Origin of the sequence: Rossellomorea sp. GAMAL-10_SWC, from assembly GCF_049568075.1 — a bacterium.
Taxonomy (GTDB): domain Bacteria; phylum Bacillota; class Bacilli; order Bacillales; family Bacillaceae_G; genus Gottfriedia.
Genome location: NZ_CP144911.1, coordinates 807,402 through 865,072 on the forward strand (window position 1 = coordinate 807,402; position 57,671 = coordinate 865,072).

Here is a 57,671-nt window from a genome sequence, read left to right on the forward strand (position 1 = left end):
CATCCTTCTTGTTTTTTTTGACTGCAGGCTTTTAGGTCGATTCTTCATCATAAATAAAGGAGCTCTTACGATGAAATCTTTCCAATCACTAAATCGAATTGGAGCAGCGGGACTTAGATATGGAACACCAAAGCTTTTTAGTTGAACTAAATGACTACAAATTAATAGGAAAAATAAAATGACTCCATATAATCCAAAGACACTCGCAAAAATCATAGATAAAAAACGAAGCATTCGAAGGGCAATTCCTACATTATATTGTGGTAATGTAAATGAGGAAATTGCTGTTACTGCAACAACAATAACCATGATCGTACTTACAATTCCAGCTTCAACTGCGGCCTGACCAATAATTAACCCACCAACTATTCCTAACGATTGCCCAATCGGTTTAGGTAAACGAAGTCCGGCTTCCCTTAATACTTCGATCGAGATTTCCATTATCAGTGCTTCAATTAACGGAGGAAATGGGACGCCACCTCTAGTTGCTGCTATATGAAATACTAACTTTGTCGGAATTAAACCTTGGTGAAATGAAATAAATGCAATGTATAAAGATGGAGCGAATAAAGCAATAAAACATGCAAGATATCGTAATAATCGTACTAAAGTAGCTGCCAACCATCTTTCATAATAATCCTCAGGAGATTGGATTAACATCTGAAAAGTTACAGGAGCAATTAGCGCAAATGGAGAACCATCTAATATAATGGCTACCCGACCTTCCATTAAAGCACTCATAACTCGATCAGGACGTTCAGTACTTTGAATCTGAGGAAAAGGACTTAAATAATCATCTTCTATTAATTGTTCAATATAACCAGAGTCGGGGACGCTATCAATTTCAATTCTTTTTATTCGTTTTTTTACTTCTTCAATAAGCTGTGAATCCGCAATAGTTGAGATGTATGCTATCACTAATTGTTTTTTTGAAACTTCCCCAACTTCATATCCGATCATTGTTAAATCTGGATTTTTTCCGGAACGTCTTAACATAGCAGTGTTATCAGCTAAATTTTCAACAAAGCCAAGTCTTGGTCCACGAACAAGTGCCTCAGAATCAGGTTCTTTTACATCTCTAGTTTTTGTTAATGCTTCTCCAATCAAAAAACATTCAGAAATACCATCGACTAACAAAGCAATCGAGCCGAATAGAACATCTGATTTTAATTTTTTATATGTAGTGATTTCTTCAATTGTACAAACAGTAAGAGATTTTTCTTTAATACATTTTTTAATGTCTTCTAGATTTAAAGATTGTCCGTTATTTTTTTGATTGGTGGCTATTTCAGTTAGTCCCGTCATTAATTCGCCCAGAATATGCTTTTGAATTAAGTCTGCATTAGATAAGCCGTCAATAAAAATGATTGCTAGTTGAATATCTGTTTCACCTAATAGAAATTCTCTAAATTTAACATCAGAATTATGTCCAATTTCTTTAAAAATCCAATCCAAATTCACTTGGAGATCACTGGATAAGATTTCATTACTATTTTGAGATTGATCATTTAGAGATGCCACATTTTCTGAGTTTTTATTGGATCTCCAACGCTTCATTTAAATCACTCTTTCTCCATAAAATGAACCCATTTGAAAAATTTTGATAAACCTACAGGAACGATAAAGGTAACAAAAGCTTGGATGAAAACAGGATACTCAGGTATAAATGAAATAATCTTTTTAAACATTTAATCATCCTCAGGTAAAGTATTAATAAAGTTTAAAGGTATTATTTCCCATTGTAGGAAAAGCATGCAAAAAGATTGGGAAAGTAACATACATACTGAAATGAAAATAATAGATAACCCAAAAGTATTTAAATAATTAATTAATTTTAATTAAATAATTGAATATTTCCTATTTTAAAAAAATGACAAAATAGTATAATAAACCTAATAGAGTATGTGTGATATTACCTAATTTTTCACTTTTTATCTAGATAAAAGGTTGGGAATGTTGATAAAAAAAGATTATTACCAGGTATGGAGAGGAAAAGCTTATGAATCAGATACTTCTATATGATTTTCTTACATTAATGAATGACAAAAAATGGAATAAAGCTGATTTGGCTAAATATTCTGGAATCCATATTAGTGATATTAGTAGAGTATTTAATAATAAAAAGCCCTTATCTTTGCATTATTTAGATGCAATTACAGAAGCATTCGGTTTGGCAGAAGGACATTTTTACTCGGGCTATACACAATTATGCTTTAATCAGAATCGATATTTAGATAAACGAAGAAGTGTAGCATTTATTTATAAATGTGCAATAAATGGATTTAAAAAAGAGTTGAACTTTATCATTTCTGAAATGTTAGAGGAAAAATCTAAGACAATACGAACTAAAAATTTACAAAATTTATTTGAGATTGCTGAAAAGTTATTTGCTGAAGGGAAAGAGAAAGAGGCTTTACCTTTATATGAAATCATTATTCATCACATGCCAGATCAAACTGCAGAAGAAGTCGCTATTAGTTATTTCAGAAAGTACTATTTAAATAGATTAACAGAAGAAGGACCAGCTACTCTTGTCCATGTTCTAGAATATGTGAGCTATATGCCAGATGATTTTCAGGAACTAACAATTTTATATATTACAGCTACTTACTATATGTTAAAACAATGGGACAAAGTCCTTCATTATGCGAAGCGATTAGAAAAAATGGCGAAGAATGAAAAGCAATTTGGTTATGGGTTAGTATACCAAGGTTTCGCTTTAAATAGGTTAAGTAATTCAATCGATGAAGTGCTTGAAATAATAAGGAAATATAGTAAGATTAATGATTTTTTTGCAGAGGCTGCAATCGGTAATCGGTATGTCACATTCCTTGATTTTGGTGAATTACATTATGTAGATGAATACTACGATTGGATTAAAGATAGAGATGATTTATATGTAGGCATTCCGAGAATTATTGAATCCTATGTAAAATTAGGTAGATTAGAAGATGCTTTAGCTTTAATCAATCAGCATGAAAATGTAATTAATGAGATGGCCAATAGTTCAAATTTGTATAAACAACAATTGTACTTAGATTTCTGTTATGCACAATCACTTTTAAAATGTGAAAAAAAGCAATATATTGAAGGGTTAAATGAATTAATAAAGGTAGCTAGAAAAGTTAAAAATGTAGGTATAATTGAAAAATTTAAACAATGCTTATTATCAATTTGGCACTATAGAGATCATTTAACAGAACAATTAAATGAGGATTATATTCAAATGTTAAGTGAGGACGGAACCAGGCGAATAATTTATATGCAGTGAGCCCTTAAACTGGGTTTCTTTTTTTGTTAACCAACAGCAATAGCTGAAAATTTCTACATTAGACAAATAAACCACAAGGAAGTTTAAAATCCTTGTGGCTAGTTTCATTTCTTTTTATAATCCTTAAACCATTCAACGAATTTTGCAATACCGTCTTCAATTGAAGTAGTTGGACTATATTGAATATCATTTACGAGTTGATCAATATCGGCATATGTTTCAAGTACTTCTCCTGAAATCATCGGCAATAATCGAATAGTTGCTTTTATACCAAGTTGCTTTTCTAACACTTCGATAAAATAATTTAAATTCACTGGGCTATTGTTACCAATATTATAAAGTTTATAATACGAAGTGGATTCATTTGGTGGCCCATTTTTAATGATTCTTACAATTGATTCAACTACATCATCAATATAAGTAAAATCTCGTTTCATATTTCCATAATTATAAACATCTATTGGTTGTCCATTAGTGATTGAATTAGCAAATTTATATAGCGCCATATCTGGTCTACCCCATGGCCCATAGACTGTAAAAAAACGCAATCCAGTAGTAGGAAGATTAAACGTATGACTATATGAATATGCCATTAATTCATTTGATTTTTTTGTTGCTGCATATAAGCTAATTGGTTCGTCAACTCGATCATTAATTGAAGAGGGAGTTTTTTTATTATTACCATAAACAGAACTAGAAGAGGCGTATATGAGGTGATTAATTTGATGATTTTTACAACACTCTAATATATTGGCAAATCCTACAAGGTTTGATTGAATATATGACCCTGGATTTTCTAAACTATATCTCACCCCAGCCTGTGCTGCTAGATTAATGACTAGATCGAAATTATATTGTTCAAAGAGCTCTTCTAATAGTTCCATTTCATGTATTGAGCCATTTATGAAACTGAAATTTTCATATATCTTTAAAAGCTCCAATCTATCAAATTTTAGACTTCTGTCATAATAATCATTTATATTATCAATCCCAATGATCTGAATACCTTGTTCTAATAGGCGCCTACTTAGATGAAATCCAATAAATCCTGCACATCCAGTAATTAAGATGCGCATAGTATCAGCTTTTTTAATGTTAAAAACCTCCTTATCTAACAAGAGTTGGAATATCATATGATGGATAAAACGACATAGTTCGAATTTAAATAGAAATATGTATATAACTAGATTAGGAGAAAATACTTTTTAAATAGAATACACATATACCCTCACAATACTTGGACAAATTCATATTATTACATTAGGTCTAAACACTCTTAGAGCAATAAAAGTAATCTAACCATTTTATTACATTTCATTAAAAAGAAATGTGAATTTTTTTATGGGCTCTAAAAAGTAGGAGGGAGAAATTGAATAATATAATAATTGAGCCATGGATTGTCGATGAACTTATTCATGATGAATTCTATGTGCCTGAATATATTGAAAAAATTGGACTTGAAGTACTTAAGTTTTATGACCTTCAAGTAAATAGCATGCAAGTAATAACAACGAAAGCTGACAAAGGCGGCGCGATTTGGAAAATTGAAACAAACGATGGTCCAAAAAGTTTTAAGCTTTTACACAGAAGACCTACTAGAAGTATGTTTAGTTTAGGGGCTCAGAAGTATTTAGTTGAAGTTCAACAGGCTAGAGTTCCAAGCATCGTTCGAACTAGAGATGGCGAGGAGTACGTAGAAGCTGGTGGAAAGCTATGGTTCGTTGCAGAATGGATTGAAGAGTTGGCACCAGTTTCTAAAGATTTAGAAGGTGCTAAGCAGTTATGTTTTGCTCTTGGTGAGTTTCATCGTTTAAGTAAAGGCTATGTACCACCGATTCAAGCAGAAATTGCATCAAGATTGCACAAATGGCCAAAAAGCTATGAAAAAGTATATAACAAAATGAATTGGTTTAGAACAATTGCTTTGGCCTATGATGAAATGCCTGCTAGTCAGGATTTATTAAATGTAGTAGATACATTTCAAGAACAAGCAAGAAAGAGTATGGAAGACCTAAATAATTCGGGTTACTTTAATATGGTGAATGAAGGAAATGCGAGTTGGGGCCTAGTTCACCAAGATTACGGATGGTCAAATGGTCAAATGGGTCCAAATGGAATGTGGATCATTGATTTAGATGGAGTTGCATATGATTTGCCAATTCGTGATCTTAGAAAACTGATATCTGGTACAATGTCTGATTTATTCGCTTGGGATGCTACATGGGTAAGAGAAATGATTAACGCATATCATGAAGCAAATCCAATTTCTAAAGAATTATATGAAGTATTAATGATTGATTTTTCAATGCCAAATGAATTTTATAAAAACATTAAAGAAGTACTTTATGAACCAGAATTATTTTTAGGCGAATCTACTAAACAATTAATTCAATCAATCGTTGACTTAGAGCAGTCAAAGTGGGCAACATTGAATGAAGTTCGCAACGACTGGAGTGGAAAAGAATGAAAATATTAATGGTATGTACTGAAAACCTACCAGTACCTCCAGTTTTAGGTGGTGCGATTCAGACTTATATAGCAGGTAGTTTACCTTATTTAAGTAAAGTACACGATATAACAGTATTAGGTGTTAATGATCCATCATTACCAGATGAAGAAACAATCGACGGTGTACATTATGTACGTGTGCCAGGGAAAGTATTAGAACTATATCGTGAAGGTGTAGTTGAATACATTAAAGGAAATCAATTTGATTTAATCCACATTTTTAACAGACCACGACTTGTCCTTCCAATTAGAAAAGTAGCTCCAAAATCAAAAATCACATTGAGCATGCATAATGACATGTTTAATATTGGGAAAATTGCTGTTGATGAAGCGAATTTAGTATTAGAAGAAGTTTCAAGTATCGTTACGGTAAGTGATTATGTAGGAAATGTCATTCGTGAACTTTATCCTCAAAGTGCAAATAAAATCAGAACGATCTACTCAGGGGTTGATTCTGACCGTTTCTTACCTGGAAATGATTCAAAAATGATTAGTACGAGAAACACACTTAGAAAAGAGTTTGGTTTAGAAAATAAAACGGTTATTTTATTCGCTGGAAGACTTTCAGAAAACAAAGGCGTAGACCGTCTAATAAGAGCATTGCCAACACTTTCAAAAAAGTTCAAAGATTTAGCTTTAGTCATCGTAGGAAGCAATTGGTTTAGTCAAAATAATGTTACGGACTATGTTGCTTATATTCGTGCTATCGCAAAAAAACAAGATGTACCAATTATTACAACAGGGTTTGTATCACCTTTTGAAATACACAACTGGTTTGCAGTAGCCGATCTATTTGTATGTACTTCATTATGGCAAGAGCCTCTTGCAAGGGTCCACTATGAAGCCATGGCAGCTGGACTTCCAATTGTAACAACTGCTCGAGGAGGGAATCCTGAAGTTATTATTCCAGGTGAGAATGGATTAATCGTAGAAAATCCAGTTGATCCAGATGAATTCGCTACCAAAATCACAGAAATATTATCAAACAAAACGCTAATGAAGAATATGGGGAAAAAAGGTAGAGAACTTGCAGTTACTAAGTATTTATGGAGTCGTGTAGCAAATGAAATACTATCTACATGGAGCCAAACTGAATATGCTTCATCTATTTCACTAGAACAATTAGAACAATATGAACCTCAAACATTATTTAAAACTGCAGTACAAAATACACAGTTGATCGAAACGAATAAAAATGTAGCTGAAGTAAAAGAACCAACTGTTGAATCACAAGTAGAAGTATCAGAACCAATAACTCAGTCTGAAACAAAAGCAATGGAAGAAGTCCTAGTGGAAAAATCTAAATCAACATCAAGAGATAGAGTAGTAGTAAAAGTTGAAGAATATCCAGCTAATAGTAATCCTAGAGTATTAAGACGAATTAGAAGAGTAACTGATCAGGGTGTAAATAATGTAAACTCAAATTCAACCCCAAATTCATACCCAAATTCATACCCAAATTCATACCCAAATTCATACCCAAATTCATACCCAAGCCCATATACAAATGAAGTAAGAAGAGTTGAAAATAGAACTAACAATCAATCTAATCAAGTTAATTCTGAACCTTTTCAATTAAAGAGATTTCCTAGCGTTACTGAATTATATAGAAACAGAAATCGATAAAAAATCATATTTTGAGGAAAGTGTCTAATAGAAAGAGGCTGTCTCATAAGTTTATGGACTTTTGAGATAGCCTTTTTTAGTTTGAAAAATTATTTATTGATGGTGGGATTGGACGAGAGCAACTTATGCGATGAACACCTTGTTAACATCGCTTAATTAACGCTCATCCTGGCGTAAAGAATAACATTCCGTGAATAACAAACCAGTCTTAAATTATGCTTAAAAATGCTCAAATAATGCTTAAGCCGACGCAATTAATACAACAACATGGATCCAATAGCATAAGGCTAGTTCAAATAACACGAAAAGTCTCTTAAACATATTAATATTGGTGCATGAATTCCTACAAATATTTCCTTGTAATAGATTGTTCTAGTGTTTTTACCTATATAAACTGCAGGTCAAAAAAAGCTAGTTTTTAAGTCATAAACTTTCTAACCATAATAGGTATATATGGTGACAAGTCCTCCTTAATTTACATATAAAGTAGAATGAACCAAAGTTTGGAGGCAAGTCAAATGAAAATCCGCAAGGCTATTATTCCCGCTGCTGGTCTCGGGACTCGTTTTTTGCCAGCAACAAAAGCGTTGCCAAAAGAAATGTTACCAATAGTTGATAAACCAACTATCCAATATATCGTTGAAGAAGCTGTAGCTTCTGGAATTGAAGAAATCATTATTATTAGTGGTAGAGGCAAACGAGCAATCGAGGATCATTTTGATAAATCATATGAATTAGAAGAATCTTTATCTCGAAAAAACAAGCTAACTGTTTTGGAAGAAATGCAGAAAATATCCAATATGGTGAAAATCTTTTACGTGCGTCAAAAGGAACCAAAAGGATTAGGGGATGCAATATTATGTGCTAAGAGTTTTATAGGAGATGAACCATTTGCTGTTTTGTTAGGGGATGACATCGTTATGTCTACAACACCTTGCTTACAGCAAATTATTAATGTTTACGAGAAATATAATGCCCCGGTTATTGCTGTGCAGAATGTTCCTGATGAAGAAGTAAGTAAATATGGCGTTATTAAACAAAAAGAAAGTACTTATGATACAAATACAAATCTATTTCAAGTTGAGTGTCTAGTGGAAAAACCAAAATTGAAAGATGCCCCATCAAATTATGCAATTATGGGACGATACATTCTTACTCCAGAGATTTTTGATATTTTATCGACAATTTCTGTGGGACAAGGCCGTGAATTACAATTAACAGATGCGATTAATGAATTTAATAAAAATCAATTTGTCTTAGCATATAATTTCGAAGGTAAACGATATGATATCGGAAATAAAATCGGATTTATAATGGCTACAATTGATTTTGCGATTAATAGAGAAGATATAAAAGATGAGGTAATTGCTTTTTTAAATGAGGTCATATCTGATCATGCTCTAAATATGAAGAATCAGGAAGTGGATTGACTTGAAAATTTCTATATTAGGTACGGGCTATGTCGGTTTAACAACAGGAGTCTGTTTAGCAGAGATTGGTCACTCAGTAACTTGTATCGATATAAATGAACTTAAAATAAAAAATTTGCGTGCAGGTATTTCTCCAATATATGAACCAGGAATTGAAGAGTTAATAACTAATAATATTAAGTTAGGAAGATTATCATTCACAACCTCGTATGATAAGGGGTTAGAAGATGCGAGGGTTATTATCGTTGCAGTAGGTACCCCTCAAGGAGAAGATGGGGCCGCAAATTTATCCTATCTTGAGGGTGCAGCGATTGATATCGCAAAAAATATTAAACAAGACGTAATTATTGCGATAAAAAGTACTGTTCCAGTTGGAACGAATGAAGTAGTAAAGGAAATTATTCAACAAAATTGCAGTAAAGATATCGTAGTTGACGTTGTTTCAAATCCAGAGTTCCTGAGACAAGGCTCCGCAATTAAAGATACGATGGAAGCAGATCGAATCATTATCGGTAGCAATAATCAAGAGTCTGCTAGAATTGTTGAAGAAATGTATAAACCATTAAATGTACCAATCTTAAATACTAGTATTCGAAGTGCAGAAATGATTAAATATGCATCCAATGCATTTTTAGCTAGCAAAATAAGTTATATAAACGAAATTGCAAATCTTTGTGAAGTACTTGGTGCAAATGTTGAAGATGTGGCAAAAGGAATGGGTAAAGATAAACGAATCGGTGAAGCATTTTTATATGCTGGAATAGGTTATGGCGGCTCTTGTTTCCCAAAGGATGTTAAAGCATTATTGCATACAGCCGAGTTAAATGGGGTTGAATTTGGTTTTCTAAAGGAAACTATTTCAATCAATAATTTTCAACGTGAATTACTTGTAAAGAAAGCGATTGAACGATTTGGTATATTAAAAGGGAAAAAGATTGCATGTCTAGGATTATCGTTTAAACCCGATACAGATGATATGAGAGAAGCACCTTCTATTAATATCATAAATTCTTTAACAGAACTAGGAGCAGAAGTCATTGCATATGACCCTGTTGCAATTGAAAACGCCAAAAAAATACTAGGTAACAATTTAACGTTCGCTAGTTCAATAAATGAATGTGTAACGGATACAGATGCAATTTTTATTGTTACTGAGTGGAGAGAATTTAGAGAACTTGACTTACCTAGCATACTAAATAAAATGAAGAATCCAATCATTTTTGACGGAAGAAACTGTCTGATGGAAGAAAGAGTTAGAGATTGTGAGAAAATAGAATATTACCCAGTTGGAAAACCGTCTATTATTCGATAGCATAATAAAAATGAAAAAAACGACTTTCAAACTAATTTGAAGTCGTTTTTATTATTCTACTCAGTTTGTTCATGTAATGGACGATAGATCGATTTGACGAACTTATGTTTAAGATAAGGGAGTATTTTTTTTCTACGATTTACTAATCTGCCTACAATTGCCTTTTTGTCTTCCTTTGATAACAACCAATCATCAGGGATCAATTCTACAATTTCTTCTAAAAGCAATACCGGGAATCTTTGGATAATCTCCAGTTGTTCATTAAATTCTTCTTCACTATTTATATATCTGGACATGAACTGATGGGTTGAACTTTTCATAATTTTTTGAGGCAAAGTTTCTAACTCAGAAACTAACCAACTGTAAGATCCAAATGATTCCGCATGATCAATGATCCATAGTTTAAAATGATCTAAACTTTCTTCACGCAATAAAATATTTTTTCGGGTACGATCTCCATTACACAGCCAATAATCAAATAAAATGATGCCTGCAAGCTGATTGTTATTTATAATACTAGGAACCGATCCAACTTGATGACCATTTATCGTTTCAGGTACATATAAAGAAGCAAATTGAAACTTTGAATGTTGAATTTCTTCAATTTCTAATTCTGGTATTGATTTTGAAAATTCTTCAGGAATGGAAACGATTTGAGCATAAGGAACCGGTAAATCTAAAAATCTAGCAATGCAATAGGCAACCCATTCGTTTGGTAATGTTTTCTCGAATCCAGACCGAAAATATTTCACAACATAATCTCTACCATCATTAAAGGTAATTAAATGAGCATTTGATTTTCCTTCTAATTTTTTAATATATGAAACCGGTTCAATCATTTTGAATCACATCACTATTTTTGCTTTCATCAAATTTTAAAAGATATTCTCGATAAATATCAGCTACTTTCTGAATAGCAAAATTCTGTTCAACATGGTCGATTGCATTTTGTGAAAGCTTTTGATGTAGTTTACTATTATCAACTATTGAATAGATTTTTTTAACAGCATCCTGAACATCATGTCCTCGAAAAAGCATACCTGTTTCACCTTGAAGAACGATTTCTGAGATAGGCATTATATTAGAAGCAACAACTGGGACTCCACATGCCATGGATTCAATAAAAGTATTGCCGAATGACTCTACTTTTGTTGTTGCGATCGTACATCCCCCAGATTGAAGCACTTTTGCGTATACATGCGGCATTTGTTGATATGGAATTACCGGAAACCATTTGATAAGATCAGTTAGACCTTCTTCCTTCCAAGTTAATGCAAAATCTTCTCGCTGCACACTTTGAGCTCCTCCGATTAACCATATTTCAATATCCGACCGTGCACTTTTTATCAATTTTGCAACTTCGATTAACATCTGCCAGTTTTTTCGTTTATCCACTCTACCAATCCAGCAAACTATTTTTTTATTTTTTGGGAGGATTGGATTATTTTCGTACGCAATTTCATCTTGAGCTAATGGATGAAAAAATGAAGTGTCAACACCATTGTAGATTACTTTAATGGGGATGTTATCTGTTAAGATGGAGACTAATCTTTTTTGATAATTTGATGGAACAATAATAGAAACCGGTTCAATCAATGTGCATTTCTTTAAATGAGGTTGTAGTTTAATAAGCTCGGGTGTACGTGCTTCTACAATAACTGGACCATTATAATTAGCTTTTTGTAACCACTTATACGCGGAACCCGTATCTACTACAATGATTGCGTCATATGCATTATTTTTAATGATTTCTATAATTTCATTTTCGTCCTTCGTTAAATAGACAGGTGCAATATCTTCCATTATGTGTAATCCACCATGATCAGTTGTATATAAAAACTCAGTATCAATGCCAAACTTTTTAAAATAAATTGAACGATTTCTCCAGCCAGCATTTACTCCACCAACTGTTAAAAGACGCCAGATTATTAAGACTTTCAAATTTTCCCCTCCTTAGTTTTAGGGTATACAAATAACGTTTAAACCGATTTGAAAACTAATTGTATACACGATTACGGCTTTTGACCGAATTCAAATTTTGAAAAGTAGTCCTATTTTAGTTAATTCAAATTGAGGTAAATTGTAAGGGCAATTAACTACGAACTACAAATATTTATTAGGTTAAAAGCAGAAAAACTTAACTTTTTTTTCCTTGCTCCTAGTTTAGGGATATGATAATGTATAAGAAAAAGAAGTATATACTGCAACTTTTAAAATTAATGAAGGATAAACTTCATTACTGGAAGGATTAAAAATAATGGAGCGACCTAATTTTAAATTATTAGTTAAGGAAAAATTTTCACAATTATCACCAGGGCAAAAAAAAGTAGCGACTTATATGATTGAAAATCTTGAGGAGTGTGCTTTTAAAACTGCTTATCAAATTGGAAAAAAAGCTGAAGTAAGTGAAACAACGGTCATTCGTCTTTCATATGCACTCGAATTTGAAGGCTTCAGTGATCTGCAGTTATGTGTTCAAAATGAGTTTCTTCATTTAAATAAAGCCGATTATATAAAAGAAAAAGAAGAGATGAAAAATGTAGAAGGTCAAAATACATTTACAAAAATTATCGAAAATGAAGTAAATATTTTAAGAAACTTATTACTCCCTTCGAATATTAAGGAAATTTCAAAAGCTGTTGAAGCAATTACCTCTGCTGATCAAGTGCTAATAGTTGGTCATCGTGTATCCCATATAGCAGCGTACTGGTTTTCGAATACGTTAAGCTCAATAAGAGGTAACGTATTGTATTGTTCTCCAGCAGGTGACTTTTATGAAAAGTTTTGTAATTTAACAGAAAAATCAGTTGTTATTGCATTTTCATTTCCAAGGTATGCTAAGGAAACACTAACAATTGCAGAATGTACGAAAGAAAATGGAGTCAGTTTAATTTCTATTACTGATCGATTATTATCACCAATTGGTCGAATTGCAGATATTGTTCTAACTACAGAAGAAAATGTGGAAAGTGGTTCTAACTCAATCGCATCAGTTATAAGTCTACTAAATTTAGTGATTGCCGGATTATATGAAAAAGACCAAAAAAGAATTCAAATGTATCAACAGAAATTGGAAAAAATTTATTCTACCTATGAAGTATTTATAGAATAGAAAAAACAGTTAGGAGAAAATCTTATGAATCCACAATCTTTTCTAGATCAAAATAAAGAAACTATTATACAAACTTACCAGGATTTACATAAGCTAGCTGAGCCGAGTTGGCAAGAAGAAAAAACAGCAATGTATTTAAGAGAACGACTAAATGATACAGAATTTGAGATTAAAACGTATAAAAATCATTTTGGATTTATTGCTGAAATTAAGGGTCAAAATGATACAGTTGTTGCGCTAAGAGCTGATATGGATGCACTAGTTCAAGAAGTTGATGGTGTTGTAATGGCAAACCACTCATGTGGTCATGATGCTCATAGTACGATGGTTTTATATGCAGCGTTGGCGATTTCGGCAAGTGGTTTAAAGCCAAAACATACGATTCGATTTATCTTCCAGCCAGCCGAAGAAAAGGGTGAGGGAGCCCTTCAAATGATGGAAGATGGTGCATTAGACAATGTCATTTCATTGTTTGGCGTACACTTAAGACCAGAAAGAGAAGTACCTTTTCAAAAGGCCTCTCCAGTGATCATACATGGGTCTGCTGAAACGATTAAAGGGACAATTCGAGGTATTCAGGCTCACGCATCTAGGCCACAAGATGGTATTAATGCGATTGAAGTAGCTGCTGAAATAGTCAATAAATTAAAGCAAATAAATTTAAATACGGATATCCCTCATTCAATTAAAATGACCCAAATTCAAACTGAAAATGAAGCATCAAATACGATACCAGAAACAGTAAAGTTTTCACTTGATGTTAGAGCGCAAACAAATGACATTATGAATCAATTAAACGCACGTACAGTTGAGGTTTTTGAGGAAACGATGATTGAAACAAAAGCTAAGATTTCGTGGTCTATGGAAGAATTTGTTCCAGCGGCCGTACAAAATGAGCAAGCAATAAAAATTACCGAGAAGGCCATTTTAGAAATAATGGGACATGAAAACATAGTGACTGAATGCATTTCAAATGGTGGGGAGGACTTCCATTTCTATACAAATAAATATCCTGAAATTGCGGCTACAATGGTCGGTTTAGGATGTGGATTAACTCCAGGGTTACATCATCCTCATATGAGTTTTAATTTAGAAGCACTTCATTATGGAGCGAAAATTTTAACTCAAACAGTTTTATTAGCATCAGAACAAGAACAATTAAGAGGTGAGGCAAATGCTAAACAAACTGAATCAATCTGAAGTTAATTCAGGAATTAAGATCCGTGCTCTACATTCGATCGAAGAAATGGGGCAAGTACGAGAATTAGAATCTAAAATTTGGGGTTTTGAGGATTCAATTCCTACGCATCAAACAATTACAGCTGCAAAAAATGGCGGCTTAGTTTTAGGTGCATATTTTGACGATAAACTAATTGGATTTCAATATAGTTTTCCTGGTTATGATGGACAAAATGTTTATCTTTGTTCTCATATGCTTGGAATTGATCAAAAGTTTCGTAATAAAGGGATTGGAAAACTGCTTAAAATTGCCCAGCGAGAAGAGGCTCTTAAACTCGGCTACAAACTGATTACTTGGACTTATGATCCATTAGAGACAGCAAATGGCTATTTAAATATTTCTAAGTTAGGTGGAGTTTGTAATACGTATATTGAAAACTGCTATGGAGAAATGGAAGACTTATTAAATAGTGGAATTCCATCTGACCGTTTTTTAGTTGAATGGTATATTGCAGAAGTGGAAGAGGAAAAGGAGAAGTTGAGACCTTTTGAATTAGATGAAGCAGTTAGCAATTCACTTATTAAATGGGAAGAAAACAATGACGGAATACCAATGCCGATTCAAAACGATATAGATGTGTTTAACGATCTAGCCTTTGTTGCGGTACCAAAAGATTTCCGAACAATTAGAGAAACGAATAGTAAAATTGCAAGCCAGTGGCGAATGCTTACTAGAGAGTCCTTTAAAAAATTATTTCAAAGCGGATGGAAAGTTACTGGATTTTATAAGAATTCAGACTCGGAAATGCCAGTTCATTTTTATGTATTGAATAAATAAAAAGGAAAATAAGGGAGAGTTCGGAAATGAAAATTAAAAAAGTAATATTACGCCATATGAAGCTAGATTTATTGCATCCATTTACTACAAGCTTTGGTACTGAATATGACCGTGAATTTATTTTATTAGAAGCGATAAGCGAAGACGGTATATCAGGTTGGGCTGAATCTGTTGCTATGCTTGATCCACTATATAATGAAGAAACGTTAAAAACAAACTGGCATATTCTAGAAGATTATTTAATTCCAATCGTGTTAAATAATGATATTAACAATCCAGACGAAATTTCCGAAAAGTATTTCTCACATATTCGTGGGAACTATATGGCCAAAGCTGCAATAGAAGGCGCAATTTGGGATCTTTATGCTAAGCAAGAAAATATCTCACTTTCAACTGCGTTAGGTGGAACGAAAAAGGAAATCGAAGTAGGAGTAAGCATTGGGATTCAAGATTCAATCGATTCAACAATTAATATTATCGAAAACCGACTTGCAGAAGGCTATAAAAGATTTAAATTAAAAATTAAACCAGGCTGGGATCTTGAACTAATCGATAAAGTACGAAAAGTATATCCAACTATTCCTTTAATGGCGGATGCAAACTCAGCATACACATTATCTGATATGGATCAACTAATTGCATTAGATGATTATAATTTAATGATGATTGAACAACCACTTGCATACAACGATATAATCGATCACGCAGACCTACAAGAAAGAATGAAAACGCCAATCTGCTTAGACGAGAGTATTCACTCACTAGAAGATGCTAGAAAAGCAATAAAACTAGGAAGCTGTAAAATTATTAATATTAAAATTGGTCGAGTTGGAGGACTAACTCAATCAAGAAAAATACATGATCTTTGCCAGGAAAATGGAATTCCATTATGGTGTGGTGGAATGCTAGAATCAGGAATCGGAAGAGCCCATAATATTGCAATCACATCATTACCAAACTTCACTCTACCTGGAGACACAGCAGCATCTGCATTATACTGGGCAGAAGATATTATCGAACCAGAAGTAACCGTAGAAAAGGGTATGATCACCGTACCAACCAAACCAGGCATCGGATACGACCCACACATGCAAAATATCGAAAAATATACAATCAGTACGAAAGTTTACGATAAGAATTATATACAAGGGTAAGGAGAGAACACAAACCTTAGTTTATGTTGTGGCAATCCTTGTTGATCTACCGTTGAAATTTTGATATAAAGTTCGGACCAACCTTACTTTTGCTGAATAATGTTTAGTTTTGAATGATTCTTACTCGATTTATTGATATTTCCTCTATTTATTTGAATCTGATAAACTATTTCCTTGTGATGCCATGCCTTATTTGCAGTTTTCATAGAGTTAATTGCAGATTTGTTTTTTAATTGCAGAATTGCCAAATTTAATTGCAGTTAGGGCTATTTTAATTGCACTTGAACAGATTTAATTGCAGAAATACCAAGTTTAATTGCACCTTCACTGGATTATTCGTAGCCTCAACTTTTTCAAAAGCGTGAAAACCCAAACCTAAGTAAAAGGTTTGGGTTTTTTCTTTGTTCTTAATCTTCTTCCTTATTCTTGCTTTTAATCTTATCCTTGATTCTTTTCACTTGTTCTTCAAATTTTTCAATATCCTTTATTTCACCTTTACCATAGCGCACAGAGTTATATGCATTAATTAGTTCATCTTCATGCAGTATTTGTATTCGCTCCAACCACTCTTTTAGTGTTTCATTTTGGTGTCGACCCATCTTGTATTTAGATGCATATTTTTGAAGTTGGAAGATTAGTTTTCTGATTTGCTCTGTTGGGGCAGAGTGTTTGAAAAAGCGTCTTTTTTTCCTCTTATGTTCTGGTATTGTATTATATTCGATGCTGATTTCTTGTTGGGCGGTAATTTTTTCATTACGGATGTAAGTAAGCTTTCTTATGACTAGCCAAATTACGATTAATACGATAATCAATAATAATAACCATACCCAAGTAGGAGTCGACTCTAAAATATAATGGTGATTACGTATATTTTGTGGAAGTTTATCTTCAGCACTTGAATTTTGGCCTAGCTTAAGTTTTTTCTCTTTAATAGTGATGTGATCTACATAGTTAAAGAAAGGAGTTCCTAAAAAACCAACTGCACTAAATAAACCGTCCAGTAATTTAAAAATCGCCCACTTTAAGACCGGTAATATTAACGATATGGTACTAGTAAGCAGGGCTGCTATACTAATTGATCCTATAATTCCTCGATAGTTTTTAATGGTTTGTGTAGTGACTGCTTGCTGAAAGTATCTGCCTAAACTAAATAAAATTGTAAAAATGATTATGATCCATAATATCAAGTTCATATGAGAATAATGTGAAGTCCAACCAAAAAAGAGGACGACCAAACTCGTTAAATAAAAAATGATTTGTAATTTATTTCGTTCTTCGATCCATAACGAAGTGTCTTTAAGAAAAGCTTCAAGTCGAAAATAGATAAAGCTAGCACATATAATAGATGTAACAGAATTTAGGCCAAGAGTATAGCCGATTCCTCCAGAAATTATGCCTGCTAGAAACGGAATAACACGTGATACTTGAGATTTTCGTAATGAGTAAAGTAAAAATAGATTTCCAATCATAAAAATACAAATGATTGCCAAAGTAGGTGGCAGTTGATTTTTTGATTCGTATATAAATATTACGATTAAATAGAGTAATAGATATTCTAATGAAAAAAAGTATGTAGAAAGTAAACGTAAAATCATTTCATTATCCTTTCGACTTAATGTTGTCCAAATGGAACAAGCGATGGACTTTCTAAATCATCTTGTAGATAATAGACGCTTTGGCCACGTTTTCGCATTTGAGCGAAATATCGATCTCCATGCTTACCGAACGGACCACATAAAATAACAACAGGAGATTTTCGTTGTTGCTTTTCTACGTAATGAAGTAATCGATCAATTGGCTGAGTCATTCTTGCACCATTAATTCGTGCAAGGATATCATAAGTTTTACCTAGTTGAGATTTACCTCCACCAATTGGTAAATGAAAAACAGGAACTCCACTTTCCATGTTCAAATTTAGAAATATTTCATAATTAATATTTTTTATTGCAGCGTATTGGACGATATAGGCAATATTACTAGCAATTGATTCGATGTTTTCAATTATTCTTAATCTAAAATTATCATGATGAGTATCTCGTAAATTTATAATAAATGTAATTGAATAGTCAGCAGTTCGTTCATATATTTTCGTTTGAAGTACTTGAGTTTTAGCACTAGCTTTCCAGTGAATTCGATGAAAGGAGTCCGAATAGACGTAATCTCTTGTTCCAATCGGGGCTAGAAAATCTTCAAACATACTAGTATTTGTTACAAAACTACCATATGAGTTAGTTGAAATGATTTGTTCAATTTGAGGTACAGGAATTAATGTAGGATAAATAATAATTTCTTTATGTAAAAATGGTTTATAGGTTAAATATAGATAACCTAAACTAAAAAAGTTTGAAATTTTTAGCTCTACTTGTTTAATTCTAGTAACTCCACGTTTAGTAGCTGAAAGCGGTAATGTCATCTGAATCGTTTCATTACTTTTTAGTTGAATTGGGATAATTAGTTCCAAATTTGAATCACTACTAACTGCTTTAAAATTTATACTATCTACAATAGGTTCTAATTTTATGCGAATTGTTGCATTAATAATAGGTAACCAATGATTCTGGGCAATCTTAATAGGTAAATTAAATTGTTCTCCGACGGAAACTCGAATGGGCTCCTTGTCGTTCTCGATGATCAGGTAATCAGCAATATGTTTTAAATAGTATCGACTCATTAAACTAATGATGATTAAAAATCCTCCTAAAAACATTAATAAATAGGAAGATTGATAGACATTGATGATTAGAAATATAATCCCAAAAATAGTTAGGATATCAAGTGAATTTTTACCATATATTTCTTTATTCCAAGTCATTTATTGACCAGCTCCAGCTTCTACAGGAACTTCAACTTGATTTAAAACGGATTCAATAACTTGTATAGCATTTTTCTTTAAGGATGCCTCAAGGGTCAAGGCTAATCTGTGTGAAAGGAGATAAATCGCAACATCCTTCACATCTTGTGGAGTGACAAATGTTCTATTGTTTATATATGCTTTACCTTGTGAAGCTCGCATTAGTGCCAATGTACCACGTGGACTTATGCCGAGTTGAATATCCTCATGATTTCTCGTTGAATGAATTATATTTAAAATATAATCCTCTACTTCTTCTGAAATTGTAACAGTTTTCACCTGTTCTTTCATTTCATCAATTTCTTCTAAAGTTAGTACATTTTTTAAATTCAAAAATGGAGTATTTGAACGATATGACTTCATAATGCTTTTTTCTTCTTCAAATGTAGGGTATTCTAAACTAATTTGCATAAAAAATCGATCCATTTGTGCTTCAGGTAATGGAAATGTACCTTGTTGTGATTCAATTGGATTTTGCGTTGCAATAACGATAAACGGATTTGGTAGGGGAATAGTTTCTCCATCGATTGTTACCTGGCGTTCTTCCATTACTTCTAATAAACTAGCTTGGGTTCTAGGTGTAGCACGATTAATCTCATCTGCTAATAAAATATTTGTCATAACAGGACCGATTCGAAGCTGAAAGTCTTGTTCTTTTGGATGAAAAAATTGAATACCTGTGACATCACTAGGTAATAGATCCGGAGTAAATTGAATTCTTTTAAACGATCCGTTAATCGTTTTGGCAAAGCTTTTAGCTAATTGTGTCTTTCCAGTACCAGGGACACTTTCTAGTAGAATATGTCCATTATTAATAAGAGCGATGAATATCATTTCAACGACATCCTCTTTACCAATTATCACATGACTAATCTCTTTCTTTAATTGTAATAACTTTTCTGATCTATTCATTGTTCTCTCCTTATCTATTAAAACGTTTTAAGCATTATTAAATCTGTTTAAAAATCAAAAAAATGTTGAACATGTTATTATTTTAATAGTTAAACAATAGTAAAGTCCAATAATTCTCAATTTTTAAAATCTATGAAAGTAAATGATTAATAATAGTTGATTATTTAAAATAAACACTGTAAAATATAGTGCTTGTTTGTTAAAAAATGGAAATAACTTAAAGTAAGGAATGTCTTAAAGTACAATGGCAGACTAGTATTATTAAGGAACATAATGAGTATTAAGTGATGATAAGGATAAAAATATGAATACATAAGGGTTCTGGATTGTTTTGTCTGTTCCTATACCATACATTCCATTGAATCTCGCTTTACAGGAGAGAAAAAAATGAAAAAAATAATTGTAGTATTAACCTGTTTTTTTGCTTTACTTTGCGGGTGTACAAAAAATAATCAAGAGGAACACAAAGTAAAAGAAAATAAACGAAAAACAGAACTGGTTAAAGAACAGAATGAACCTATAAAGAAACTAAATCAGGTTGTTACAAAGGTGACTGTTGGTGCAGTGGGTGACCTTTTAATTCATAATGAGGTTTATGAAGATGCTAGGCTTCCAAATGGAGTATATAACTTTAATAAAATGTTTGATGAAGTTAGAAAAACGATGGAAAAGCCAGATATTTTAGTAGCGAATCAAGAAACGATGATTGGTGGAAAGCAATTCGGATTATCTACATATCCAGCATTTAATAGCCCATATGAAGTTGGAGATGCACTTAAAGGGGCTGGGGTTGATTTTGTAACACTGGCCAATAATCATTCACTTGATCGAGGTGAAAAAATTATACATAGTGCAATTTCGCATTGGGACGCTATTCATATGCCATATACAGGTGCTTTTAAATCACAAGCAGATCATGACCAAATTAGAGTGATAAATAAAAATAATATTCGATTTTCATTTCTTGCTTACACATTTGGTACAAATGGGATTCCTGTTCCTAAAGGAAAAGATTATTTAGTAAATTTGATCGACCTTGCTAAAATACGTAGTGATGTTGAAAAAGCAAAGAAAGTATCGGATGTAGTAGTAGTTGCCATGCATTGGGGGATTGAATATGAAAGAATGCCGAACAATACCCAGAAGAAACTTGCAAAACAATTGGCTGATATGGGTGTTCAAATTATTATTGGTAATCATCCACACGTCCTACAACCGCCGGCTTGGATCACTGGAAAAACGGGGAATAAAACAATCGTCTTTTACTCATTAGGAAATTTCTTATCAGCTCAAGATGAAATCTATGAGTTAATTGGTGGCATGGGTACAATTGATGTAGTTAAAACTCAAACTGATCAAAATATAAAAATTGAATTGGCTAATCCAAGTTTTTTTCCTACTTATAATTACTATCGTGATAATCGTAATTTTAAAATTATGTCTTTGGAAAATATTAATGATGTTAATCTAAAAAATGGCAAAATGAGATACAACGAAATAATGAACCATATGCGAACAAATATTAAGGATTTAAAAGGTATTTCTGAGGTTCAATAGAATCTAAAATATTGGTTATATCTACATTAAAGCTTATTTTTTCTAGCTTACACTTTGTTAAAAAACAAGTTACTCAATTAATTAGCAAATTTTCGTAAAGGAGAAGGGTGAGGTTGATTTCCACTATGGGATGCTCGCTTTCCCTGGGGCGAGATTCTTTCGCCTCCTCTTATCCCATAGGAGTCGAGCATCCCTTCGTTCCAATCAACTGATTCCTAAAAAATGAATACTCTAAAAATCTAATTTAATATCCTTTACTTAGAGTAACGTAACAGTTTGTTAATCAGTTTTAGGTCAATTATGATTGAACATTTATTTATAACTTCTCAAGAATAAACAATTACTAATTACTAGAGTTTGTTGATTTTAAAAAACTGCTCAAACATATAAAATCATTATTAGAACATCAAAAAATGAATTATATTATCTATAAGGTTCACTTAATTTACGTTTAACCATTTTTTATTTCACACTTTGAAGCTTGTTTTTACAAGCTTTTTTTGTTGTTTATTAATTAAATAAGAGTATTACCCACAAACTATTTTCTAACTATATCGATGGTTTGAAAAAAATTATAAAAAAACTTATTTTTTTTGCAGGGTTTTTAAATTTGTCTTCGTCTAAAGTTATGGAAGTGGAAAAGAGGTGATGCAATGGAGTCGGATGAACAATTAGTAAGGAATATAGTAAAGGGGAATCATCAACTATTTAAGGAATTAATAGTAAGATACCAATCAAAAGTATTTGCAGTAGCATTGAAAGTTTCAAATAATCAAAAGGATGCTGAAGATATTTCGCAAGAAGTCTTTCTCCAATTGTATCGTTCTCTCGAAACCTTTAACGGGGAATCTAGTTTGGCCACATGGATTTATCGAATTACAATGAATAAAGCAATTGATTTTAAAAGAAAACAAGTAAAACAACAGGAAAATGAAACTAGTGATTTACTCTCTACTTTACCAGAGGAGAATTTATTATCACCTGAAGAAGCTTTAATAAAAACGATTGATAAAGAACTTATTCATTCATATTTAATAGAATTGCCACAGGCATATAGCGATGTATTGAAATTATATTATTTTGAAGAACTTACCTATGGGGAAATAGCTTTGAAATTAAATGTAGCCGTTAAAACTGTAGAATCACGTTTGTATCGAGCCAAACGATTAATTAAAGACAAGCATAAAGGAGGGATCATTTGAAACATTTAACTTCTGACCAACTATTATCGTATCAACAAAAGAAGCTTTCAAATAAAGAATCTCTTTTGCTTGAACAGCACTTAAATGAATGTATCTCATGTCAGGCGGAACTTGAACTTTTAAATGAATTAGACATGGAATGGATGAATCCACCTGATTTTAATTTTTCAGATGAGCTAGTAAACGAAATAATGAAACAAACTGAATCAATACAGATTACGGAAAAAACGAATGAAAAGAAATCTAAAACGAATTCAAAAAAAGTTCGCTTAATCCATTTAGTATTGGCTGCTGCAGCAACACTTTTATTCTTCCAATTTCAATTAACTGAACGGATTACCAATTCGAATCGTCACGTTGTACAAACGATTGATCAGACTTCTTCGTTAATTGAAAAAAGTGAAGAAATTAAATTATCAATTCCAATTCCAAAAATTTTGAAAGGAAATAAAAAATAATGGAGGTACAAACTTTGAAAAAACGTAAAAAATTAGTTTATTTATTAGCAATCCTACCTGGTCTTGGCCATTTTTATTTAGGATTAATGAGTCGAGGATTGCAGTTTATGCTGTTATTTTTCGGTACAGTATTTTTAACACATTTAATGTCAAGCTTTGGATTTTTTATACCAGTCATCGTATTTTATAGCTACTTTGATGCGCTTCAATATCATAGTAAATATCGTGAATACATTGAATTAGTAGATGAGCCAGTCCTAAATCATCAATTTAAATTTAATAAGTATTTAATTGGTTGGGTATTAATTGGTTTTGGTTGCTTATCATTACTAGAGAACGCTTCTGATTATATTTCTAGACATTACAATATCTTTATTGACTATAATTTAGTACAAAATTTACTAATCAGTATTGTTTTCGTTGGACTTGGTATTAAATTATTAACTGGAAAGACGAAAAAAGAAGTATGAGGAATTGGAAGGTTGGCACTATAACAGCGGGAATTATATTAATCGCAATTGGTTTGCTATGGTTTCTACAAAATTTTATTTCAATTCCTTATTCGAAGCTTCTAATTAATGCATGGCCAGTTTCTTGTATTTTATTAGGAATTGAAATATTACTATTCAATATAGTAAGAAAAGAAGACACACTTCGTTTTCATGGTTTTAGTATTTTTTTTCTTATATTAATGATGGGTGTTTCGTTACTATTTAGTATTGGTCACCTGTTTATCAAAGAACTAGGTTATACATTCAAATCAAAAAATATTGAAATAAATGATTCGAAAACGATAACTTCATCAATTAATGAAGTTATTATTAAAGCTAATAATAGTGAGATTAGTGTAAATGGAACTGATTCTAGTGCGGTAAACGTAAATGGTAATATAAGAGTTTCAGATCGTAATAAAAAAGACAGTGAAAAAGTATCTGATTATTATTCAGTAAAAACACTTGGTGATAAAATGATTATCGAGATTCGTAATGATGACTATCAGATTTTCCACTTTGATCATGACAAATCCCAACTAAATATTGATTTACCTAAAAGTATTTTAACTTATATTAACGTAAAAAATGGCTCTGTAAATTTAACTAATAAGGAAAATAAAACAGTAATAAATTCAAATGACGGTCAAATCAATATTGAGAATGTAACTGGAAACTTAGTTGCAAAAACTAGAAATGGTTCAATCAGCTTAACGAATGCAAATTTAAATAGTGATAGTGAAATTGCAACGAATGATGGTGAAATTACAATCAAAAATATTTCTGGAAATTTAAATTCCACTACAAGAGATGGTAGCATTTCGATTGAACATGCAAACATAGACGGAACAAGTGAAATAACGACTTATGATGGTGAAATTAACTTAAGTGATTATAAAGGAAAAATTAACGCAAAAACAAATAATGGTGCAATTAATGTTGAGGAAGCATTATTAAATGGTAATAGTAAAATTTTTTCTGATGATGGTGAAATTCAAATCGACCTACTAAAGGATAACAATCTCACAATCAATGCGGAAACAAATGATGGTAGTTTTAGTGGTAATATTGGATGGGAAATGAAAAATAAAGATGAAAATCATACAAATAAGGCGATGGTTGGAAATGGTGAAAATCAACTTAATGTTAAAACGAGAAATGGTTCTATATACGTAAATAAAGATTAGAAGATTAAGAGCCCCAAGCATAGCATGGGGCTTTTTTTACTTAAAACTCATTATATTTTTAAGGTAAAGCAATGAATCCCTGCTTTTTCAAAAAAAAAACCTTTAAATACATTTTGTATCAAAGGTTGTATCCAGCTAAGGTAAGTGTACAGATTTTATATGTCCCAGTTTTAGATAAACATTTTGTCCACTCGCAACGGAAAGTTCAATTTGATTATTATCTACTTTATTTAAAAGCCCAATCTTCATTGGATCTGTTCCACCATCAAAAATAATAAGTTTTCCAATTTCTTTTCTAAGCTGAATTTCTAAAGACCTGTGTAAAGGAATAGTAGGTGGATGTACTGCTAGTGTCTCATTTGTTAAATTATATGGCACCACTCTATGGTTATATGGTGTGATCCATTTTAAATGTGATAATGAAATATACATTGTATGAAATACAGGTGAGTAAAATACAAGATAATCATTTAATACGTTCATAATATAACCATGAAAAGTTATATTACCAGTTACATAGATTTCTGAAAATATTCCTTTAGCATTTAGTAAAATTTTACGATATGAAATTGTCTCCATTTCCTGTGTAATGGATGGTTCATTAGGGTTATTTATTTTTTCTTTTAAATCATTATTTTGATATACCATATGGATATGCATCCAAGGGATATAATAATATTTTATGCCGTTAAAAAGCACTAAAATATCTTGTCCTAAATCAGTAAGAATTCCTTCGAATATGACATCTCCAGATAATCTTACTGAGACTTGTTCACCAAGCAATGTAGATACATCACTCATGTAGATCTCCTCCTAGAGGTAAAAGTATTGATTAGTGTGCGAATACTAATTGTACCCAGTAGTATAATAGAAACAATGTAACGATTGTTGTTAATGGGATAACAATTATTGTGACGCCTAAATAATCTTTCCATTTTACTTTAATTTTGTTTTCTTTTAAAATGTGCATCCAAATTAATGATGCAAGTGTACCAATTGGTAATAATAATGAACCCATGTCACTTCCGATGATATTAGCAAGATAAATCGTTTTTAAAGTGATTGGGTCAAGACCCATTTCAGTTAGCGTAATTGTTCCAATCATAAGCGCAGGGTGATTATTAAATAAATTTGATAAAACAGTTACTAAACCGCCCATAATAAAGCTTGCTTGGAATAATCCTTGATTAACGATTGGTTCACATTCTTTTACTAAAAACTCTGTTAACCCAGCATTATGCAACCCATAGATAATTACGTACATTGAAAATGCAAAAATTAATATTTGCCAAGGTGTCTTTTTTAAGATATCTGTAGGGGTTGTTCTTAAGTGGTACCATCTCCAAATTAATAAGACTAATGAGCCAAGTACCGCAACTAATTCAATCGGTATTGATAAATAAGATGCAACGAATAATAAACATCTCATTAAAAATACGAAAGCAAGAACTTTTAACATAAATTTTGTACGTTTCTTTTTTGTTTCAACAGAAATTTTTGTTTTTAACGGATGGAAGTTTTTAATAAAGAACGATTCTTCAATATCATCTGTTGAAATTGGTAGTGTCTCAGGTAATTTATTTTTTAGAACGACATACATTAGCGCAGACATAAACATTAACCCTAATGTTGCTGGTACGAACATCATCGCTGTATGCATATATAGAGTCATATGCACAATCTTTAAAGCGATTAAATTAACAATATTACTTACTCCGATCGGCGCACTAGAAGCTGTCGCAATTAGCGCTCCTGATAATAAATATGGAATTTTTTGGTGTGGTTTTAGACGAAGATTTTTTAATAGAAGGATTAAGATTGGAGTTGTAATAAGAATACTGCCATCATTGTTAAAAAGTAATGTCATTAAAAAGCATAGTAGTTGGATATACCAATATAACCGATAACCCGAACCTTTTGCCAATGTAACTAATCGAGCTGCTGACCAATGAAAGAACCCGAAGCTTTCTAAAATAACAGCCATAACAATTGTTGCAATAATTGTAATTGAGGCTCCACCGATTTTCGTAATAATATCATATAAATCGTGTCGAGTAACAATTCCAGTTACTAGAATGATTATAGCTCCAACTGAAGCAGGCCATGCTTCATGAATTCCTTTTGGTCTCCAGAATATGACAGCCATTGTCATAATGAAAACAAATGCTGTCATTGCAATTTCAAAATTCATTCTTATTCACCTTTCCCTAATCGGTAGTATTTTTTTGTGTCCTACTTGTCCGATTAATATACTAATATTCAATTTTACTAATCATGTACTTAGTCAGTTGACCATTTTTTTTAGTTTGTATATTTGTCCACATAGTTGAAATGTCCTGAAATGACATTGTCCTATACGTACACATGCCCCAGAAATATGGATTTTCCAAAAAAAAAGGTCAGCTGCTAAGCTGACCTAAATTATATCGAAATATCATTATGAAAATTTCTTCCCATTTATATAATAACAATCTTCTTGATATGTAATAAAAGCAATTTCAAATTCAGGAATAGTCAAAGTGTTAATATGTTTTTCGATTGTAGCCGCGAAACGATCTCTAGTTTCACCGCCACGTTCAAACCACCTTACTTCAATGAATGGAAAGCTTTCTCCAATTTCACCATTAAAAATTGAAGTTGAATGGATACAATCAATTGTAAAATTATCAGTTCCACATTCACAAACCACTGCGAGTTCTTCGATTAAAGACTTACTAATTATGCAAATATCATCAGTTGAAATCCCTTTAATTAATAATTGAGGCATAAATGTCCCACCTTTTTTCTCCCATTATAACTTAAAAATTAAATAAGTTTAATTTTTTCTAAATAGGGTTTTACTAAGTTTACATTGAATATATTTATTTGGCTTTGTGTAAAAAACAAAGATCAAAAAAATGTGAAAAGGTGAAATGGATGAAAACAATCGTTATCTGTCACGGAATGAGCTCAGGGGGCTGGGCATGGAAAGAGGTAAAAATAATATTAGAAAAAGAGGGTCATACAGTATATACACCTACAATGACTGGTTGTGGGGAAAGGTTTCATTTAGCGAATAAAGAAATAGATTTAAACACTGCAATAAATGACATTGTTAATGTGATTCATTATGAAAATTTATATAATATTGTTCTAATTGGTCATAGCTATGGTGGTGCAGTAGCTTCAGGTGTAGTTGATCGAATTCCAGAATTAATTGATGAAGTTATCTATTTAGATGCGATGTTATTAAATGATGGTGAGGCAGTTGTTCATTTGTTTCCAGATGAAATAGTAAATTTCCTTCAAGGTTTGATTGATACAAAAGGTGAGGGTTGGAAAGTTCCAGTAGTAGATGAAGATCGATATGATCATCGTCTAACTGATCATCCTCACAAGTGTTTTAAAACACCGCTTAACCTTAAAAATAAGGAGTTAGACAATATTAGAACTTCCTATATTAATTGTACAGAAAAAGAACAAAATCCATTATATTATGGAATTTTTCGATCTGTAGAGCGTGCAAAGGAAAGAGGGATGACAATACATAATTTGAAAGCTGGACATATACCTAATATTGAAAATCCAACTTTGATTGCACAGTTCTTAATGAACATATTATCTTGAACAATTGCTATTTAGATTATTTCTATGGATGAAAAAACCAATAATTGGTATTGATAATCATTTTCATTTATGGTAATCTAAGATTAATAAAAGAAGTTTAAGAAATAAGCCATTGTTTTTCTTAGTTCTTCGTTTGTATGCACATTAAAATGTGGAATGCGACCCTAGAACCCCCAAAAACCCTAAAGAAGAGAAGAACGCGCTAGGACAGTAGTTTTTCTCTTCACCAAATTAATAACCCTGTTTTTTGACGCAGATCATTCTGCGTTATTTTTTTTTTTTTTTTTTGTGAAAATACAGATTATTTCGTGAAATTCCATAAAAAATATTATACTAATTTACTAATGTGAAAGTTTCGAAATGTGAACTAAAAGTTAATCAAAAACTAATATTTGTCTAAAATGTGAACGTTGTGAAGAAGTGAGCAATCGTGTTAAACCATTGATATAAATAGCTTTTAAAGAAAAGACCATATTTTCAAATATGTCTAAAATGTGAACACTCTTTTTTTCCTTTCAAAATGGAAATTAATTGTTTGTTTTTTTAATTAAAGTATCTTACTATAACTGTGGACATTGTTTGTCATTTTGGTGACAATTTATAAAAATACTTATCTAAGAAATAATTCAAAAAAACTATTTTGAACTTTTACTTACGTTATAGGAAGGAAGAGCGAAATGAAAAAATTTCTAATGGGCATGATGATCATGCTGGTTGCATTAGTAATGGGTGCTTGTGATAAGATTGCAGTTCTTAATCCAAAGGGTCCTGTTGCTAAAACGCAAGCGGATACGATTATCTTCTCGATGTTGATGATGTTAGGAGTTTTACTAGTAGTTTACATTCTTTATATTGTTATTCTATATAAATATCGTGCTAGTAAACTTCCAAAAGATTACGAACCGCCTCATGAAGAGGGAAGTAAAACACTTGAAATTATTTGGACTGTCATCCCAATCATTATTGTTGCGGTTTTATCAGTAGTAACTGTTAAAACAACAAATGCGGTTGAGAGTGTACCAAAAGGTCATGAAAATGATAAACCACTTGTTATTTATGCAAGTTCTTCAAACTGGAAATGGCATTTCTCTTATCCTGAACAAGGAATTGAAACTGTTAACTATGTAAATATTCCAACGAATAGAAATGTAGAATTCAGACTTTATTCATTCGGTCCTATTACAAGTTTTTGGATTCCACAATTAGGTGGACAAAAATATGCAATGAGTGACATGGTAACTAAATTAAATTTTGTTGCTTCCAATGAAGGTTCTTATATTGGTAAGAACAGTAACTTCAATGGTAAAGGCTTTGCTGGAATGGAATTTGAAGTACTAGCAATGAATAATAAGGATTTTAACGGCTGGGTAAAGGACGTTAAAGAAACAGCTCCTGCTTTAACAGAAACAGAGTTTAATAAATTACTAAAAATTGAGCATTTAGGTAGAAAGACATATACTTCGACTCATTTAGGATTTAGACCAGCTCCAGAAGGAAAAAATGCAGGACATCAACATGGTTCTATGAAGGATTCATCTGATCACCATGACATGGATAATATGGAGGGGATGAAATAATGGGTTTTAAATGGGATCACTTTTTTGTAACAGGTGAACCAATGATTTATGGCGCAATGGTGAGTATCGTTGTTGTATCACTTGCTATTGTAATTGGTTTAACCAAATTTAAAAAATGGGGTTATTTATGGAAAGAATGGTTAACAACAGTTGACCATAAACGTATCGGTGTAATGTATATTCTGTGTGCATTATTAATGCTATTCCGTGGTGGAGTAGACGCATTACTAATGAGAGCACAGTTAGCAGGACCAGATTTAAAAATATTAGATGCACAACATTATAATGAAATTTTTACAACTCACGGCTTAATTATGATTCTGTTCATGGCGATGCCTTTCATTATTGGATTAATGAATATCGTTATTCCTTTACAAATCGGAGCTCGTGACGTAGCTTTCCCTTACTTAAATGCAGTAAGTTTCTGGTTATTCTTTGCAGGTGCAATGCTTTTAAACTTAAGCTTTGTTATCGGTGGATCACCTGATGCTGGTTGGACAGCTTATTTCCCACTAGCTAGTAAGGAATTCAGCCCAGGCGTTGGGAATAACTATTACGCTATTTCGCTTCAAATCGCTGGTCTCGGTACCTTAATGACTGGTATTAACTTTATCGTAACAATTTTAAAAATGCGTGCTCCAGGCTTGAAATTAATGAAATTGCCTATGTTTACTTGGAGTATTTTAATTACAAACGTTATTATCGTATTCGCATTCCCAGTATTAACTGTAGCTTTAGCATTAATGATGTTTGATCGTGAGTTTGGTACTCAATTCTTTACGATGGCACATGGTAATGATATGCTTTGGGCGAACTTATTCTGGATTTGGGGACATCCTGAAGTTTACATCGTTATTCTTCCAGCATTCGGTATATACAGTGAAATTATAGCTACTTTCTCAAGAAAGAATTTATACGGATATAAGAGCATGGTTGTTAGTATGATCGCCATTTCTGCTCTAAGTTTCCTTGTGTGGGTTCACCATTTCTATACGATGGGTCAAGGTTCTGTTGTAAATGGCTTCTTTAGTATTACAACAATGGCAATTAGTATACCAACCGGTGTTAAAATCTTTAACTGGTTGTTTACATTAAGAAAAGGTAAGATCGAATTTACCGTTCCAATGCTGTACTCACTAGCATTTATTCCAATCTTTACAATCGGTGGGGTTACAGGTGTAATGCTAGCTATGGCAAGTGCTGACTACCAATATCATAATACGATGTTCTTAGTTGCTCACTTCCATTATGTATTAATTCCAGGTACTGTTTTTGCGGTAATCGCAGGATTCTACTATTGGTTCCCTAAAGTATTTGGTTTCAAATTAGATGAAAAAATTGGTAAGATTACGTTCTGGACAATTATCGTTAGCTTTAACGTAACATTCTTCCCATTATTCTTATTAGGATTAAAAGGTATGACTCGTCGTACTTATACTTATAGTGCAGAGTCAGGTTTCGGTCCATTAAATATGATTGCTACAATTGGAGCTGTAGGGTTAGCAATCGGATTCTGTTTACTTGTTTACAATATTTATTACAGTGTACGTTACGCACCAAGAGAAACAACTGGTGATCCATGGAATGCAAGAACATTAGAGTGGGCTACAAGCAGTCCAATTGCTCCTTATAATTTCGCAGTTATTCCAAAAGTTGATTCTTTAGATCCATTCTGGAAAGCTAAAAAAGAAGGTAAATCATTACTTGAAGGTGAGATTACAGATATTCATATGCCAAGTAATAGTGGTATACCATTCATTTTAGGGGCAGCATTTATGGCATTTGGTTTCTTCTTAATATTTGAATGGTGGGTTCCAATGATTGTATTTGCAGTTCCTATCGCACTTTGCTTAATTGCACGTTCTTTCCAACGCGATCATGGCTTCCATATTCATAAAGAAGAAATTATTGAAACAGAGAAAAAATTACGAGGTGATCACTATGAGCAGCAGGCCTCTGTATAGTCTAGGTGAAGAAAGTTCTAATAAGATTCTAGGCTTCTGGATATTTTTAGGAGCTGAGATTGCTTTATTCGGAACATTGTTCGCAGTTTACTTCACTTTAGCAAATAACACTGGTTCAGCACCTACTCAAAAAGAATTATTTGAGATGAAAGGTGTAATGATAGAAACATTTGCCCTATTAACAAGTAGTTTTACGATTGGTTTAGTCGTAAACGCAATAAAATTAAATCACAAAAAAGCTTTTATAAGCTTCCTTGTATTAACACTAGCTTTAGGCGCAGTCTTCCTAGGAGTAGAGATTACAGAGTTCTTTACTTATGTTCATGAAGGCGCAACAATCCAAAGTAGTGGAGCATTATCAGCATTATTCGTATTATTAGGTACTCACGGTGCCCACGTATCATTCGGTATGTTATGGGGTATTGCAATCTTAATTCAAGTTTCTCGTGAGGGAATTACAGAAACTACAGCAAACAAAACATTTATTTATTCATTATACTGGCACTTCTTAGACGTAGTATGGATCTTTATCTTTAGTTTTGTTTACGTGAAAGGACTGATTGGATGAGCGCATTATTCCCTAAGCATCAAGTGGTTGGCTTCATCCAATCACTTGTTCTAACAATCATAGCTTTAAGTGTTTATTATTTACATTTACCGTTTAATGTATCATTTATTATTTTAATTGTAACTGCATTATTACAAGGCGGTCTTCAGTTAATTGTTTTCATGCATATGAATGAAAATGAAAATAAAGGAGTATTATATATCAATTTAGGTTACGCAGTATTTATTGCAGTAGCAATTGTTTTCGGTACTCTTTGGACATTAATTTGGGGTATGTAATAGTTAAAAGCTCTTCGACATTCGAAGAGCTTTTTTCGTTTTTTTTAAAGGTAGATATTGATTTACTTACCTGCAAATCATTTAATTAAGAAAAATAAAAAAGGTGTAAATCAATTAGATAGCAGGTCGATTTGTATTAAATGTAGAAGTAAGTAATTGAAAATATTTGAAGTTATACTTATGAACGTTTACATAAAAACAATGAGGGGTAATGTTTGAAATGAGATTGAATTAGTTGTTGTCACTATTCGAACTATAGTTTGGCAAAGTATTGCGCTAAAAAAGTTAATGTCATCAATTGTTCACATTGTTCTGAATAAAATCATATTTGCGATAGTTATTTCTATTATTATATGTAATAGTTTAATATAATGATTGCATAATAATTAATCATATCTTGTTTGAAAAGTAATACAAGATACATAATTATTTGGGTATTTATTTACTTTTAAGGAGGAAAAAAGTATGGAAATGAATGACAATTCTAACATTGCAAAGTGCCCGTTTAATCATGGTAGCACTACTACTCCGAAATCAGCTGGTACAGTAAATAAAGACTGGTGGCCAAACCAGTTAAATTTGAACATTCTACATCAGAATGACAGAAAATCTAACCCTATGGATGAAGAATTTAATTATGCAGAAGCATTTAAAAAGTTAGACTATCAAGCGCTTAAACAGGATCTTCACAATCTAATGACAAACAGTCAAGATTGGTGGCCGGCTGATTATGGACATTATGGTCCATTCTTTATACGTATGGCTTGGCACTCAGCAGGTACATATCGTACAGGGGATGGCCGTGGTGGTGGAGGAACTGGTACACAACGTTTTGCTCCACTAAATAGTTGGCCTGATAATGGAAATCTAGATAAAGCCCGTCGTCTGCTATGGCCGATTAAGCAAAAGTATGGTAATAAAATTTCTTGGGCTGATTTATTTATACTTACAGGTAATGTTGCTATTGAATCAATGGGCGGTAAAACATTTGGTTTTGGAGGAGGACGTGAAGACGTTTGGCATCCAGAAGAAGACGTCTACTGGGGTAATGAAACGGAATGGCTAGGGGATAAGCGTTACACTGGTGATCGTGACCTTGAGAATCCATTGGCTGCAGTTCAAATGGGTCTTATCTATGTTAACCCAGAAGGACCAAATGGTAATCCAGATCCTGTAGCAAGTGGTCGTGACATACGCGAAACCTTTGCTCGTATGGGAATGAATGATGAAGAAACAGTTGCACTAATCGCTGGAGGACATACCTTTGGTAAAGCTCACGGCGCAGGAGATGCTGCTCATGTTGGTCCAGAACCAGAAGCAGCTCCGGTTCATTCCCAAGGATTAGGCTGGCTAAGCACACATGGCACTGGTAAAGGTCGTGACACAATTACTAGTGGTATTGAAGGTGCGTGGACTTCGAACCCAACAAAATGGGACAATGGTTACTTTGACTTATTGTTTAAATATCAATGGTGGCTTACTAAGAGTCCAGCAGGTGCGTTTCAGTGGCTTGCTGTAAATCCTGAAGAAAATGATCTTGCTCCAGATGCAGAAGATCCAACTGTTCGTGTTCCTACCATGATGACTACTGCTGATATGGCATTGCGTTTTGATCCAGAATACGAAAAGATATCTCGTCGTTTCCATGAAAATCCAGAAGATTTTGCTGATGCATTTGCACGTGCGTGGTTTAAACTAACGCACAGAGATATGGGGCCTCGTTCAAGATATATTGGTCCAGAAGTCCCTGAAGAAGTTCTAATTTGGCAAGATCCTATACCTGCCTCAGAATATGAAATAACTGATGCAGAAGTTGAAAAAATTAAATTAATGATCCTAGATACAGAACTTACTATTAGCGAGTTAGTAAATACTGCTTGGGCTTCAGCAAGTACTTTCCGTGGCTCAGATATGCGCGGCGGTGCTAATGGAGCTCGAATTCGACTAAATCCACAGAAGGATTGGGAAGTAAATCAGCCTGACCAACTTGCAAAGGTACTGAATGTATTAGAGAGCGTACAAAACCATCTGCACAAGAAAGTCAGCATGGCCGATTTGATTGTACTTGGTGGTAGTGCCGCAGTAGAAAAAGCTGCACAAGATGCAGGTTTTGATGTAAAAGTTCCTTTTACTCCAGGACGTGGCGATGCGATACAAAAGCAAACAGATATAGAAAGCTTTGCAGTGCTAGAGCCTATAGCTGATGGTTTCCGTAACTATCAAAAGAAACAGTATAGTGTAAATTCAGCAGAGCTATTAGTAGATAAGGCACAATTGTTAGGCCTAACTGCCCCAGAAATGACTGCACTTATAGGCGGTATGCGCGTACTCGGTACAAATTATAATGGCACACAACACGGAGTATTTACTGATCGAGTTGGTACACTTACTAATGACTTCTTTGTAAACTTGCTAGACATGGGAATTGCGTGGACACCTGTAGACGGAGACGTATTTGAAGGCCGTGATCGCAAGTCCGGTTCGAAAGTACGTACAGCAACTAGTGTTGACCTAGTGTTTGGTTCAAATTCAGTGCTACGTGCAATAGTAGAAGTGTATGCACAAGATGATAACAAAGAGAAGTTTGTGCGTGACTTTATAGCTGCATGGGTTAAGGTCATGAATGCAGATCGCTTCGACCTTAGATGAAGAAAGATACAATAGAAGTTAAATAATATGAGGTAAATAAAATCCTTCCTGATTAAAAAGGGGATTTTTCTCGTAATGCATAGCAGATTTAATGGAGCAATCCCAAGTTAAGTCGAGAGTATCCATAGTGGTGGCATTGGACCTAAATGAAATAAAATGTAAATGTTGTATAAAAAAAGAATGAAATTATTACTTGTTTATCATTCTGAAAACTTAAGTTTTTGTATATTGTCTACAAACAAAAGGCCGTCATATTGACAGCCTTTTTGTGTTGTAAATTTAATTTAATAGAGCTTTTTGAAAATACATTCTACTTATGCTGATTTTTTTCGATCATTTGGCAGCATAAAAGCTACTAAACCTAATAGCGGTAGGAAGCTACATAAATTCATTACGAAATTAAGGCTAGTTGCATCGGCAATTACACCTAACAATACTGCTCCTAAAGCACCCATTCCAAATGCTAAACCAACTATTAATCCACTTACTAAACCAACTTTTCCAGGAACGAGTTCTTGAGCGTAAACAACAATTACACTAAAGGAACTTGAACTAATGATCCCAATTAAAAACAATATTGGTATAACCGCTAGCAAAGAGATATGAGGTAATAATAAGGCTAATGGAAACGTACCAACTAATGAGAATAAAATCATATTCCTTTTTCCGAAACGATCAGCTAGCGTTCCACCTATGAAAGTACCAATTACGCCTGCAATCATAAAGATAAATAAATATAACTGTGTGCTTTTAATCGATAAACCATAACTTTTAATTAAGTAAAACTGATAATAATTACCGATGCCTGCTGAGTACCAGGAACGTGCAAATGTAATAAATACTAGCAGTATAATAGCAAATTTTACAGCTGATGTAATTTTGATAGGTTCACCTGAAGGCTGGCCTTTACTTTTTAATTTAAACGGATTTTCTTTCAGTTTATTTCGATACCATGTGGATACGTAAATTAATACACAAATTCCTATAGCAGCTAAGATTGTAAACCATGCAGCACCTTTTTGTCCTAGTGGTACGAAAATTAGCGCCGTAAAGATTGGTGCAAGTGAGTTCCCTGTATTTCCGCCTACCTGGTAGATAGCTTGTGAGAGTCCTCTTTTTGATCCAGACGCTAAAAAGGCTACTTTTGAGCCTTCTGGGTGGAAGATGGCAGAACCTATACCAATTAATAGAACCGATAATAATACAATAAATAAATTAGGTGCAAATGCTAAGCAAAGCATTCCTAATAAACTGGATGCCATTCCAATTGGTAGGAGAAATGGTGAAGGCTTTCGATCGGAAAATATCCCAAAAACGGGTTGCATTACAGAGGAAGTCATATTTAGCGCAAAGGCTATGAATCCAATTTCTGTATAAGTTAAATTCATTGTCTTTTCTAAAATTGGAAATATGGCTGGTACAACTGCTTGCATAGAATCATTTAATAAATGGCCTAAACTGATTGCAAATAAAATTTGATACATTGTTGACTGATTAATAACCTTTGTATTAACTGCTGGTTGCATAATATCCTCCTTTCTTATTGACTTATCTATCATAAACCAATCTTCGGAAAATTTACACAATTTTGCTTTATACACTTTTCATTAAACTTTATGCTCATTTATAATAGAAGAAAAGATTTAAATTGCATTTAATAAATTGCTATGCTGAGTAAATTTTTACAGATGATATTTAATAATCAGTAGGGAGTGTAGAATGGACAACTATTCAACAGAGTTAATGAGATTTTTTAAAGAACATATAAATAATAAAAATCGGCCAGCAATGGAAGCTTATATGAAAAATAGATTTACATTTTTAGGAATTAAAGCACCAGAACGAAATGCACTGTTTAGACAGTTTCGAATGAGTAATGGTGAACCACCAAATTTAGAATCAATCATCGATATTTGGAGCTTAGAAGAAAGAGAATTTCAATATATTGCATTAACATGTTTAGATCGCCAGTATAAAAAAGCAGAGCTCGGACGGATTAAATTATATGAACAACTAGTAGTCGAAAAGTCTTGGTGGGATACCGTTGATACGCTTGCTGGACGATTAATTAGTTATCATTTTTTAATCTATCCAGAACTGATTGATGAGTACGCTAATAGGTGGATTTCTTCCGATAATATGTGGCTGAATAGAGTAGCGTTATTATTTCAAATGAAGTTTAAGGAGAAAACGGATCAGGAACGTTTATTTCATTATTGTCGTCTACTCAAAGAAAGCAAAGAATTTTTCATTCAAAAAGCAATAGGTTGGGCATTGAGAGAGTATTCGTATATCAATCCTAAAGAGGTTGAATTATTTATTAAACAAACTAATTTATCACCTTTAAGCAAAAGGGAGGGATTAAAATATATTGATAAATTAAAGGATTAGATATGTCGATTTTCCGGGAAATAACCGATATATTCGTGAACAATACTACTAATTTAAGTAAGTTGAGACATTTGTATGAAAAGGTTATAATAGGTGCATTATTGTTTTTTCAAACCACGCCTTTTATACCTAGTCGTGTTATTTAAATTTGAGTTATGTAACCTGTACGAAATAACTAAATGAAAAAAGTTCAAAGGAGATTTAGTGTTCATGAAATCTACTTTTAATAATATTATGAAATTATGTCTTAGTATAAGCTTAATTAGTAGCCTCTTTATTCAAAAAACTGTACACGCAGATGAAATAAACCTATTTAGTGATAAAGCAATTTCAATATTGGCTGATAGTGGGGAAGTTATTTATAGTAAGAACGCAAATAAAGTTGATTTCCCAGCTAGCACAACTAAAATAATGACCGCAATGGTTATGATGGATCATTTAAAAGAGAATGATAAAATTCATATGACAAAAAGAAGTATCCAAGAAGAAAAAAGTAATTCCCAAATTCTTTTTACTGAAGGAGAGGTTTTGGATCGAAATACAGCATTAAAAACAATGATGATATTAAGTGCCAATGATTTAGCATATGCTATTGGTGAGCGAGTTGGTGGAAATATGGACAACTTTGTAAAAATGATGAATGAAAAAGCTAAAAAGATTGGCGCAAATCATACAAATTTCATGAATCCAAATGGTCTTCACAATGTAAATCATTATACAACCGCACATGATTTAGCTTTAATTACAAAAGAAGCTTTAAAATACCCATTAATTATTAAAGCAATGGGGACAAAGGATGCACGTATTAGTACATCTAAGCAAAAGAACGTATATATTTTTAATCGTGGAAAAATGTTTAAAAATCCTTACTTTTATGCAGGGAAAACTGGATATACTGATTCTGCTAGAAATACTTTAATTGAAATAGATAAAAAAGACGGGCAAATGATTATTAATATTTTATTGCGATCATCAAAACCGCAATATCTACAAGATATTAAGTTATTAGATTCCTATGCATTTTCAAGAATCCATAAAAAAACGCTTATAAAACAAGGTGATTGGCAGAGAGAATTAAAAATTAGAAATAATCTAATTCAAACAAAAATACCAAACGATTTATCCTTTTTGACTGCACTAGGCTCGAATGTAAATTACGATATTAAAATAAAACCTTTAAATGCAATAGCTAAGTCATACAAGGAAAATGGAATTTCTAAAAATCAAAAACTTGGTACAGTTGAAGTATGGACGAATAACGAAGAACTTATCAGTACTGCGTTATTAGCTGCTAAATCATATGACCGACCGACCATCCTTTCTATGAATACATTTATTATTGCAGGCTCGGTAATTTTACTGTTGGTGTTAATTTATTTTATTACAAAGCCAAAAAGAAAAAGAGAATATATGTAAATTAAAAAGGCGAATCGTAATTTTTACGTTTCGCCTTTTTTTCATTAAAGTAAGATTAGTTTTAAAATTTGATAGAAAATTGCAGCCACTGTTGCTGAAATTGGAATTGTAATAATCCATGTTATTACCATACGTTTTGCAGTACCCCAGTTTACATCTTTAACACGTTGAGCAGAACCTACCCCCATAATAGAAGAAGAAATTACGTGAGTTGTACTTACTGGTAAATGTAAAGCAGTAAATGTGAAAATAATAGCTGCTGATGATAAGTCTGCTGCTGCACCATTAATCGGGCGGATTTTCATGATTTTTCCACCAACAGTTTTAATAATTTTCCATCCACCAACTGATGTACCAATTGCCATTGCCATAGCACAACCGATACGTACCCATAAAGGAACATCTGCACCTGCTGGTTCAATTTTAGCGGCAATTAAAGCGATCATGATAATTCCCATTGCTTTTTGTGCATCATTTGTACCGTGAGTAAATGACTGTAACGAAGCAGTGAAAATTTGGACTAATCTAAAGCCTTTATTAGTTTTAGATAGGTTAGAACGACGGAAAATAGCTGCTAAAATTGTCATAACAATAAAACCAAGCGTAATTGCAATAACAGGAGAAATTAATAAAGCTTCGATAATTTTAATAAAACCGTCTGCCTCTAAAACGTCAATTCCTTTTGCAGAGACAGCTGCACCAGCTATTGCACCAATGATTGCATGAGAAGAACTACTTGGGATTCCAAAATACCAAGTTAATAAGTTCCAAAATATACCGCCTAATAAAGCTGCAATAACAACAACTAGTCCATTTGAACCTTCAATCGTAATCGGATCAACGATACCAGTTGTAATCGTTTTTGCAACACCTGTAAATGTAATCGCACCAATGAAATTCATTATTGCGGCTAATAAAATAGCTGTACGTGGTTTCAATGCTTTTGTTGAAACTGACGTTGCAATTGCATTTGCAGTATCATGGAATCCATTAATAAAATCAAACAAAAATGCAAAAATCACGATTAAAATCGTAAGTAAAAATAAATGCTCCATTTTATGACTCCTTACGCATTTCGCATGATAATTTGCTCAAGTGTGTTTGCTACATCCTGCGCACTATCAGCTACAGATTCTAGATTTTCGTAGATTTCTTTATACTGAATAATTTTAATTGGATCTTTTTCATTCATAAACAATTGTTTAATTGATGTACGTAATAGTTCATCACACTGAGACTCGTAATCCTTAATTTTAATTGCATGAACACGGATTTCTAATAATTTTTTATTTGAAAGTAATTTAACTGCAAGTAAAATTTCTTCAACAGCTTTTTGAAGAATATCAACGAATTTAACCATATATTCATCAGCAGAAGTGATTGAATACATTTCAAATCGTGCTGAACAATGTTCAAATCCATCTAAAACATCATCCATTTTCATTGCAAGTTGTAAAATATCTTCTCTCTCAATTGGAGTAATAAAAGTTTTGTTTAATTCAACGATTAAAGAGTGAATAAACTTATCACCTTTTGTTTCATATTCTTTCATTTCTTCTTGAAACTTCTTTAAGTCGCTTGCATTTTTTATTTTAAAATCAACGTAATACTTTGATGATACGTGCAAGTTCTCAGCAATACCTAAAAGCTTTTCAAAGAATACATCCTTTTTTTGTCCAAAAAACATTATGATTCCTCCAACTAAAACATATAATTTATTATCACCTTCACATTTGTCAGTTAATTTTAAAATGTCAGAAACTATGTAAAAATGTCGAAAAAAGTAAAGGCCACGTTAATAATAATAATTGGTTTTTGAAATTAATCAATTAAAAACGTTTAATTAATTTACAAATTTACAATATCTTTACAATCTCTTAACAAAGTTAATATTTCGATTCCTACACTAGTTATTATTAATAATAGTATTCACAGAAATATTGACTTTATGTGAGATTTTAAATTAGCATTAGCTTATATGTTTAAACTATTGGACTTAAAAAGGATGTGATAATTTTGGAAAGTACATATAAAGCATCTGAAATAACACAATTAGTAACTAGGCAAAAAGCATTTTTTCAGACTGGTTCAACTAAAACTTCAAATTTTAGAATTGAACAATTAGAAAAATTATATAAATCAATAGTAGAGAACGAGGAAGAAATAAAAATTGCCTTAAAAAAGGATTTAAATAAGTCAGATTTTGAAGCCTATATGACTGAAATTGGATTTACATTAAAAGAAATATCGGAAGCAATCAAACATATTAAAAGATGGATGAAGCCTAAAAAAGTAAAAACTCCGATAACGCATATCGGTACAAAAGGATATATATACAGAGAACCGTATGGAGTAACATTAATTATTTCGCCTTGGAATTATCCTTTTCAATTAACGATGGCTCCATTGATTGGTGCAATAATTGGTGGAAATACTGCTATTATTAAACCATCAGAATTAACGCCTAATACATCAATCATTATTAATAAAATTATTAATGAGAATTTTGATAAAGAATATATTGCGGTAGTTGATGGTGGAATCGAAGAAAGCACGATATTATTACAACAAAAGTTTGATTTCATCTTTTTTACTGGCAGTGTTCAAGTTGGAAAAATTGTGATGGAAGCAGCAAGTAAAAATTTAACGCCATTAATACTTGAATTAGGTGGGAAAAGCCCAACAATTGTACACAACGATTCGAAAATCCAACTTGCTGCGAAAAGAATTGTTTGGGGAAAATTTACAAATGCAGGACAGACTTGTATTGCTCCAGATTATATTTATATCCACAAATCAGTAAAAAAGGATTTTATTGATGCATTAAAGAATGAAATTGTTCAGTTTTATAGTGATAAGCCTTTGTTAAATAATGATTATACAAAGATCATCAGTAATCGCCATTTTAACCGCTTAGTTGGATTTTTGAATAATGGTGAAATCCTACATGGTGGGGAATTTGATCAATCAACTCATAAAATCGAACCAACTTTAATTTCTGATTTATCTTGGGATTCCCCAATTATGTCTGAAGAAATATTCGGTCCAATTTTACCAATTCTTACCTATGAAAATATAGATGAAGTAATCAATGAAATTAATCAACACCCTAAGCCATTAGCACTATACGTCTTTACAGAAAGTAAACAGATCGCTAATAAAGTAATTGAGAGAGTTCCTTTTGGTGGTGGATGTGTAAACGATACGCTTTATCATATGGCGAATCCGAATTTACCTTTTGGTGGGGTAGGAGAAAGTGGTTCAGGAAATTATCATGGAGAGTACAGTTTTGCTGCTTTTACACATGATAAAAGTGTCCTTTTACAAACTACTAAAATTGACTTGAAAATTAGATATCATACAACAAAAAACGCTTTACGGTTTATTCGTAAATTGTTAAAATAAAGGTTAATTGTAACTTAGTTTCTTAGCTCCTTGACAAAAGGGGCTTTTTATATGTTGAAAATAATTTATACATTTTTACATAATTATAAAAATATTAATATAGATGGGACGCGAAAATGAAAAATATAATTGAAATTGAACAGGTCGAGAAAAATTTTAGTGAAAATAATGTGATTTCTCCACTTTCACTAGAAATTTATTCTGGAGAATTCTTAACAATCTTAGGACCAAGTGGTTGTGGGAAAACGACACTATTAAGAATGATTGCTGGTTTTGAAGAACCATCGTCAGGTGTGATCAAACTAAATGGGGAAGCAATTAATAGTTTACCTCCATATAAAAGGGATATGAACTTAGTATTCCAACACTATGCATTATTTCCTCATATGAATGTTGAAAGAAATATTCAATTTGGATTAAAAATGAAAGGTATTTCGTTAGAAGAGCAAAAGGTCCGTGCTGACGAAGCGATGAGATTAACCCAATTAACTGAATTTAGAAATCGTAAACCTAGTCAGTTATCAGGTGGACAACAGCAAAGGGTTGCAATCGCTCGTGCAATAGTGAACAATCCAAAAGTCTTATTATTAGATGAACCACTAGGAGCACTTGATTTTAAGCTTCGTAAAGATTTACAAAGGGAACTGAAAAATCTTCAACGCGAATTAGGAATTACTTTTATTTATGTAACCCATGATCAAGAAGAAGCGATGAGCATGAGTGATCGAATCGTCGTTATGAATAATGGGAAAATCGAACAAATCGGCACACCGAAAGAAATTTATCAAAATCCAGCAAGCAAATTTGTTGCTACATTTATTGGTGAAAATAATTTCTTTGATAAAGGTGTGAAAGAAATTGCAGTTAGACCAGAAAATATTAAAGTTTCTCATGCTACAAATGAGAATAATCCTTATTCAGGCATAATAAGAGATGTAGAATTTGTCGGGACTCTAAATAAAATCTTTATTGATTTACAAAAACATGAACAAACGATTATTGTGTATCAAATGCCAGATCAAACAAGTTTTAATCGAAATGATAAAGTTGAGATTAGTTGGAAGTCGGAAGATGAGGTGATTATGTATTGAGGAATGAAAAGTACATAATTGCACCTACGATTATCTGGCTATTAGTTTTTTTTCTAGTACCTTTATTATTAATTTTTGGTTTTGCATTTATGAAAAATGGAATGTACGGTGAAATTGAAAAAACATTTACACTAGAAAATATTATAAAAGTTTTTGACCCACTTTATTTAAAAGTTTTATGGACAACTTTTTGGATTGCTTTAGTTACTACAATAATTACTCTTTTGATTGGATATCCTTATGCATATACGGCTACAGTTGTAAATGAAAAATGGCAGAGGGTTTTACTATTATTAATCACAATCCCCTTTTGGATAAATTTCTTAGTGAGATCATATGCATTAATTGTTATCCTTCGTTCAAAAGGGATTATTAACACATTATTAATCCAGCTTGGGATTATTAAAGAACCTTTACAACTACTTTATAATACACCATCAGTCATAATGGGAATGGTCTATACATTACTACCATTTATGGTGTTACCGATCTTTGTTGCCATTGAGCAATTGGATAACCGAAAATTGGACGCTGCTAATGATTTAGGGGCTACTCCACTTCAAACCTTTATATATGTAACTCTTCCGTTAACGATGAAGGGGATTTTTGCAGGTAGTATTTTAGTTTTTGTTGCTTCATTTGGAATGTTTGTCGTTTCTGATGTAATGGGTGGATCAAAAGTTGCTTTAATCGGAAATGTGATTCAAAATCAATTCTTAGCAGCAAGAAACTGGCCATTTGGTTCCGCACTTTCAATATTCTTAGTCATTACTTCAATCGGTTTAATAGGACTTTACTATTTAGCGACAAAAAATATTGGTGCTGATAAAAGTAGAGGTGAAAAATAAATGAAAAAACCTATACTTATTGGATTTTCAACAATTATCTTGATTTGTTTATACTTACCAATCTTGATATTAATCCTATTTTCATTTAATAAATCAAAGATTAATGCACATTGGACTGGATTTACGTTTGATTGGTACATAAATTTATTTCATAACCCGCAAGTTATTGATGCCTTTATGAATAGTTTATTTATTGCCATTGTAACGACAATCCTTTCAACAATTCTTGGTACTATTTGTGCACTTGCCTTACATAAGCATAAATATAAATTTTCAAATCTTATAAGTGGGCTAGTTTACTTACCAATTGTCGTTCCAGATATTTTAATGGGACTTTCATTACTAATACTATTTACTAATTTCCATATTGAATTAGGTAGTATCACAATTATTATTGCCCATGTCACTTTTTGTATTTCATATGTCATTATTCTTTTAGCAGCACGACTTTCAGGAATGTCATCTGATTTAGAAGATGCTGCAAGTGATCTTGGTGCTACACCATGGCAGACATTTAGATTTGTAACTTTACCAGCGCTAATGCCTGGAATTATAGCTTCAGCACTTTTATGTTTTACATTAAGTATTGATGATTTTGTCATAAGCTTTTTTGTTTCAGGACCAAGTTCAACTACATTGCCAATTTATATTTATGGAATGGTTAAAAAAGGTGTAACTCCTGAAATAAATGCAATTTCGACGATTTTAATTGTTACAATTATTTTCTTAATGGTAATTTCTGAAGTTTATCGTACAAAAGGTATTAATAATCAAGAAGAATCAGAGAAAAAATCCTATATCGTTTAAAAGTGCTTCTAGTGACCTTTTTTCTAGTTCCACTTAAAAACGAATATTCTGGTTTTTAGAATTCAATTAAGACATACTGGTTTATGTGCCAAATTTTAAGGAGGTAGTCAGTAGGCATTATGAGTATATTTAGAAAAACTGCTACAATAATGGTTTCTTTAGGCTTAGTAAGTTTACTTTTATCTGCCTGTTCAGTTGGAAAAAAAGAATTAAATATTTATAGCTGGGCAGATAATTTTGACGAGAAGGTTTTAGAATCATTTGAAAAGAAATATGATGTTAAAATTAATTATCAAGTTTTTGCAAGTAATGAAGAGTTGTATGCAAAACTAAAAGCTGGTGGTTCGAATTATGATGTAATTCAGCCTTCAGATTATATGGTTAAACTAATGATTCATCAAAATATGTTGGCTAAATTGGATAAAAGTAAGATGCCAAATTTAAATAATATTTCACCAGAATATACAAATCAAGAGTTTGATCCAAAAGGTGACTATTCTGTTGTTTATACTGGGGGATTAACGGGGATTGCTTATAATCCAAAATATGTAAAAGAAGATATAAATAGCTGGGATGATTTATGGAACCCAAAATACAAAGGTCATGTAACTTTACTTGATGACAATAGAGAAGTATTTGGAATGGGATTAATTAAAAATGGTTATTCAAATAGCTCAACAAATGAAGACGAATTGCTAAAAGCTTATAACAATTTAAAAACATTAACACCTAATTTATTAGCATTCGACACAGATACGGTGAAACAAAAGTTTATTACAGAAGATGCATGGATTGGTCAAGTATGGTCCGGAGATGCTGCATATATTCAAAAAGAGCTTAAAGATATAAAATGGGTTGTACCAAAAGAAGGATCATCAAGATGGGCAGATACTTTAGCAATACCAAAAGATGCAAAACAAAAAGATCTAGCTGAAAAGTTTATTAATTATCTATATGACCCAAAAGTAAGTGCACAAAATTATGAGGCGATTGGTTATGCGGATCCAAATAGTAAATCAGGACCATATCATTCGGCGGAGTATAAACAAAATCCGTTTATTAATGTAACAAAAGAACAAACTGATGCAACCAACTGGATTAAGGACGTTGGGGACCAAACAGAATTATATGATAAGTATTGGACAGAATTAAAAACTGGCAAATAATATTCCAAACTAAAAAGGTTATCTCCTAAGAGATAACCTTTTTAGTTTGAGATTAATTTGTTTAATAAAAATCGAAATTGATCCCTTTCACTAGGTGAAAGATTTTCGAATAAATTTAGCCACAATTCCTGACGGAAATTGAAGTTTTCTTCAATTAAACGTTTTCCTTCATCAGTTAATTCAAGCCATGTAACTCTTCGATCACGGCTATCTCTTTTTCGAGAAATTAAATGATTATTAACCAATTTATTCACAGCTGTTGTAATAGAACCTGAAGATAGTCCAATTTGTCTTCCAAGTTCAGAAGCAGTAAGTTTTTGATTTTTATATATTAAATATAAAAGCAAATATTTTGGTGGAGTTAAGGAGTTTTTTACTTCCTCATCAGTTTTTTGCCAGTTTTTTCGAACTCGAATCATTAAACTTGTTAAATCATCTAGAAGAAGTTTGTCGTTTTCGGTTAACAAGGAAGAGCACACCTCCTAAATTATGATTTAAAGTTGTTAATAAAGTGGGTATTGTACGTATAGGTTACCAATGTTCTAAATCATTTTCAAGAATGTAGTGAATTTAGTCAAGATTTTTAAATTTGTCAAGTTTTGGCTGTATAGTATCTATAGTGTTTTGTAAATAGTATGATAAAAGACATTGGTAGGGGTGAAATTCAATGTTTAAGTATTTTAAGTTTAAAATAAATGATACTGTTCAATTTGTAAAGAACGATGGTCATTTCTATCGAGTGATCGGGTACAGGATCGAAAAAAGTATTTATTTAAATGATGAGTACAGTAGCATTATTTATGAACTCTTACGAGAATTTGATGGTCTTCAAGTAGACGCTGAAGAAGAAGAATTAGTAAGCGTATCGAACTTTGATGAATTCTACGGTTCAATGTTTGAAAAACTAGGTACATTTACAATTAAGTTTGCTAAAAAGCAAGAAGAAGTAAAGAAAACAAACATAGGTGAAGCCTCATCTGTGGACGAGCTATTAGATAAATATAATGATTATCGAAGACTGGCAATACTTTTTAAAGATTGTCTTTACGATTTAGCTGCCGAAAATGTTCTAAATGAGCTCACCGATTTTTCTGAATCAAAAAAGGTTTGAAACTCTAATTTACAACGTAAAAAAGATTACATGCATTAAGCATGTAATCTTTTTTCATTAGTTTTAATTGTAACAGATTTTTTTTGAAATTTACTTTCATAGACCAATTCTGTTACTTTCGCACAGATTGCAACAGAAAGAATTGTATATCCTACTTCATTCCATGATAGGTAAGATAGTGAACAAAGAAGAATGATAGAGTCAAAAATAAAATATACTTTACCAATCGATATTTTTGATTTTTTGCTCATTATGATTGTTATTAAATCATCTCCACCAGTTGCACCACCACTTCTTAGAATTAACCCTAAACCAAGTCCAGCGAAAATTCCACCTAAAATAGCGGGTATCCAAAGATGATTTCCGAAGTTAAATGTAATATTAGAAGATGTTTTTTCTATTATAGAATAAAAAACAGAAAACGAGATGGCTCCGATGGTAGTATTGATTAATAATTTTCTACCTAAATACAATCCAGCGATCAAGATAATTGGAATATCGAGTAGCAAAGTTGTAATTGAAGGTGATATATTTAGTGCGTTCTTTACTAATAAAGCAATACCAATAAATCCACCTTCAGCTAAATTATTTTGATAATGAAAATGATACAGTGTAGTGGCTAAAATAAATGAACCAATTAAAATCATTAAGGTCTCACCCAAACGATTGTTACTCATTGTTATTTCCTCTTTTCGTAGTTAGTAGTTAAAAGTACAGCTTATAAACTAACTACGTACATATAGAGCTCGTAGTTAGTTTTTTGGCTTTCTAACTACATAGCTATATATCATTGAAGAAATAACATAATCGCCTGTCAACCATAGTTTCGCCTACCTTCAGTTTTATTTTAGAGTTCTTTTGGTTCTCTAAATTAAAACTGCTAAGTGTAGGATAAGTCTTTCCGTTGCCAAATGCTCCTTCGAGCAATCATGGTTACACGTCCTTTTTACCAGTTTTGTTAGAAAAATCTAACAGGTGAAAAAAGTTCTACAAGAACTTATTCCTAATTTTATCATATGCGGAAATTTTTGAAAAAAGAAAAGAATTAACAAAAATCTACAAAAAGTTAAAATAAATGTGAAATATTTCACAAAAAAGACATAGCATTTTCAATTAAAACGATATATATTATATTTGTAAACGAAATGTGAAGTATTTCACAAGGTGATTTGATTAAATGGGACGTTTTGAATCCTAATTGGATAATTAATGTCCAACATCAGAGGAGGAGAGCCAAATGGCTGTTCAAGAAAAAATTGTAAAAGAAATTAGTAACGCTTCTGAAATGGTGAATGACTTAGTCGTAAAAGGACAAAAAGCATTAAAAGAATTTGAAAACTTTAATCAAGAACAAATCAATGAAATTGTACATTCGATGGTTTTAGCTGGTTTGGATCAACATATGCCACTTGCTAAAATGGCAGTTGAGGAAACTGGGCGAGGAATCTATGAGGATAAAATAATTAAAAATATTTTTGCAACAGAATATATATGGAATTCAATAAAAGATAATAAAACAGTTGGGATTATAAGTGAAGATCAACAAACTGGCATAACAGAAATTGCTGAACCTGTTGGGGTAATCGCAGGTGTCACTCCAACTACTAATCCGACATCAACAACATTATTTAAAGCAATCATTGCGATTAAAACAAGAAACCCAATTATATTTGCTTTTCATCCTTCCGCACAAAAATGTAGTAGAGAAGCAGCAAGAATCGTTCGTGATGCGGCAATAAAAGCTGGAGCACCTGAAAACTGCGTACAATGGATTGAAGTCCCTTCAATTGAAGCAACAAAATGTTTAATGAATCATGAAGGAGTAGCACTTGTTTTAGCAACCGGTGGTGCTGGAATGGTTAAATCGGCTTATAGTACTGGAAAACCTGCTTTAGGGGTTGGACCTGGTAATGTACCATGCTATATCGAGAAATCTGCAGAAATAAAGTGTGCAGTAAATGATCTTATTCTATCAAAAACATTTGATAATGGAATGATTTGTGCATCTGAACAAGCAGTTATTGTAGATAAAGAAATTTATGATGAAGTGAAAGCAGAGTTAAAAGCAAATAATTGTTATTTTGCTACAAAACAAGATAAAAAGAAATTAGAAAAGCTTGTTATAAATGAAGCAACATGTGCTGTAAATGGTGATATTGTTGGTAAATCTGCATATGAAATAGCAGCGTTAGCTGGGGTAAATGTCCCAGTAGATACAAAAATTCTTATCGTTGAATGCGAAAGCGTTGGCGCAAATGAACCTTTAACTAGAGAAAAACTAAGTCCAGTTTTAGCTGCAATTAAAGTAAATGGAAAAGAAGAAGGGTTTAAACGTTGTGAAGAAATGTTAGAGCTAGGAGGATTAGGCCATTCGGCAGTTATTCATAGTAATAATGAAGAAATTCAAAAAGAATTTGGTCTAAGAATGAAAGCTTGTCGTGTTATTGCAAATGCTCCTTCAGCACATGGTGGAATTGGGGATTTATATAACGCATTTATTCCTTCGCTTACATTAGGCTGTGGTTCACACGGTAAAAACTCTGTATCAACAAACGTAACAACTGTTCACCTATTAAATATTAAAAAATTAGGAAGAAGAAATATGAATATGCAATGGGTCAAACTGCCACCGAAAATTTATTTTGAAAAATATTCAACTCAATATCTAGAAAAAATGCCTAATATTAAAAAAGCATTTATTGTAACAGACGAAGCAATGGTTAAATTAGGTTATGTTGACGTAATTAAATTTTATTTGGAGAAAAGACAAGAGAATATTCAGATTGAAATCTTTTCAGATGTAGAACCAGATCCTTCAGATGTTACTGTAATGAAGGGTGCAGATAGAATGTTATCATTTGAACCGGATACAATTATCGCTTTTGGCGGTGGATCAGCTATGGACGCAGCCAAGGGTATGTGGATGTTCTTTGAATACCCGGAAACTACTTTAGACGGACCGAAACAAAAATTCTTAGATATTCGAAAAAGAGCTTATAAATACCCTAAATTAGGTCGTAAAGCTCAGTTTGTCGCAATACCTACTACTTCTGGTACGGGTTCTGAGGTTACACCTTTTGCCGTAATTACTGATAAAGCTAATAATATTAAATATCCTTTAGCTGATTATGAATTAACGCCTGATGTTGCAATTATTGACGCTCAATTCGTATCAACTGTTCCTAAAAGCATTACAGCGGATACAGGTATGGATGTATTAACACATGCAATTGAGGCTTATGTAAGTGTATTAGCAAATGATTATACAGATGGATTAGCTTTACAAGCTATAAAATTAGTATTTAAATACTTGCCTAAAGCATATGAAAATGGAAACGATTTTGAAGCTCGTGAAAAAATGCATAATGCATCAGCTATCGCAGGTATGGCATTTGCAAATGCGTTCTTAGGAATTAACCACAGTTTAGCGCATAAAATTGGAGCGGAATTCCATATCCCTCATGGCAGAGCAAATGCGATCTTAATGCCGCACGTAATAAGATATAATGCAAAAAAACCAACTAAATTTACAGCATTCCCTAAATATAAGCATTTCATTGCAGATGAACGATATGCTGAAATTGCTCGTTTCCTAGGACTTCCAGCATCAACTACTGAAGAAGGCGTTGAAAGTTTAATTGCAGCAGTTATTAAGTTATCAAAGGAATTAAACATAAAGATGAGTATTGAAGCACAAGGAGTTTCTGAAAAAGAATTTTTAGAAAAAGTTTCATATTTAGCTGATCGTGCTTTCGAAGATCAATGTACTACTGCAAATCCAAAACTACCTCTAGTAAAAGAATTAGAAGAAGTTTATCTGAATGCTTTCAAAGGATGTTAATTCATTAACTAAAAACTTGAGTTTCAAGCGTTTGTCTTTCGAGGCGTGAAGCCTGGTGAGGAGCGGAGTTACCCTAGACGGTAATGAGCACCGCTCAACAGGCGAAGCAACGGAGAAAGCGAGCGTTTGGCGGGCAGTCTGGGAGCACCTAAACAGGTGCTTCTTTTTTGACTAATTATATTTTGATATAATAGTCATATTGAAAGTGGTGATTAAAGATGGAGTTAAAGCAACAAAATCCATGGTTTAGGGTAATAATAGGTGTTGAGCATAAAAATCAAACAGTGGAGTCATATTTAAAAAATGTGTGGCAGTTTCCAAAGAAGTTGCTACATGAATTAAGGATGGCAAAAGGTTGTAGGATTAACGGAGAAGTTAAACCTTGGAATACAATCCTTTTGAGTGGTGACCAAGTTGAAATGCAATTGTACATAGAAGAGGAATATGGTGTAATTCCACAAGAACAATCTATTGAGGTCTGCTACGAAGATGAACATTTACTTATTGTTAATAAACCGTATGGAGTCGATACACATCCAAATGAAAAAGGACAGTTAAATACATTAGCAAATGGGGTAGCATTTCATTTTCAAGAAAATGGATTAAAAACAAAAGTACGCCATATACACCGCCTCGATAAAGACACTACCGGTGGAGTCGTATTTGCTAAACATGCTTTAAGTAGTTCAATTCTAGATTCGATGTTAAGTCAACGTAAAATAAAACGTACCTATACTGCTATTGTTGAAGGGAATGTAAAATTACCTAAAGGTACAATAAATGAAGCGATTGGAAGGGATCGACATCATCCTACCAGAAGAAGGGTTTCACCAAAAGGCGATAAAGCAATTACACATTATAAAAAAATAAGCTATATATCAAATTTGAATATAACGATATTAGAATGTCAGTTAGATACTGGTCGAACACATCAAATCCGAGTTCATTTAAGTTTTTTAGGTCATCCATTAATTGGAGATCTATTGTATGGTGGGAAACAAAAATTACTGAAACGTCAAGGATTACACGCTAGTAATGTACAATTTACACATCCTTTTACGAAAGAAAATTTATCGATTGATATCCCATTCCCTTCGGACATAAAACAAATACTTAATGAAAAGTGAGATGAATGAAATGTTATTAGAAGTCATTGCCACAAACGTAAAAGATGCATTAGATGCAGAAAGGTTTGGGGCAAATCGCATTGAATTAGTTACTGGAATAAAAGAGGGAGGATTGACACCAAGTTACGCGACAATTAAACAGGTTGTTCAAAGTGTCTCTATTCCAGTGCATGTCATGATTCGACCACATAGTCGTTCATTTTTATATGATCAGTATGATCAAGAAGTAATCTTAAGCGATATTGATGTATGTAAAGAGCTCGGGGTAGCTGGTATCGTTTTTGGAGCCTTGACTAAAGAGAATACAATCGATGAAGATCTTTTAAAAAAAGTAACAGCTCGAGTAAAAGAAATGAACTTTACATTTCATAGAGCAATAGATGAATCAAATGATCTGTTATCAGCTATCGATACATTAAAACAATACCCTGAGATTACGCATGTATTAACATCAGGCGGTGTTGCTAGTGCAATTGATGGGAAAGAAACAATAAAAAATATGATCGAACTGACAAATAAATCGAATCTAAAAATTTTAGCAGGAAGCGGATTATCTATTGAAAATGTATTAGACTTCATTGAATTTACGAATGTAGAAGAAATACATTTCGGTTCTGGGGTTCGAAAAAATAACTCTGCAATCGAAGAAATTGACTCTTCTTTGATGGAAAGTTTGCGAAAAAGGTTAGTACCTAATGTTTGAATAAATCAATGTTATTTTCATATAATAAAAAAGTAGTCCGCAAAAACGGACTACTTTTAATACAGCTTTATACAATGTTATTTATTATTTACCGATAAATTGTTGAGTCCAAGCATTTGATCTTGAATCATAACCAACACCAATTTGAGTTAAGTTAGGATTTAAGATATTAGCACGGTGACCAGCACTGTTCATCCAAGCAGTAACTACTTCTTCAGGTGTTTTTTGACCTTTAGCAATGTTTTCTGCTGCATAGCTATAAGTGATTCCGAATTGTTTCATCATATCAAATGGTGATCCATAAGTCGGTGAAGTGTGATCAAAGTAATTTTTGTCAGTCATATCTTGTGATTTTAAACGTGCTGTTTTAGATAATGTTGCATTAACAGTAAACGGTTTTAAACCAGCTTTTGTACGTTCAGCATTTGTTAAATCAACTACTTTTGATTCATAAGCTGATAATGATGCTGAATTTGATGTTGTATCTGATGGTGTTGATGTTGCTGGTTTTGATGGTGTTGATGGTGTTGAAGTTGACGGTGTTGTTGGTTTAGATGGTGTAGTTGGTACCGTCGGTTTTGTTGGTGTTGATGGTTTAGCCGGCGTCGTTGGTACTGTTGGTTTTGTAGTTGTATTTGAACTATTACCTTGTTTTAGTTGAGCTTCTAATTGTTGTTTAATTGAATCTTGAAGCTTCGTCATATCAATACCAAATTTAGATAAATCTATTTTACCGTTAGTAGTGTTTAAGCTTGGTAGATTAAAGTAGCTAAATAATACATTATTTAAATCAACTTTTTGAGTATATGCTTTTGTATCCTTATTAATTGTATCCGCGTGTACTGCAGTTACAGGAGCACCCACTAGTAGAGTAGCAGCCAATGTTGATAATGAGATTACTTTTTTCATGTCTTATTCCTCCATTTGTTTGGTTATTGTCTCGCTGTACAAGTAATACTTTAGCATGAAAACGCATGACATAATTATGGGAAATAATGGGGAGCAAAATTTGAGGATTTTTTTGGTAGTACTGTTTTAGTACAGAAACAAATTAAATCATTGTTATGACAACTATTTTACTAGAATAATATTAAATGAGTATCATAAATTTTTGCTTAAAATTTCCATTAAAAAAGTTTGAAGTTAAGAAAACCTCATATTTTCACGTTATAATACAGGAAGAAAAATCCAGTTTTGTTGTTATCCAGTTACGATTGTAATCATTCTGTAATGAACGTATTGAGGGTGAATAATTTGAAATTATTTATTGATGATACTAGGCCAGTTCCATACGATTTTAAATTGGCAAGAACCTTTGAGGAATGATTAAAAGAATGTAAACATCAGCAATTTCACAAATATACCTAGATTATAAGCTACGATTTAGGAAAGAAAATGGGTTAGACTATATAAAGAGGTCTATTGCACATACTTTTTGTTTTTAAAATGGAATTTGAAAAAAATCATTAATAATAGAAGAAATGATACAGAACGCTAAAATTACATAGAACTATTTATGAATAAAAGGACACTAATTAAATTAGTGTCCTTTAAACTTTCCTTCATATATATAGAAGCGAAATTACATAACCCAGTTTACTTAAATAATACATGCTTCTCTACACTGTCTTATGCACTTTATAATAATTTGTAATAACAGGAAGTATATCTTTAAAGTCCGGACATTTAATACTTGTATTTTGTAGATCAGTTAAGGTATTCATACAATCATACTCGGATTTACAATTAAAATAAGATAAAACTTCTTTTTCAACTTTAAGTAATCGTCTAATAAATGGAATTGATAGGAGAGGACTAATAAATTTAATTGGAATATTGCCCACGGTAGTTTTGTTTAAATAATAGGAAAGAAAATCTCTATAAATATCTTGTACAAGGTAGGGAGAGGGATCTGTAATTTGATAAGTTTTGTTTACTCCGATTTCTGCATGACTCAAATAGTAAACAGCATTAATTAAATAATCAATGGGAATGAAATTGCAATAAGCATTGTCTTTACCTATTTGAGGTATAGGTAAATAGCGAAGTTTTGTGAAGAAATTTAAAATGAAATATGGTCCATCAAATTTACTTGTCTCACCAGTTTCTGAGTGACCAATTACAATTCCTGGTCTTATTATGGTGATTGGAAGTTGTGTTTTTAGTTTCTCAACTTCTATTTCAGCATAATACTTCGTTTCTTCATAAAAGTTTTTAAATGTTTGTCCCATTTCTAACTCATGTTCATAAATTTTTCCTTCACGAGTTCCCGAGACATAGCTAGTACTAAAATAGGTGTATCGCTTCAAAGATTTCAGTTTAAGAGCAAATTCATTTACGTTTATTGTTCCTTTCACATTTACTTCATATGCAATCTTTTTAGGGACTGCAAGGTCGTAAATTGCAGCCAAATGGAATAAGTCCGTTAGATCATTAAAAAGTACATTAAGGTTTTTTAGGCTGAGCCCAAAGTTTTTCTTTGTGATATCACCACTTAATAGTTCTATTTTTAAAAGAGCGTAATCTGGATACTTTTGATCTAATTTAAATAAGAAGTCTCGGCATTGTTTTTCAGTATTAGGAAGAACGAGTAAATAAATTTTTTGAAAAGACATTTCATTATCAAGAATTTTGAGGAGTAAATGTTTCGAAATAAATCCAGGAAATCCAGTAATAAAGTACGTTCTTTCCATTTTAGCCACCTACTTTATGTAAATTAAATCCCTTTGTTTATTTTATTAAGGAAATATGCATTTAATGTAAGGTTCGCTTCAATATAATAAAGGTATTTTGATCTTTTTTCACTATTTAAGGTAGGTAAAACTCAAGTTTTAGCCTATCTAGTTCCTCATGAACCTTTTATGAGGATGTATGATTCAAGTTTTAGCTTATTTAGTACCTCATGAACCGCTTATGAGGAAGTATCTAGTATATAATCCTTATTCACCAGCTCATAAATCCCTTAATCAACAAAATAAGCAAAAAAAAGCTTGCCCATGTGGACAAGCTTTTAAAATCAATTATTTAACTTGTTTTTTCAAGTCTTCAGCAACAAACTCTACGTTTGTACCTACAACTACTTGTACGTTTTTATCGTCTAATTTAATAACTCCACGAGCACCTGCTTTTTTAAGAAGAGCTTCATTTACTTTAGAAGCATCTTTTACTTGTAAGCGTAAACGAGTTGTACAGTTATCAATATTTGTTAAGTTTTCTTTTCCACCTAGAGCTTGTAGGTATAAAGAATCACCAATTTCAGTTGTTACTTCATCAGTTTCAACTTCTTCGTCTTCACGACCTGGTGTTTTAATGTTAAATTTCTTAATTGCGAAGTAGAACACTACAAAGTAAATTACACCAAAGATTAAACCGATTAGGAGTAACAGAATAGGTTTAGTTGCAATATTGTAGTTCAGAATGTAGTCCATGAAACCAGCTGAGAATGTAAAGCCATCTTTAATTCCTAAAGCATTTACTAGCCCCATTGATAATCCAGTTAAGATTGCATGGAACGTATATAGGACTGGAGCAATGAACATGAATGCAAATTCGATTGGTTCAGTAATACCTGTTAAGAAAGATGTTAATGCAAGACCAATAAACATACCTGCAACAGTTTTACGTCTTTCTGGTTTTGCAGCAGCGATCATTGCAAATGCAGCAGCTGGAAGACCAAACATCATAATAGGGAAGAAACCAGTCATGAATGCACCAGCAGATTTGTCACCAGCGAAGAATCTGTTTAAGTCACCGTGAACTAATTTACCAGCAGCATCAGTAAAGTCACCTAAGTTGAACCAGAAAATTGTATTTAATACGTGATGTAATCCAAGTGGGATTAAAATACGGTTTAAGAAACCGAATACTGCAGCTCCGATTGGACCGATATCAATGATCCAGTTACCAACAGAGTTAATTGCATCTTGAATAGCTGGCCATACATAACCAAATATTCCTGCTAATACAAGCATAGTAGCTGACGTTATAATTGGAACGAATCGTCGTCCACTAAAGAATCCTAACCATTCAGGTAAT

At 32.4% G+C, this 57,671-nt stretch carries 49 protein-coding genes and 2 pseudogenes (2 of these 51 cut by a window edge); 32 read left to right on the forward strand and 19 right to left on the reverse strand.

What is annotated here, in order from left to right:
• Both V5E38_RS03850 and V5E38_RS03855 read right to left on the reverse strand, forming a co-directional pair.
• Nucleotides 1-1,557 carry the 5' portion of a spore germination protein gene (locus tag V5E38_RS03850; protein ID WP_499212291.1) on the reverse strand. Its footprint begins 6 nt before the window's first position, so only the first 1,557 of its 1,563 coding nucleotides appear in the window; the start codon lies at nucleotides 1,555-1,557; its stop codon lies off the left edge, out of view.
• A 5-nt stretch (nucleotides 1,558-1,562) separates the two neighbouring features.
• Nucleotides 1,563-1,688 carry a hypothetical protein gene (locus V5E38_RS03855; protein ID WP_098429255.1) on the reverse strand — a complete coding sequence of 42 codons (126 nt, stop codon included), beginning with the start codon at nucleotides 1,686-1,688 and terminating at the stop codon, nucleotides 1,563-1,565.
• Nucleotides 1,689-1,999: 311 nt separating this feature from the next.
• Here V5E38_RS03855 and V5E38_RS03860 point away from each other — a divergent pair, with 311 nt between their 5' ends.
• Complete coding sequence (locus tag V5E38_RS03860) at nucleotides 2,000-3,271, forward strand: helix-turn-helix domain-containing protein (protein WP_499212292.1); 1,272 nt, start codon at nucleotides 2,000-2,002, stop codon at nucleotides 3,269-3,271.
• Between the two features lie 104 nt (nucleotides 3,272-3,375).
• Here V5E38_RS03860 and V5E38_RS03865 read toward each other — a convergent pair whose 3' ends face one another.
• A complete protein-coding gene (locus tag V5E38_RS03865; RefSeq protein WP_499212293.1) occupies nucleotides 3,376-4,347 on the reverse strand; it encodes a Rossmann-fold NAD(P)-binding domain-containing protein in 972 nt (323 codons plus the stop codon).
• Between the two features lie 293 nt (nucleotides 4,348-4,640).
• Between V5E38_RS03865 and V5E38_RS03870 the strand changes: the two genes are divergently transcribed.
• The 4 genes from V5E38_RS03870 (at nucleotide 4,641) to V5E38_RS03885 (ending at nucleotide 10,147) form a co-directional block, all read left to right on the forward strand.
• Nucleotides 4,641-5,738: a CotS family spore coat protein gene (locus V5E38_RS03870; RefSeq protein WP_097975864.1), complete on the forward strand. Its 1,098-nt coding sequence runs from the start codon at nucleotides 4,641-4,643 to the stop codon at nucleotides 5,736-5,738.
• Nucleotides 5,735-7,405 (forward strand): glycosyltransferase family 4 protein, encoded by a 1,671-nt coding sequence (locus tag V5E38_RS03875; RefSeq protein WP_499212294.1) that lies wholly within the window; start codon nucleotides 5,735-5,737, stop codon nucleotides 7,403-7,405. Before V5E38_RS03870 ends, V5E38_RS03875 begins: the two co-directional genes overlap by 4 nt.
• Before the next feature lie 518 nt (nucleotides 7,406-7,923).
• A complete protein-coding gene (gene galU, locus V5E38_RS03880) occupies nucleotides 7,924-8,835 on the forward strand; it encodes a UTP--glucose-1-phosphate uridylyltransferase GalU (RefSeq protein WP_335448523.1) in 912 nt (303 codons plus the stop codon).
• A gap of 1 nt (nucleotide 8,836) precedes the next feature.
• Nucleotides 8,837-10,147 (forward strand): UDP-glucose dehydrogenase family protein, encoded by a 1,311-nt coding sequence (locus V5E38_RS03885; protein ID WP_499212295.1) that lies wholly within the window; start codon nucleotides 8,837-8,839, stop codon nucleotides 10,145-10,147.
• A gap of 56 nt (nucleotides 10,148-10,203) precedes the next feature.
• Here V5E38_RS03885 and V5E38_RS03890 read toward each other — a convergent pair whose 3' ends face one another.
• Nucleotides 10,204-10,986: a HipA family kinase gene (locus tag V5E38_RS03890; RefSeq protein WP_499212296.1), complete on the reverse strand. Its 783-nt coding sequence runs from the start codon at nucleotides 10,984-10,986 to the stop codon at nucleotides 10,204-10,206.
• Nucleotides 10,979-12,088, reverse strand: coding sequence for a glycosyltransferase family 4 protein (locus V5E38_RS03895; RefSeq protein ID WP_499212297.1), 1,110 nt, complete (start codon nucleotides 12,086-12,088; stop codon nucleotides 10,979-10,981). Before V5E38_RS03895 ends, V5E38_RS03890 begins: the two co-directional genes overlap by 8 nt.
• 316 nt (nucleotides 12,089-12,404) lie before the next feature.
• Between V5E38_RS03895 and V5E38_RS03900 the strand changes: the two genes are divergently transcribed.
• Genes V5E38_RS03900 through menC form a run of 4 tightly spaced genes read left to right on the forward strand, consistent with a single transcriptional unit; the run spans nucleotide 12,405 to nucleotide 16,430 of the window.
• Nucleotides 12,405-13,259, forward strand: coding sequence for a MurR/RpiR family transcriptional regulator (locus V5E38_RS03900; RefSeq protein WP_499212298.1), 855 nt, complete (start codon nucleotides 12,405-12,407; stop codon nucleotides 13,257-13,259).
• A 24-nt stretch (nucleotides 13,260-13,283) separates the two neighbouring features.
• Nucleotides 13,284-14,459, forward strand: coding sequence for a zinc-binding metallopeptidase family protein (locus tag V5E38_RS03905; protein WP_499212299.1), 1,176 nt, complete (start codon nucleotides 13,284-13,286; stop codon nucleotides 14,457-14,459).
• The gene (locus V5E38_RS03910; RefSeq protein ID WP_499212300.1) at nucleotides 14,434-15,276 is read left to right on the forward strand and encodes a GNAT family N-acetyltransferase; all 843 of its coding nucleotides are present in this window, start codon (nucleotides 14,434-14,436) and stop codon (nucleotides 15,274-15,276) included. The genes V5E38_RS03905 and V5E38_RS03910 overlap by 26 nt, the downstream gene beginning before the upstream one ends.
• 26 nt (nucleotides 15,277-15,302) lie before the next feature.
• Nucleotides 15,303-16,430: an o-succinylbenzoate synthase gene (gene menC, locus V5E38_RS03915; RefSeq protein ID WP_499212301.1), complete on the forward strand. Its 1,128-nt coding sequence runs from the start codon at nucleotides 15,303-15,305 to the stop codon at nucleotides 16,428-16,430.
• A gap of 407 nt (nucleotides 16,431-16,837) precedes the next feature.
• Here the strand turns inward: menC and V5E38_RS03920 are convergent, their stop codons facing one another.
• The 3 genes from V5E38_RS03920 to V5E38_RS03930 are packed head-to-tail and all read right to left on the reverse strand — an operon-like array spanning nucleotide 16,838 to nucleotide 20,193.
• Nucleotides 16,838-18,025, reverse strand: a complete 1,188-nt coding sequence (locus tag V5E38_RS03920; RefSeq protein ID WP_499212302.1) for a hypothetical protein — start codon at nucleotides 18,023-18,025, stop codon at nucleotides 16,838-16,840.
• Nucleotides 18,026-18,042: 17 nt separating this feature from the next.
• A complete protein-coding gene (locus tag V5E38_RS03925; RefSeq protein WP_499212303.1) occupies nucleotides 18,043-19,242 on the reverse strand; it encodes a DUF58 domain-containing protein in 1,200 nt (399 codons plus the stop codon).
• On the reverse strand, nucleotides 19,243-20,193 hold the full coding sequence (locus V5E38_RS03930; protein WP_499212304.1) for an AAA family ATPase: 951 nt from the start codon (nucleotides 20,191-20,193) through the stop codon (nucleotides 19,243-19,245).
• 387 nt (nucleotides 20,194-20,580) lie between these two features.
• Here V5E38_RS03930 and V5E38_RS03935 point away from each other — a divergent pair, with 387 nt between their 5' ends.
• The 5 genes from V5E38_RS03935 to V5E38_RS03955 all read left to right on the forward strand — a co-directional run bounded on the left by V5E38_RS03935 (nucleotide 20,581) and on the right by V5E38_RS03955 (nucleotide 25,088).
• On the forward strand, nucleotides 20,581-21,750 hold the full coding sequence (locus V5E38_RS03935; RefSeq protein WP_499212305.1) for a CapA family protein: 1,170 nt from the start codon (nucleotides 20,581-20,583) through the stop codon (nucleotides 21,748-21,750).
• Between the two features lie 653 nt (nucleotides 21,751-22,403).
• Entirely contained in the window at nucleotides 22,404-22,952 is a 549-nt protein-coding gene (locus tag V5E38_RS03940) for an RNA polymerase sigma factor (protein ID WP_499212306.1), read from the forward strand.
• Entirely contained in the window at nucleotides 22,949-23,410 is a 462-nt protein-coding gene (locus V5E38_RS03945; RefSeq protein ID WP_499212307.1) for a hypothetical protein, read from the forward strand. Before V5E38_RS03940 ends, V5E38_RS03945 begins: the two co-directional genes overlap by 4 nt.
• A gap of 14 nt (nucleotides 23,411-23,424) precedes the next feature.
• Nucleotides 23,425-23,880, forward strand: a complete 456-nt coding sequence (locus tag V5E38_RS03950; protein ID WP_499212308.1) for a hypothetical protein — start codon at nucleotides 23,425-23,427, stop codon at nucleotides 23,878-23,880.
• The gene (locus V5E38_RS03955; protein WP_499212309.1) at nucleotides 23,877-25,088 is read left to right on the forward strand and encodes a DUF4097 family beta strand repeat-containing protein; all 1,212 of its coding nucleotides are present in this window, start codon (nucleotides 23,877-23,879) and stop codon (nucleotides 25,086-25,088) included. The genes V5E38_RS03950 and V5E38_RS03955 overlap by 4 nt, the downstream gene beginning before the upstream one ends.
• A 135-nt stretch (nucleotides 25,089-25,223) precedes the next feature.
• On the opposite strand, the gene V5E38_RS03960 is transcribed toward V5E38_RS03955, so the two are convergent.
• From V5E38_RS03960 to V5E38_RS03970, 3 genes are all read right to left on the reverse strand, one after another.
• Complete coding sequence (locus tag V5E38_RS03960) at nucleotides 25,224-25,889, reverse strand: YwrJ family protein (protein WP_499212310.1); 666 nt, start codon at nucleotides 25,887-25,889, stop codon at nucleotides 25,224-25,226.
• A 31-nt stretch (nucleotides 25,890-25,920) separates the two neighbouring features.
• Nucleotides 25,921-27,279, reverse strand: coding sequence for an arsenic transporter (locus V5E38_RS03965; RefSeq protein WP_499212311.1), 1,359 nt, complete (start codon nucleotides 27,277-27,279; stop codon nucleotides 25,921-25,923).
• A gap of 246 nt (nucleotides 27,280-27,525) precedes the next feature.
• Nucleotides 27,526-27,855 carry a DUF1904 family protein gene (locus tag V5E38_RS03970; protein ID WP_499212312.1) on the reverse strand — a complete coding sequence of 110 codons (330 nt, stop codon included), beginning with the start codon at nucleotides 27,853-27,855 and terminating at the stop codon, nucleotides 27,526-27,528.
• A gap of 149 nt (nucleotides 27,856-28,004) precedes the next feature.
• Here V5E38_RS03970 and V5E38_RS03975 point away from each other — a divergent pair, with 149 nt between their 5' ends.
• The 6 genes from V5E38_RS03975 (at nucleotide 28,005) to katG (ending at nucleotide 35,730) form a co-directional block, all read left to right on the forward strand.
• Complete coding sequence (locus V5E38_RS03975) at nucleotides 28,005-28,694, forward strand: alpha/beta fold hydrolase (RefSeq protein ID WP_499212313.1); 690 nt, start codon at nucleotides 28,005-28,007, stop codon at nucleotides 28,692-28,694.
• Nucleotides 28,695-29,371: 677 nt separating this feature from the next.
• The gene (gene qoxA / locus V5E38_RS03980) at nucleotides 29,372-30,271 is read left to right on the forward strand and encodes a cytochrome aa3 quinol oxidase subunit II (RefSeq protein ID WP_097975828.1); all 900 of its coding nucleotides are present in this window, start codon (nucleotides 29,372-29,374) and stop codon (nucleotides 30,269-30,271) included.
• Nucleotides 30,271-32,235, forward strand: coding sequence for a cytochrome aa3 quinol oxidase subunit I (qoxB, locus tag V5E38_RS03985; RefSeq protein ID WP_097975826.1), 1,965 nt, complete (start codon nucleotides 30,271-30,273; stop codon nucleotides 32,233-32,235). The genes qoxA and qoxB overlap by 1 nt, the downstream gene beginning before the upstream one ends.
• Nucleotides 32,213-32,803, forward strand: a complete 591-nt coding sequence (locus V5E38_RS03990; protein ID WP_025672298.1) for a cytochrome c oxidase subunit 3 — start codon at nucleotides 32,213-32,215, stop codon at nucleotides 32,801-32,803. Before qoxB ends, V5E38_RS03990 begins: the two co-directional genes overlap by 23 nt.
• A complete protein-coding gene (gene qoxD, locus V5E38_RS03995) occupies nucleotides 32,800-33,081 on the forward strand; it encodes a cytochrome aa3 quinol oxidase subunit IV (protein WP_335479136.1) in 282 nt (93 codons plus the stop codon). The genes V5E38_RS03990 and qoxD overlap by 4 nt, the downstream gene beginning before the upstream one ends.
• 465 nt (nucleotides 33,082-33,546) lie before the next feature.
• Nucleotides 33,547-35,730: a catalase/peroxidase gene (gene katG, locus V5E38_RS04000; RefSeq protein ID WP_499212314.1), complete on the forward strand. Its 2,184-nt coding sequence runs from the start codon at nucleotides 33,547-33,549 to the stop codon at nucleotides 35,728-35,730.
• Between the two features lie 314 nt (nucleotides 35,731-36,044).
• On the opposite strand, the gene V5E38_RS04005 is transcribed toward katG, so the two are convergent.
• A complete protein-coding gene (locus V5E38_RS04005) occupies nucleotides 36,045-37,256 on the reverse strand; it encodes an MFS transporter (RefSeq protein WP_499212315.1) in 1,212 nt (403 codons plus the stop codon).
• A gap of 193 nt (nucleotides 37,257-37,449) precedes the next feature.
• On the opposite strand from V5E38_RS04005, the gene V5E38_RS04010 reads away from it, so the two are divergent.
• Together V5E38_RS04010 and V5E38_RS04015 are read left to right on the forward strand one after the other, a co-directional pair.
• The gene (locus V5E38_RS04010; RefSeq protein WP_499212316.1) at nucleotides 37,450-38,121 is read left to right on the forward strand and encodes a DNA alkylation repair protein; all 672 of its coding nucleotides are present in this window, start codon (nucleotides 37,450-37,452) and stop codon (nucleotides 38,119-38,121) included.
• 210 nt (nucleotides 38,122-38,331) lie between these two features.
• Entirely contained in the window at nucleotides 38,332-39,537 is a 1,206-nt protein-coding gene (locus V5E38_RS04015) for a D-alanyl-D-alanine carboxypeptidase family protein (RefSeq protein ID WP_499212317.1), read from the forward strand.
• A gap of 44 nt (nucleotides 39,538-39,581) precedes the next feature.
• On the opposite strand, the gene V5E38_RS04020 is transcribed toward V5E38_RS04015, so the two are convergent.
• Entirely contained in the window at nucleotides 39,582-40,592 is a 1,011-nt protein-coding gene (locus V5E38_RS04020; RefSeq protein WP_097975817.1) for an inorganic phosphate transporter, read from the reverse strand.
• 11 nt (nucleotides 40,593-40,603) lie between these two features.
• Complete coding sequence (locus tag V5E38_RS04025; protein ID WP_097975815.1) at nucleotides 40,604-41,224, reverse strand: DUF47 domain-containing protein; 621 nt, start codon at nucleotides 41,222-41,224, stop codon at nucleotides 40,604-40,606.
• A gap of 329 nt (nucleotides 41,225-41,553) precedes the next feature.
• Here V5E38_RS04025 and V5E38_RS04030 point away from each other — a divergent pair, with 329 nt between their 5' ends.
• From V5E38_RS04030 to V5E38_RS04050, 5 genes are all read left to right on the forward strand, one after another.
• A complete protein-coding gene (locus V5E38_RS04030; protein ID WP_499212318.1) occupies nucleotides 41,554-42,942 on the forward strand; it encodes an aldehyde dehydrogenase in 1,389 nt (462 codons plus the stop codon).
• 116 nt (nucleotides 42,943-43,058) lie between these two features.
• Entirely contained in the window at nucleotides 43,059-44,033 is a 975-nt protein-coding gene (locus V5E38_RS04035) for an ABC transporter ATP-binding protein (protein ID WP_499212319.1), read from the forward strand.
• Nucleotides 44,030-44,881, forward strand: coding sequence for an ABC transporter permease (locus V5E38_RS04040; protein WP_499212320.1), 852 nt, complete (start codon nucleotides 44,030-44,032; stop codon nucleotides 44,879-44,881). Before V5E38_RS04035 ends, V5E38_RS04040 begins: the two co-directional genes overlap by 4 nt.
• A complete protein-coding gene (locus V5E38_RS04045) occupies nucleotides 44,882-45,688 on the forward strand; it encodes an ABC transporter permease (RefSeq protein WP_499212321.1) in 807 nt (268 codons plus the stop codon).
• Nucleotides 45,689-45,807: 119 nt separating this feature from the next.
• Nucleotides 45,808-46,854, forward strand: a complete 1,047-nt coding sequence (locus V5E38_RS04050; protein WP_499212322.1) for a polyamine ABC transporter substrate-binding protein — start codon at nucleotides 45,808-45,810, stop codon at nucleotides 46,852-46,854.
• Between the two features lie 41 nt (nucleotides 46,855-46,895).
• Here the strand turns inward: V5E38_RS04050 and V5E38_RS04055 are convergent, their stop codons facing one another.
• On the reverse strand, nucleotides 46,896-47,321 hold the full coding sequence (locus V5E38_RS04055; RefSeq protein ID WP_097975809.1) for a MarR family winged helix-turn-helix transcriptional regulator: 426 nt from the start codon (nucleotides 47,319-47,321) through the stop codon (nucleotides 46,896-46,898).
• Between the two features lie 200 nt (nucleotides 47,322-47,521).
• On the opposite strand from V5E38_RS04055, the pseudogene V5E38_RS04060 reads away from it, so the two are divergent.
• Nucleotides 47,522-47,720, forward strand: a pseudogene (locus V5E38_RS04060) (YodN-related protein); the annotation flags it as partial.
• A 116-nt stretch (nucleotides 47,721-47,836) separates the two neighbouring features.
• Nucleotides 47,837-47,965 (forward strand): annotated as a pseudogene (locus V5E38_RS04065) (YodN-related protein); the annotation flags it as partial.
• A 35-nt stretch (nucleotides 47,966-48,000) separates the two neighbouring features.
• Here the strand turns inward: V5E38_RS04065 and V5E38_RS04070 are convergent.
• Nucleotides 48,001-48,612, reverse strand: coding sequence for a YitT family protein (locus V5E38_RS04070; protein WP_499213508.1), 612 nt, complete (start codon nucleotides 48,610-48,612; stop codon nucleotides 48,001-48,003).
• Nucleotides 48,613-49,202: 590 nt separating this feature from the next.
• Here V5E38_RS04070 and adhE point away from each other — a divergent pair.
• The 3 genes from adhE (at nucleotide 49,203) to V5E38_RS04085 (ending at nucleotide 53,636) form a co-directional block, all read left to right on the forward strand.
• Nucleotides 49,203-51,806: a bifunctional acetaldehyde-CoA/alcohol dehydrogenase gene (gene adhE / locus V5E38_RS04075; protein WP_499212323.1), complete on the forward strand. Its 2,604-nt coding sequence runs from the start codon at nucleotides 49,203-49,205 to the stop codon at nucleotides 51,804-51,806.
• Nucleotides 51,807-52,024: 218 nt separating this feature from the next.
• Complete coding sequence (locus tag V5E38_RS04080; protein ID WP_499212324.1) at nucleotides 52,025-52,933, forward strand: RluA family pseudouridine synthase; 909 nt, start codon at nucleotides 52,025-52,027, stop codon at nucleotides 52,931-52,933.
• Nucleotides 52,934-52,943: 10 nt separating this feature from the next.
• On the forward strand, nucleotides 52,944-53,636 hold the full coding sequence (locus V5E38_RS04085; RefSeq protein WP_499212325.1) for a copper homeostasis protein CutC: 693 nt from the start codon (nucleotides 52,944-52,946) through the stop codon (nucleotides 53,634-53,636).
• An 84-nt stretch (nucleotides 53,637-53,720) separates the two neighbouring features.
• On the opposite strand, the gene V5E38_RS04090 is transcribed toward V5E38_RS04085, so the two are convergent.
• The 3 genes from V5E38_RS04090 to nagE all read right to left on the reverse strand — a co-directional run.
• The gene (locus V5E38_RS04090; protein ID WP_499212326.1) at nucleotides 53,721-54,545 is read right to left on the reverse strand and encodes a CAP domain-containing protein; all 825 of its coding nucleotides are present in this window, start codon (nucleotides 54,543-54,545) and stop codon (nucleotides 53,721-53,723) included.
• A gap of 710 nt (nucleotides 54,546-55,255) precedes the next feature.
• Entirely contained in the window at nucleotides 55,256-56,329 is a 1,074-nt protein-coding gene (locus V5E38_RS04095; protein ID WP_499212327.1) for an SDR family oxidoreductase, read from the reverse strand.
• A gap of 327 nt (nucleotides 56,330-56,656) precedes the next feature.
• Nucleotides 56,657-57,671, reverse strand: partial view of an N-acetylglucosamine-specific PTS transporter subunit IIBC gene (nagE, locus tag V5E38_RS04100; protein ID WP_097975799.1) — the 3' portion only. Its footprint extends 350 nt past the window's final position; the window shows 1,015 of its 1,365 coding nt (coding positions 351-1,365); the start codon falls outside the window, past its right edge; its stop codon occupies nucleotides 56,657-56,659.

What these genes read in the sequence shown, in the direction of transcription:
- V5E38_RS03905 (WP_499212299.1), top strand. Translation starts at nt 13,284, where the DNA reads ATGAATCCACAATCTTTTCTAGATCAAAATAAAGAAACTATTATACAA.
- V5E38_RS04045 (WP_499212321.1), top strand. Translation starts at nt 44,882, where the DNA reads ATGAAAAAACCTATACTTATTGGATTTTCAACAATTATCTTGATTTGT.
- V5E38_RS04080 (WP_499212324.1), top strand. Translation starts at nt 52,025, where the DNA reads ATGGAGTTAAAGCAACAAAATCCATGGTTTAGGGTAATAATAGGTGTT.
- V5E38_RS03930 (WP_499212304.1), bottom strand. Translation starts at nt 20,193, where the DNA reads ATGAATAGATCAGAAAAGTTATTACAATTAAAGAAAGAGATTAGTCAT.
- qoxA (WP_097975828.1), top strand. Translation starts at nt 29,372, where the DNA reads ATGAAAAAATTTCTAATGGGCATGATGATCATGCTGGTTGCATTAGTA.
- V5E38_RS03875 (WP_499212294.1), top strand. Translation starts at nt 5,735, where the DNA reads ATGAAAATATTAATGGTATGTACTGAAAACCTACCAGTACCTCCAGTT.
- V5E38_RS03955 (WP_499212309.1), top strand. Translation starts at nt 23,877, where the DNA reads ATGAGGAATTGGAAGGTTGGCACTATAACAGCGGGAATTATATTAATC.
- V5E38_RS03920 (WP_499212302.1), bottom strand. Translation starts at nt 18,025, where the DNA reads ATGATTTTACGTTTACTTTCTACATACTTTTTTTCATTAGAATATCTA.
- V5E38_RS03940 (WP_499212306.1), top strand. Translation starts at nt 22,404, where the DNA reads ATGGAGTCGGATGAACAATTAGTAAGGAATATAGTAAAGGGGAATCAT.
- V5E38_RS03855 (WP_098429255.1), bottom strand. Translation starts at nt 1,688, where the DNA reads ATGTTTAAAAAGATTATTTCATTTATACCTGAGTATCCTGTTTTCATC.
- V5E38_RS04050 (WP_499212322.1), top strand. Translation starts at nt 45,808, where the DNA reads ATGAGTATATTTAGAAAAACTGCTACAATAATGGTTTCTTTAGGCTTA.
- menC (WP_499212301.1), top strand. Translation starts at nt 15,303, where the DNA reads ATGAAAATTAAAAAAGTAATATTACGCCATATGAAGCTAGATTTATTG.
- V5E38_RS04085 (WP_499212325.1), top strand. Translation starts at nt 52,944, where the DNA reads ATGTTATTAGAAGTCATTGCCACAAACGTAAAAGATGCATTAGATGCA.
- katG (WP_499212314.1), top strand. Translation starts at nt 33,547, where the DNA reads ATGGAAATGAATGACAATTCTAACATTGCAAAGTGCCCGTTTAATCAT.
- V5E38_RS03860 (WP_499212292.1), top strand. Translation starts at nt 2,000, where the DNA reads ATGAATCAGATACTTCTATATGATTTTCTTACATTAATGAATGACAAA.
- V5E38_RS03900 (WP_499212298.1), top strand. Translation starts at nt 12,405, where the DNA reads ATGGAGCGACCTAATTTTAAATTATTAGTTAAGGAAAAATTTTCACAA.
- V5E38_RS03965 (WP_499212311.1), bottom strand. Translation starts at nt 27,279, where the DNA reads ATGAATTTTGAAATTGCAATGACAGCATTTGTTTTCATTATGACAATG.
- V5E38_RS03910 (WP_499212300.1), top strand. Translation starts at nt 14,434, where the DNA reads ATGCTAAACAAACTGAATCAATCTGAAGTTAATTCAGGAATTAAGATC.
- V5E38_RS04090 (WP_499212326.1), bottom strand. Translation starts at nt 54,545, where the DNA reads ATGAAAAAAGTAATCTCATTATCAACATTGGCTGCTACTCTACTAGTG.
- V5E38_RS03925 (WP_499212303.1), bottom strand. Translation starts at nt 19,242, where the DNA reads ATGACTTGGAATAAAGAAATATATGGTAAAAATTCACTTGATATCCTA.
- qoxB (WP_097975826.1), top strand. Translation starts at nt 30,271, where the DNA reads ATGGGTTTTAAATGGGATCACTTTTTTGTAACAGGTGAACCAATGATT.
- V5E38_RS04035 (WP_499212319.1), top strand. Translation starts at nt 43,059, where the DNA reads ATGAAAAATATAATTGAAATTGAACAGGTCGAGAAAAATTTTAGTGAA.
- qoxD (WP_335479136.1), top strand. Translation starts at nt 32,800, where the DNA reads ATGAGCGCATTATTCCCTAAGCATCAAGTGGTTGGCTTCATCCAATCA.
- galU (WP_335448523.1), top strand. Translation starts at nt 7,924, where the DNA reads ATGAAAATCCGCAAGGCTATTATTCCCGCTGCTGGTCTCGGGACTCGT.
- V5E38_RS04095 (WP_499212327.1), bottom strand. Translation starts at nt 56,329, where the DNA reads ATGGAAAGAACGTACTTTATTACTGGATTTCCTGGATTTATTTCGAAA.
- V5E38_RS03890 (WP_499212296.1), bottom strand. Translation starts at nt 10,986, where the DNA reads ATGATTGAACCGGTTTCATATATTAAAAAATTAGAAGGAAAATCAAAT.
- V5E38_RS03970 (WP_499212312.1), bottom strand. Translation starts at nt 27,855, where the DNA reads ATGCCTCAATTATTAATTAAAGGGATTTCAACTGATGATATTTGCATA.
- V5E38_RS04070 (WP_499213508.1), bottom strand. Translation starts at nt 48,612, where the DNA reads ATGATTTTAATTGGTTCATTTATTTTAGCCACTACACTGTATCATTTT.
- V5E38_RS03935 (WP_499212305.1), top strand. Translation starts at nt 20,581, where the DNA reads ATGAAAAAAATAATTGTAGTATTAACCTGTTTTTTTGCTTTACTTTGC.
- V5E38_RS03990 (WP_025672298.1), top strand. Translation starts at nt 32,213, where the DNA reads ATGAGCAGCAGGCCTCTGTATAGTCTAGGTGAAGAAAGTTCTAATAAG.
- V5E38_RS04025 (WP_097975815.1), bottom strand. Translation starts at nt 41,224, where the DNA reads ATGTTTTTTGGACAAAAAAAGGATGTATTCTTTGAAAAGCTTTTAGGT.
- V5E38_RS03865 (WP_499212293.1), bottom strand. Translation starts at nt 4,347, where the DNA reads ATGCGCATCTTAATTACTGGATGTGCAGGATTTATTGGATTTCATCTA.
- V5E38_RS03960 (WP_499212310.1), bottom strand. Translation starts at nt 25,889, where the DNA reads ATGAGTGATGTATCTACATTGCTTGGTGAACAAGTCTCAGTAAGATTA.
- V5E38_RS04015 (WP_499212317.1), top strand. Translation starts at nt 38,332, where the DNA reads ATGAAATCTACTTTTAATAATATTATGAAATTATGTCTTAGTATAAGC.
- V5E38_RS04020 (WP_097975817.1), bottom strand. Translation starts at nt 40,592, where the DNA reads ATGGAGCATTTATTTTTACTTACGATTTTAATCGTGATTTTTGCATTT.
- V5E38_RS04005 (WP_499212315.1), bottom strand. Translation starts at nt 37,256, where the DNA reads ATGCAACCAGCAGTTAATACAAAGGTTATTAATCAGTCAACAATGTAT.
- V5E38_RS03975 (WP_499212313.1), top strand. Translation starts at nt 28,005, where the DNA reads ATGAAAACAATCGTTATCTGTCACGGAATGAGCTCAGGGGGCTGGGCA.
- adhE (WP_499212323.1), top strand. Translation starts at nt 49,203, where the DNA reads ATGGCTGTTCAAGAAAAAATTGTAAAAGAAATTAGTAACGCTTCTGAA.
- V5E38_RS04010 (WP_499212316.1), top strand. Translation starts at nt 37,450, where the DNA reads ATGGACAACTATTCAACAGAGTTAATGAGATTTTTTAAAGAACATATA.